At 40.1% G+C, this 57671-nt stretch carries 47 protein-coding genes, 6 tRNA genes, 3 rRNA genes, 2 pseudogenes, 1 riboswitch and 2 other annotated features (1 of these 61 cut by a window edge); of the genes and pseudogenes, 51 read left to right on the top strand and 7 right to left on the bottom strand.

What is annotated here, in order from left to right; all coding sequences use genetic code 11:
* Positions 1-46: 46 nt before the first annotated feature.
* From NQ540_RS09690 to NQ540_RS09620, 15 genes are all read left to right on the top strand, one after another.
* Positions 47-1596: ribosomal RNA gene (locus tag NQ540_RS09690) — 16S ribosomal RNA — on the top strand.
* A gap of 121 nt (positions 1597-1717) precedes the next feature.
* Positions 1718-1791 (top strand) — tRNA-Ile (locus NQ540_RS09685).
* Positions 1792-1805: 14 nt separating this feature from the next.
* Positions 1806-1878 (top strand) — tRNA-Ala (locus tag NQ540_RS09680).
* 148 nt (positions 1879-2026) lie between these two features.
* Positions 2027-4943 (top strand): 23S ribosomal RNA (locus NQ540_RS09675).
* 78 nt (positions 4944-5021) lie between these two features.
* Positions 5022-5137, top strand: a 5S ribosomal RNA gene (gene rrf / locus NQ540_RS09670).
* The 16S, 23S and 5S rRNA genes sit together here with 4 tRNA genes alongside, the layout of an rRNA operon.
* An 11-nt stretch (positions 5138-5148) precedes the next feature.
* Positions 5149-5222: transfer RNA gene (locus tag NQ540_RS09665), tRNA-Asn, on the top strand.
* A 22-nt stretch (positions 5223-5244) separates the two neighbouring features.
* Positions 5245-5317 (top strand) — tRNA-Thr (locus NQ540_RS09660).
* A 152-nt stretch (positions 5318-5469) separates the two neighbouring features.
* Positions 5470-6708 carry an LPXTG cell wall anchor domain-containing protein gene (locus tag NQ540_RS09655; protein ID WP_005606592.1) on the top strand — a complete coding sequence of 413 codons (1239 nt, stop codon included), beginning with the start codon at positions 5470-5472 and terminating at the stop codon, positions 6706-6708.
* Positions 6709-6836: 128 nt separating this feature from the next.
* On the top strand, positions 6837-7571 hold the full coding sequence (locus tag NQ540_RS09650) for a metallophosphoesterase family protein (RefSeq protein WP_005606591.1): 735 nt from the start codon (positions 6837-6839) through the stop codon (positions 7569-7571).
* 9 nt (positions 7572-7580) lie between these two features.
* On the top strand, positions 7581-8231 hold the full coding sequence (locus tag NQ540_RS09645; RefSeq protein WP_005606590.1) for a CPBP family intramembrane glutamic endopeptidase: 651 nt from the start codon (positions 7581-7583) through the stop codon (positions 8229-8231).
* Between the two features lie 17 nt (positions 8232-8248).
* Positions 8249-9379, top strand: a complete 1131-nt coding sequence (locus NQ540_RS09640) for a sensor histidine kinase (protein WP_005606589.1) — start codon at positions 8249-8251, stop codon at positions 9377-9379.
* 14 nt (positions 9380-9393) lie between these two features.
* Complete coding sequence (locus tag NQ540_RS09635; protein WP_005606588.1) at positions 9394-10044, top strand: response regulator; 651 nt, start codon at positions 9394-9396, stop codon at positions 10042-10044.
* Between the two features lie 424 nt (positions 10045-10468).
* Positions 10469-11401, top strand: a complete 933-nt coding sequence (locus NQ540_RS09630) for an ABC transporter ATP-binding protein (protein WP_005606586.1) — start codon at positions 10469-10471, stop codon at positions 11399-11401.
* Positions 11402-11411: 10 nt separating this feature from the next.
* Entirely contained in the window at positions 11412-12566 is a 1155-nt protein-coding gene (locus tag NQ540_RS09625; protein WP_005606585.1) for an ABC transporter permease, read from the top strand.
* Positions 12563-13669, top strand: a complete 1107-nt coding sequence (locus NQ540_RS09620; RefSeq protein WP_005606584.1) for an ABC transporter permease — start codon at positions 12563-12565, stop codon at positions 13667-13669. Before NQ540_RS09625 ends, NQ540_RS09620 begins: the two co-directional genes overlap by 4 nt.
* Positions 13670-14071: 402 nt before the next feature.
* Here NQ540_RS09620 and NQ540_RS09615 read toward each other — a convergent pair whose 3' ends face one another.
* The 3 genes from NQ540_RS09615 to NQ540_RS09605 form a co-directional block, all read right to left on the bottom strand.
* Complete coding sequence (locus tag NQ540_RS09615) at positions 14072-14866, bottom strand: IS3 family transposase (protein WP_233420211.1); 795 nt, start codon at positions 14864-14866, stop codon at positions 14072-14074.
* 17 nt (positions 14867-14883) lie between these two features.
* Positions 14884-15609: a helix-turn-helix domain-containing protein gene (locus tag NQ540_RS09610; protein ID WP_005608237.1), complete on the bottom strand. Its 726-nt coding sequence runs from the start codon at positions 15607-15609 to the stop codon at positions 14884-14886.
* A gap of 89 nt (positions 15610-15698) precedes the next feature.
* Positions 15699-16418 (bottom strand): YebC/PmpR family DNA-binding transcriptional regulator, encoded by a 720-nt coding sequence (locus NQ540_RS09605; protein WP_039849074.1) that lies wholly within the window; start codon positions 16416-16418, stop codon positions 15699-15701.
* 156 nt (positions 16419-16574) lie between these two features.
* Between NQ540_RS09605 and NQ540_RS09600 the strand changes: the two genes are divergently transcribed.
* The 4 genes from NQ540_RS09600 to NQ540_RS09585 all read left to right on the top strand — a co-directional run bounded on the left by NQ540_RS09600 (position 16575) and on the right by NQ540_RS09585 (position 20772).
* A complete protein-coding gene (locus NQ540_RS09600; protein WP_005606582.1) occupies positions 16575-16853 on the top strand; it encodes a thioredoxin family protein in 279 nt (92 codons plus the stop codon).
* Between the two features lie 137 nt (positions 16854-16990).
* The gene (locus NQ540_RS09595) at positions 16991-18571 is read left to right on the top strand and encodes an ATP-binding cassette domain-containing protein (protein WP_005606581.1); all 1581 of its coding nucleotides are present in this window, start codon (positions 16991-16993) and stop codon (positions 18569-18571) included.
* On the top strand, positions 18568-20133 hold the full coding sequence (locus NQ540_RS09590) for an ATP-binding cassette domain-containing protein (RefSeq protein ID WP_005606580.1): 1566 nt from the start codon (positions 18568-18570) through the stop codon (positions 20131-20133). The genes NQ540_RS09595 and NQ540_RS09590 overlap by 4 nt, the downstream gene beginning before the upstream one ends.
* A gap of 18 nt (positions 20134-20151) precedes the next feature.
* Positions 20152-20772, top strand: a complete 621-nt coding sequence (locus NQ540_RS09585) for a sugar O-acetyltransferase (RefSeq protein ID WP_005606578.1) — start codon at positions 20152-20154, stop codon at positions 20770-20772.
* A 206-nt stretch (positions 20773-20978) separates the two neighbouring features.
* Here the strand turns inward: NQ540_RS09585 and NQ540_RS09580 are convergent, their stop codons facing one another.
* Complete coding sequence (locus NQ540_RS09580) at positions 20979-22172, bottom strand: metallophosphoesterase (RefSeq protein ID WP_169304267.1); 1194 nt, start codon at positions 22170-22172, stop codon at positions 20979-20981.
* A gap of 62 nt (positions 22173-22234) precedes the next feature.
* On the bottom strand, positions 22235-23362 hold the full coding sequence (locus NQ540_RS09575) for a CobW family GTP-binding protein (protein ID WP_005606576.1): 1128 nt from the start codon (positions 23360-23362) through the stop codon (positions 22235-22237).
* Positions 23363-23528: 166 nt separating this feature from the next.
* Here NQ540_RS09575 and NQ540_RS09570 point away from each other — a divergent pair, with 166 nt between their 5' ends.
* The 10 genes from NQ540_RS09570 to tyrS all read left to right on the top strand — a co-directional run bounded on the left by NQ540_RS09570 (position 23529) and on the right by tyrS (position 36049).
* Positions 23529-24410, top strand: a complete 882-nt coding sequence (locus NQ540_RS09570) for a methyltransferase domain-containing protein (protein ID WP_005606575.1) — start codon at positions 23529-23531, stop codon at positions 24408-24410.
* 53 nt (positions 24411-24463) lie between these two features.
* Positions 24464-25957 carry an SseB family protein gene (locus NQ540_RS09565; RefSeq protein WP_005606574.1) on the top strand — a complete coding sequence of 498 codons (1494 nt, stop codon included), beginning with the start codon at positions 24464-24466 and terminating at the stop codon, positions 25955-25957.
* A 123-nt stretch (positions 25958-26080) separates the two neighbouring features.
* Positions 26081-27406 (top strand): SseB family protein, encoded by a 1326-nt coding sequence (locus tag NQ540_RS09560; RefSeq protein WP_005606573.1) that lies wholly within the window; start codon positions 26081-26083, stop codon positions 27404-27406.
* Positions 27407-27426: 20 nt separating this feature from the next.
* Entirely contained in the window at positions 27427-28764 is a 1338-nt protein-coding gene (locus NQ540_RS09555; protein WP_039849015.1) for an SseB family protein, read from the top strand.
* 126 nt (positions 28765-28890) lie between these two features.
* A complete protein-coding gene (locus tag NQ540_RS09550; RefSeq protein WP_005606571.1) occupies positions 28891-30240 on the top strand; it encodes an SseB family protein in 1350 nt (449 codons plus the stop codon).
* Positions 30241-30591: 351 nt separating this feature from the next.
* The gene (queG, locus tag NQ540_RS09545) at positions 30592-31800 is read left to right on the top strand and encodes a tRNA epoxyqueuosine(34) reductase QueG (RefSeq protein ID WP_005606570.1); all 1209 of its coding nucleotides are present in this window, start codon (positions 30592-30594) and stop codon (positions 31798-31800) included.
* Positions 31797-32306 (top strand): tRNA (uridine(34)/cytosine(34)/5-carboxymethylaminomethyluridine(34)-2'-O)-methyltransferase TrmL, encoded by a 510-nt coding sequence (gene trmL, locus NQ540_RS09540; protein ID WP_005606569.1) that lies wholly within the window; start codon positions 31797-31799, stop codon positions 32304-32306. The genes queG and trmL overlap by 4 nt, the downstream gene beginning before the upstream one ends.
* 8 nt (positions 32307-32314) lie before the next feature.
* A complete protein-coding gene (locus tag NQ540_RS09535; protein ID WP_005606567.1) occupies positions 32315-32470 on the top strand; it encodes a hypothetical protein in 156 nt (51 codons plus the stop codon).
* Between the two features lie 47 nt (positions 32471-32517).
* Positions 32518-32717: a binding site (T-box leader), on the top strand.
* Between the two features lie 75 nt (positions 32718-32792).
* Complete coding sequence (argS, locus tag NQ540_RS09530; RefSeq protein ID WP_005606566.1) at positions 32793-34484, top strand: arginine--tRNA ligase; 1692 nt, start codon at positions 32793-32795, stop codon at positions 34482-34484.
* 42 nt (positions 34485-34526) lie between these two features.
* Positions 34527-34728 (top strand) — a binding site (T-box leader).
* Between the two features lie 55 nt (positions 34729-34783).
* On the top strand, positions 34784-36049 hold the full coding sequence (gene tyrS, locus NQ540_RS09525; RefSeq protein WP_005606565.1) for a tyrosine--tRNA ligase: 1266 nt from the start codon (positions 34784-34786) through the stop codon (positions 36047-36049).
* An 829-nt stretch (positions 36050-36878) separates the two neighbouring features.
* On the opposite strand, the gene lacC is transcribed toward tyrS, so the two are convergent.
* Positions 36879-37811, bottom strand: coding sequence for a tagatose-6-phosphate kinase (gene lacC, locus NQ540_RS09520; protein WP_039849013.1), 933 nt, complete (start codon positions 37809-37811; stop codon positions 36879-36881).
* Positions 37812-38195: 384 nt separating this feature from the next.
* Here lacC and NQ540_RS09515 point away from each other — a divergent pair, with 384 nt between their 5' ends.
* Together NQ540_RS09515 and NQ540_RS09510 are read left to right on the top strand one after the other, a co-directional pair.
* On the top strand, positions 38196-39491 hold the full coding sequence (locus NQ540_RS09515; RefSeq protein ID WP_005606562.1) for a CHAP domain-containing protein: 1296 nt from the start codon (positions 38196-38198) through the stop codon (positions 39489-39491).
* Positions 39492-39629: 138 nt separating this feature from the next.
* Positions 39630-40106 (top strand): hypothetical protein, encoded by a 477-nt coding sequence (locus tag NQ540_RS09510; RefSeq protein WP_005606561.1) that lies wholly within the window; start codon positions 39630-39632, stop codon positions 40104-40106.
* 97 nt (positions 40107-40203) lie between these two features.
* Here NQ540_RS09510 and NQ540_RS09745 read toward each other — a convergent pair whose 3' ends face one another.
* Positions 40204-40359, bottom strand: coding sequence for a hypothetical protein (locus NQ540_RS09745; protein ID WP_005606560.1), 156 nt, complete (start codon positions 40357-40359; stop codon positions 40204-40206).
* Between the two features lie 28 nt (positions 40360-40387).
* On the opposite strand from NQ540_RS09745, the gene NQ540_RS09505 reads away from it, so the two are divergent.
* From NQ540_RS09505 to NQ540_RS09415, 20 genes and pseudogenes are all read left to right on the top strand, one after another.
* Entirely contained in the window at positions 40388-41002 is a 615-nt protein-coding gene (locus NQ540_RS09505) for a CadD family cadmium resistance transporter (RefSeq protein ID WP_005606559.1), read from the top strand.
* 11 nt (positions 41003-41013) lie between these two features.
* Complete coding sequence (gene cadX / locus NQ540_RS09500; RefSeq protein ID WP_039849010.1) at positions 41014-41352, top strand: Cd(II)/Zn(II)-sensing metalloregulatory transcriptional regulator CadX; 339 nt, start codon at positions 41014-41016, stop codon at positions 41350-41352.
* A 22-nt stretch (positions 41353-41374) separates the two neighbouring features.
* A pseudogene (locus NQ540_RS09740) lies at positions 41375-41513 on the top strand (helix-turn-helix domain-containing protein); the annotation flags it as partial.
* Positions 41506-41744: pseudogene (locus NQ540_RS09495) on the top strand (tyrosine-type recombinase/integrase); the annotation flags it as partial. The pseudogenes NQ540_RS09740 and NQ540_RS09495, both read left to right, overlap by 8 nt.
* A 237-nt stretch (positions 41745-41981) precedes the next feature.
* A riboswitch (FMN riboswitch) is annotated at positions 41982-42096 on the top strand.
* Positions 42097-42212: 116 nt separating this feature from the next.
* Positions 42213-42830, top strand: coding sequence for an ECF transporter S component (locus NQ540_RS09490; RefSeq protein WP_005606557.1), 618 nt, complete (start codon positions 42213-42215; stop codon positions 42828-42830).
* A 154-nt stretch (positions 42831-42984) separates the two neighbouring features.
* Complete coding sequence (locus tag NQ540_RS09485; protein ID WP_005606556.1) at positions 42985-44457, top strand: SLC13 family permease; 1473 nt, start codon at positions 42985-42987, stop codon at positions 44455-44457.
* A gap of 10 nt (positions 44458-44467) precedes the next feature.
* The gene (locus tag NQ540_RS09480) at positions 44468-44734 is read left to right on the top strand and encodes a chorismate mutase (protein WP_005606555.1); all 267 of its coding nucleotides are present in this window, start codon (positions 44468-44470) and stop codon (positions 44732-44734) included.
* Between the two features lie 171 nt (positions 44735-44905).
* Positions 44906-46228, top strand: coding sequence for an alpha-L-fucosidase (locus NQ540_RS09475; protein WP_039849009.1), 1323 nt, complete (start codon positions 44906-44908; stop codon positions 46226-46228).
* Between the two features lie 31 nt (positions 46229-46259).
* Positions 46260-48950 carry a DEAD/DEAH box helicase family protein gene (locus NQ540_RS09470; RefSeq protein WP_005606551.1) on the top strand — a complete coding sequence of 897 codons (2691 nt, stop codon included), beginning with the start codon at positions 46260-46262 and terminating at the stop codon, positions 48948-48950.
* A gap of 117 nt (positions 48951-49067) precedes the next feature.
* Positions 49068-49151: transfer RNA gene (locus NQ540_RS09465), tRNA-Tyr, on the top strand.
* A 1-nt stretch (position 49152) separates the two neighbouring features.
* A tRNA-Gln gene (locus tag NQ540_RS09460) sits at positions 49153-49224 on the top strand.
* A gap of 752 nt (positions 49225-49976) precedes the next feature.
* Entirely contained in the window at positions 49977-51869 is a 1893-nt protein-coding gene (locus NQ540_RS09455) for a BglG family transcription antiterminator (protein ID WP_039849008.1), read from the top strand.
* A gap of 18 nt (positions 51870-51887) precedes the next feature.
* Positions 51888-52205: a PTS lactose/cellobiose transporter subunit IIA gene (locus NQ540_RS09450; RefSeq protein ID WP_005606545.1), complete on the top strand. Its 318-nt coding sequence runs from the start codon at positions 51888-51890 to the stop codon at positions 52203-52205.
* A gap of 24 nt (positions 52206-52229) precedes the next feature.
* Complete coding sequence (locus NQ540_RS09445) at positions 52230-52550, top strand: PTS sugar transporter subunit IIB (protein ID WP_005606543.1); 321 nt, start codon at positions 52230-52232, stop codon at positions 52548-52550.
* A 12-nt stretch (positions 52551-52562) separates the two neighbouring features.
* A complete protein-coding gene (locus tag NQ540_RS09440; RefSeq protein WP_005606541.1) occupies positions 52563-53918 on the top strand; it encodes a PTS sugar transporter subunit IIC in 1356 nt (451 codons plus the stop codon).
* A gap of 91 nt (positions 53919-54009) precedes the next feature.
* A complete protein-coding gene (locus tag NQ540_RS09435) occupies positions 54010-54513 on the top strand; it encodes a GrdB-related putative oxidoreductase (protein ID WP_039849007.1) in 504 nt (167 codons plus the stop codon).
* A 15-nt stretch (positions 54514-54528) separates the two neighbouring features.
* Positions 54529-55491: a N(4)-(beta-N-acetylglucosaminyl)-L-asparaginase gene (locus NQ540_RS09430; RefSeq protein ID WP_005606537.1), complete on the top strand. Its 963-nt coding sequence runs from the start codon at positions 54529-54531 to the stop codon at positions 55489-55491.
* Positions 55488-56624: a Sapep family Mn(2+)-dependent dipeptidase gene (locus tag NQ540_RS09425; RefSeq protein WP_005606535.1), complete on the top strand. Its 1137-nt coding sequence runs from the start codon at positions 55488-55490 to the stop codon at positions 56622-56624. The genes NQ540_RS09430 and NQ540_RS09425 overlap by 4 nt, the downstream gene beginning before the upstream one ends.
* Positions 56621-57358, top strand: a complete 738-nt coding sequence (locus NQ540_RS09420; protein ID WP_005606533.1) for a copper homeostasis protein CutC — start codon at positions 56621-56623, stop codon at positions 57356-57358. Before NQ540_RS09425 ends, NQ540_RS09420 begins: the two co-directional genes overlap by 4 nt.
* An 11-nt stretch (positions 57359-57369) precedes the next feature.
* Positions 57370-57671, top strand: the 5' end (the start) of a protein-coding gene (locus tag NQ540_RS09415) for a DUF7916 family protein (protein ID WP_005606531.1). Its footprint extends 595 nt past the window's final position; the window shows 302 of its 897 coding nt (coding positions 1-302); its start codon is at positions 57370-57372; its stop codon lies beyond the right edge, outside the window.

Here is a 57671-nt window from a genome sequence, read left to right as displayed (position 1 = left end):
AGTCAGTAATTAAAATGAGCTTTTCAAAGCTCATGAAAATTCAATTTTTCATGAGAGTTTGATCCTGGCTCAGGACGAACGCTGGCGGCGTGCCTAATACATGCAAGTCGAACGAGAGCGACCGGTGCTTGCACTGGTCAATCTAGTGGCGAACGGGTGAGTAACACGTGGGTAACCTGCCCATCAGAGGGGGATAACATCCGGAAACGGATGCTAAAACCGCATAGGTCTTCGAACCGCATGGTTTGAAGAGGAAAAGAGGCGCAAGCTTCTGCTGATGGATGGACCCGCGGTGCATTAGCTAGTTGGTGAGGTAACGGCTCACCAAGGCCGTGATGCATAGCCGACCTGAGAGGGTGATCGGCCACATTGGGACTGAGACACGGCCCAAACTCCTACGGGAGGCAGCAGTAGGGAATCTTCCGCAATGGACGCAAGTCTGACGGAGCAACGCCGCGTGAGTGAAGAAGGTTTTCGGATCGTAAAACTCTGTTGTTAGAGAAGAACAAGTGCTAGAGTAACTGTTAGCGCCTTGACGGTATCTAACCAGAAAGCCACGGCTAACTACGTGCCAGCAGCCGCGGTAATACGTAGGTGGCAAGCGTTGTCCGGATTTATTGGGCGTAAAGCGAGCGCAGGCGGTTCCTTAAGTCTGATGTGAAAGCCCCCGGCTCAACCGGGGAGGGTCATTGGAAACTGGGGAACTTGAGTGCAGAAGAGGAGAGTGGAATTCCATGTGTAGCGGTGAAATGCGTAGATATATGGAGGAACACCAGTGGCGAAGGCGACTCTCTGGTCTGTAACTGACGCTGAGGCTCGAAAGCGTGGGTAGCAAACAGGATTAGATACCCTGGTAGTCCACGCCGTAAACGATGAGTGCTAAGTGTTGGAGGGTTTCCGCCCTTCAGTGCTGCAGTTAACGCATTAAGCACTCCGCCTGGGGAGTACGACCGCAAGGTTGAAACTCAAAGGAATTGACGGGGACCCGCACAAGCGGTGGAGCATGTGGTTTAATTCGAAGCAACGCGAAGAACCTTACCAAGTCTTGACATCCTTTGACCACTCTAGAGATAGAGCTTTCCCTTCGGGGACAAAGTGACAGGTGGTGCATGGTTGTCGTCAGCTCGTGTCGTGAGATGTTGGGTTAAGTCCCGCAACGAGCGCAACCCTTATTACTAGTTGCCAGCATTCGGTTGGGCACTCTAGTGAGACTGCCGGTGACAAACCGGAGGAAGGTGGGGATGACGTCAAATCATCATGCCCCTTATGACTTGGGCTACACACGTGCTACAATGGATGGTACAACGAGCAGCGAACTCGCGAGGGTAAGCGAATCTCTTAAAGCCATTCTCAGTTCGGATTGTAGGCTGCAACTCGCCTACATGAAGCCGGAATCGCTAGTAATCGCGGATCAGCACGCCGCGGTGAATACGTTCCCGGGTCTTGTACACACCGCCCGTCACACCACGAGAGTTTGTAACACCCAAAGTCGGTGAGGTAACCATTTGGAGCCAGCCGCCTAAGGTGGGATAGATGATTGGGGTGAAGTCGTAACAAGGTAGCCGTATCGGAAGGTGCGGCTGGATCACCTCCTTTCTAAGGATAAACCTCAGTGCCGTAAGGTATTGAAGGTAATACGGAACCCTACAGGGTTTAGACTTCTTTGTTTAGTTTTGAGAGGTTCATCTCTCAAAACAAAAGTTCTAAATGCGAACAAGGGCCTATAGCTCAGCTGGTTAGAGCGCACGCCTGATAAGCGTGAGGTCGATGGTTCGAGTCCATTTAGGCCCATTAGTTTGAATTTAGGGGGCTTAGCTCAGCTGGGAGAGCGCCTGCTTTGCACGCAGGAGGTCAGCGGTTCGATCCCGCTAGTCTCCATATCTGTTACAAATAGCAGAGAATTTTGTTCTTTGAAAACTGAATACTATATCACAACAAATAACCAATTAATTTACCGAGCGTTAGAGTAACATCTAACGAAAAGAGTTTTTTAACAAAACGCAACGCTATGCGACATTTAACCAACGGTTAAGTGAATAAGGGCGCACGGTGGATGCCTTGGTACTAGGAGCCGAAGAAGGACGGAACTAACACCGATATGCTTTGGGGAGCTGTAAGTAAGCTAAGATCCAAAGATTTCCGAATGGGGGAACCCAGCACCTTTCATAGGGTGTTACCAATGAGTGAATACATAGCTCATTAGGAGGTACACGCAGGGAACTGAAACATCTCATTACCTGCAGGAAGAGAAAGAAAAATCGATTCCCTGAGTAGCGGCGAGCGAAACGGGAGGAGCCCAAACCAACGAGCTTGCTTGTTGGGGTTGTAGGACTAGAACGTGAGAAGACATCAAGATAGCAGAAGTGGTCTGGAAAGGCCCATCACAGAAGGTGACAATCCTGTACGCGACATCTTGACGAACTCTACTAGCATCCTGAGTACGGCGGGACACGAGGAATCCCGTCGGAATCCGCCAGGACCATCTGGCAAGGCTAAATACTACCTAGTGACCGATAGTGAACCAGTACCGTGAGGGAAAGGTGAAAAGAACCCCGGGAGGGGAGTGAAAGAGTACCTGAAACCGTGTGCTTACAAGTAGTCAGAGCCCGTTAATGGGTGATGGCGTGCCTTTTGTAGAATGAACCGGCGAGTTACGTTTACATGCGAGGTTAAGATGAAGAGTCGGAGCCGTAGCGAAAGCGAGTCTGAATAGGGCGCATGAAGTATGTGGACGTAGACCCGAAACCAAGTGATCTACCCATGTCCAGGTTGAAGGTGCGGTAAAACGCACTGGAGGACCGAACCAGGGCACGTTGAAAAGTGCTTGGATGAGGTGTGGGTAGCGGAGAAATTCCAATCGAACTTGGAGATAGCTGGTTCTCTCCGAAATAGCTTTAGGGCTAGCCTCGGAAGTGAGAATCGTGGAGGTAGAGCACTGTTTGGACTAGGGGCCCATCTCGGGTTACCGAATTCAGATAAACTCCGAATGCCATGTATTTATATCCGGGAGTCAGACTGCGAGTGATAAGATCCGTAGTCGAAAGGGAAACAGCCCAGACCACCAGCTAAGGTCCCAAAATATCTGTTAAGTGGAAAAGGATGTGGGGTTGCACAGACAACTAGGATGTTGGCTTAGAAGCAGCCATCATTCAAAGAGTGCGTAATAGCTCACTAGTCGAGTGACCCTGCGCCGAAAATGTAACGGGGCTAAACAGATTACCGAAGCTGTGGATTGGACCTTATGGTCCAGTGGTAGGAGAGCGTTCTAAGGGCGGTGAAGCATGACCGTAAGGACATGTGGAGCGCTTAGAAGTGAGAATGCCGGTATGAGTAGCGAAAGACGGGTGAGAATCCCGTCCACCGAATAACTAAGGTTTCCTGGGGAAGGCTCGTCCTCCCAGGGTTAGTCGGGACCTAAGGCGAGGCCGATAGGCGTAGTCGATGGACAACAGGTTGATATTCCTGTACTTCTATAAATCGTTTGAGCAATGGAGGGACGCAGGAGGCTAAGAAAAGCGTACGACTGGAAGTGTACGCCCAAGCAGTGAGTCGGCTGATGAGTCAAATGCTTATCACAGATGCGACAAGCTGTAACGGGGAGGGAAGTTTAGTACCGAAGTTTCTGATGTCACACTGCCGAGAAAAGCTTCTAGCAAGATTTATAGGACCCGTACCGCAAACCGACACAGGTAGTTGAGGAGAGAATCCTAAGGTGAGCGAGCGAACTCTCGTTAAGGAACTCGGCAAAATGACCCCGTAACTTCGGGAGAAGGGGTGCTGGTAGCAATACCAGCCGCAGTGAATAGGCCCAGGCGACTGTTTATCAAAAACACAGGTCTCTGCAAAATCGAAAGATGACGTATAGGGGCTGACGCCTGCCCGGTGCTGGAAGGTTAAGAGGAGAGGTTAGCGCAAGCGAAGCTTTGAATTGAAGCCCCAGTAAACGGCGGCCGTAACTATAACGGTCCTAAGGTAGCGAAATTCCTTGTCGGGTAAGTTCCGACCCGCACGAAAGGCGTAACGATCTGGGCACTGTCTCAACGAGAGACTCGGTGAAATTATAGTACCTGTGAAGATGCAGGTTACCCGCGACAGGACGGAAAGACCCCATGGAGCTTTACTGTAGTTTGATATTGAGTGTTTGTGTCACATGTACAGGATAGGTAGGAGCTGAAGAATCCGGGACGCCAGTTTCGGAGGAGGCAACGGTGGGATACTACCCTTGTGACATGACCACTCTAACCCGCACCCCTTACCGGGGTGGGAGACAGTGTCAGACGGGCAGTTTGACTGGGGCGGTCGCCTCCTAAAGTGTAACGGAGGCGCCCAAAGGTTCCCTCAGAATGGTTGGAAATCATTCGAAGAGTGTAAAGGCAGAAGGGAGCTTGACTGCGAGACCTACAAGTCGAGCAGGGACGAAAGTCGGGCTTAGTGATCCGGTGGTTCCGCATGGAAGGGCCATCGCTCAACGGATAAAAGCTACCCTGGGGATAACAGGCTTATCTCCCCCAAGAGTTCACATCGACGGGGAGGTTTGGCACCTCGATGTCGGCTCATCGCATCCTGGGGCTGAAGTCGGTCCCAAGGGTTGGGCTGTTCGCCCATTAAAGCGGTACGCGAGCTGGGTTCAGAACGTCGTGAGACAGTTCGGTCCCTATCCGTCGCGGGCGTTGGAAATTTGAGAGGAGCTGTCCTTAGTACGAGAGGACCGGGATGGACACACCGCTGGTGTACCAGTTGTTCTGCCAAGAGCATCGCTGGGTAGCTATGTGTGGACGGGATAAACGCTGAAAGCATCTAAGCGTGAAGCCCCCCTCGAGATGAGATTTCCCATCACATTAAGTGAGTAAGACCCCTGAGAGACGATCAGGTAGATAGGCTAGAAGTGGAAGTGCCGCGAGGCATGGAGCGGACTAGTACTAATCGGTCGAGGACTTAACCACGAGTTGTATAGCTGGTAGATTGATGGAGTTGGATATAGATTCAGTTTTGAAAGAACGAAAGTTTTTTCAGAAATAAAGTGTGGTGACGATGGCAAGAAGGATACACCTGTTCCCATCTCGAACACAGAAGTTAAGCTTCTTAGCGCCGATAGTAGTTGGGGGTTTCTCCCTGCGAGGGTAGGACGTTGCCACGCTTTATTATTTTTCCGCCATAGCTCAGTTGGTAGTAGCGCATGACTGTTAATCATGATGTCGTAGGTTCGAGTCCTACTGGCGGAGTTCTTTTTTTTTACCCAAAAATGCTGCTTTAGCTCAGTCGGTAGAGCGTCACCTTGGTAAGGTGGAGGTCGCCGGTTCAATCCCGGCAAGTAGCTTAGAAAAATAGATCAAGCGATTATAGAGGCAAGAAATGAAAATTCATTTCTTGCCTCTTTTCACATAAAATTCACAATTCAATTATATAAAAAATGTAATAATCAATTAATATTATGAATATAATCTTAATAAAAAATATAAGGAGATATTTATGAAAAAGATTTTATATTCTATCGTAGCATTATTTAGTTTAGTAGTGCTCGTCTTTTCTGCAAAAGTAAATGCAGTTGAGGTTCAAAAGGAAGGGACTACTTTAAAAGTAACCAATCCGAAAGTGACTGTAACGGGAGATGCTTCAGATATTTATGGACGATGGGGATTAACATTCCAAGTTGATTTTCCGGATGAGGTAACCATCAACGAAAATGATACGCTACAATTTAATTTAAAAGCGCCAATTCGTCTGCAATCGGATTATTCATTTCCAGTTTATAACAAGGCGAATCAAGTCGTAGCCAATGCAAAGGTGAATGCGGCTGAAGGAACTGTAACGGTGACGTTTAGTTCATATTTTGAAGAAAACTATTTGAAAAAGAACATGGAACTTTCTGTTGAGGTATTCTGGGCTTCAGATGATAGCTTAGCTGATACAACGCAAGAATTGGATTTCAATGGAACTGTCATTACTCAAAAAATTAAACCTTTACCAATGCCAGGACCAAATGAAATGGCTGCTAAATGGGGAGCTCAACAAGCAGATAATGCTGAACAAGTTCACTGGTGGGCTCGTTTGAACTATGCTAGAAAGACTTTATCGAATATTGAAATTAAGGACGTATGGGATGCAAATCAAACTTATGTACCTGGTTCATTACGTGTAGAGTTAGTAGAATCGACTTATCCTTGGAAATCAGCTGGATTTCTTTCAGAAAGTGATTATGAAATCACTCCTACTGGAATTACTGTTAAAATCAATTCTACGGATAAAATTATCTTTATAGACTATAAGGTTCAATTGGCCAATCCAAGTCAAAATTCTCAGAATCGCATTACGATTACAGCTGAGGAGTTAGACGATGCGATTTCTACTGATGTGACGTATAAAATGTTAACAGGGATTGGGCTTGCTGATGGTGAAAAGCCAGTAACTACAACAACGACTACTACTACGACGACCACCACTACAAGTACAACAGAAACGACTACCACTGCTACAACAACGACAGAGTCAACTACAACGGAAGTGACTACTGTAACAACGACTACGGAAGAACCAACGACTGAAGGTACAACAACAACAACCGTTACACCACAAACAACGACAACAGAGGAACCAAAACGTCCAGAGTTACCAAATACTGGAACATTGGAAAATCCTTTTATCCTTGTTTTAGGTGCACTAGCAGCGATTGCAGGTAGTTTCTTAGTCTTTCGTAAACAAGAAGCATAATCATGTCTTTTAAAGACTGAAGATCGGGCGATGGTTCGATCTTCTTTTTGTTTTAAAAGAAGCTTCTTTCATATTCAGGCGGTTATTTGCTATAATGAACAGTATGATAGTTATTTGAGGTGGAATAGATGAAGAAAAAATATTTTATTATTGGTGACATTCACGGTGAAGCAGACATGATGGAAGAGATGCTTCAAAACTGGGATGAGGAAACTCAGCAACTGGTCTTCATGGGTGACTTAATTGACCGTGGTCCCGACAATAAACGAAGTGTCCTTACCGGGATGAAATATGCTAAAGAAAAAAATGCATGGTATATGATGGGAAACCATGAAGTCATGTTCCTTGCGTTTATCGATGATCCAGAGGGACGTTTTCCACATTACTTAAGAAATAACGGAGATACAACGATTAATGACTTACTCGGACGCCCGCAAGGTACTCCGGTAAATCCTGTGGAAGATGCTGAAGCCATCAAAGCGAAATATCCGGAACTCATCGCGTTTCTAAGAGAGCGTCCACTCTATATCGATGAAGGAGATTTACTCTTAGCACATGCAGGGGTAGATTTACGTTTGGACGACTGGCACGACACAGAGCCAAAAGACTTTTACTGGATTCGTGAACCGTTCCATAAAGGGGTTAACAACACTGGTAAAACGATTATCTTCGGTCATACGCCTTTACGTGGCTTGAACGAAGATGGCGACTTTATGAAATTATGGCAACAGGACGGCAAAATCGGAATCGATGGCGGAGCTGTCTTTGGAGGTGCGCTTCACGGTATTGTCTGGTCGGATGGACAAATTGAAAAAATTTACAGTATTAAAAATACAAAACCGGTACGTTTTACCGATGACTAGAGGTGAATCATGAAAAAGAATGCAGTTTTACTATGGATTGTTTATTTTCTGAATTTAATTATTTTCCCAAGTTTCTTTATTGTAGAAGTATCTTCAGGAAAATATGCGGTAGATACCCAAATGTATGTCGTATTACAAGTCGTGTCGATGGTCATTGGAATTTGGCTCTACAGAACCAAAATAGCGCAAGCGGCAAAAGAGTTTGTTAAACGACCTTTTATACGTGATTTAGCGATAGGATATGTTCTTCGAATTGTACTCGCCATCATTGTGTCGAATTTATTAGGGGAATTTACTTCAGATAATCAGGCGCAAATTGAATCCATGATGTCGAAATCCAATCTTGTGATGATGTTTGTATTGCTTTGCGTGGTGGCACCTATTTTGGAAGAATTAGTCTTTCGTGAAGCCATCATTGGCTCTTTCAAAAAATCGATGAATGTCCATGTGTTGACCGTCATCTCGGCTGTATTATTCATTCTTTTACATTCGCTTTCTAGTGATGGAAGTGGCATTAATTGGATGTCTGCCTTGCTATACGTTCCTTTAACGATTCCAATCGTAGGAATGTATCGTTACTATGAGAATAATATTGTTGCATCGATTACGATGCACTTTATCAATAATTTTGTTGCATTTTTATTTTTAATGAGTATGTAATTTAGGAGGATGAAATCATGAAAATCGATCAATGGGTACGATTCATTATTCGGTATGGTTTCATCCTTTTCTCTTTGTTTGAATGGAGTCAATTGCCAGGGATGAGTGCTCATCAAATCGTGTTCTTTACGGCCTTTATCGCGGTCGTTCAGATTGGTTATTATTGGTTAAAATATCAATGGTATATTTTAGTAGAAGGAATTGCAGTGGCACTTCTTTGTTTTTATTTCCAAACAGTTTTTTCGGGACTCATCCTACTCCTCTGCTTTGAAATTAGCCTACGCTTCTCTTTTAAGAACGCGGTAGTGATGCAGGTGCTTCTGGGGCTAATCATTATCATCCCAGCCATGCAGCAGTTCGATACGCTTAAAGCGATTATGACCGTCTTCTTTATTCTTTTCTTCTTGTATGGAAATCATATTTTAGAAGAGCGAAGAGCACTGCAAGAGGAATTAGATGAAGTGTATCAAAAACTAAGTGAGCAACGGTACGATTTACAACAAGCACAATATAAAATGGGGACAATGAAGGAAATCTTCACACTACAAGAGCGTAATCGGATTTCGCGGGAAATTCATGACTCTGTCGGACATAGTTTATCGACCATCATTATTCAACTAGGTGCGATTAGTCAATTAGCGAAGATGGAAAATTCTCCGATTCAAGAAATGAGTGAAGGATTACGCGAATTTGCGACGCAAGGACTACAAGAGGTTCGTAAAATTGTCCATGATTTGAAACCGGAGCAAATGGATAGGAAGCAATTGGATATTGCACTGGAAGAATTCTTCCATGAAGTTCAAGTGAATTCAGGGCTTGAAATACAGTTCAGAAAAAATGATCCTACATTTGCACTTAACAGTGAAGCGGAACTGAGTGTTTTTCGTGGAGTCCAAGAAGCGATTACGAATGCTATGAGACACGGAAACGCAACAAAAATCACCGTACTTTTGATGTATAATCAAGCGCAATTAGTGGTCACGATTAAGGACAATGGACAAGGCGCAACTAGCGAAGAGCTTGTTCCAAAGGGTGGATTAAAATCCCTACAAGAGAGACTTCGACGTGAGGGCGGAGTTGTAGAGATGAACCCTTCCAACCAAGGAGTGACCATTCAATTTATTATTCCAAACCCGAATCAGGGGTAGAAACGAGGAAACTAATGACGAAACCAATTCGATTAATTATTGCAGATGATGAGATGCTGATTCGGACAGGATTAAAAATCATGCTCGAAGCCAGTGGGAATGTAGAAGTGCTAGCCCTTGCAGAAAACGGGAGAGCAGCTTTTGAAGCTTGTACCATTCACCGGCCAGATGTCGTGTTGATGGATATTCGAATGCCTGAAAGTAACGGAATCGAAGGTACAAAGCTGATTAAAGAAGCCTTTCCAGAAGTGAAAGTGTTAATTGTGACGACTTTCCAAGATACTGAATATATTGTCGAAGCTGTTCAAAATGGGGCTTCTGGATATTTGTTAAAAGATAGTAGTCCAGATGCCATTCTTGACGGTATTAAAGTAGCCCTTTCTGGAAAAGTCGTGATGGATACGGTGATTTCTGAAGCACTCTTAACAAACACCTCTGTAGAGAAAGAGGAAAGTTTCGATGCCGAAAAATGGGGCTTAACAACCAGAGAGGTGGAACTGATTGCACAGGTGGCAAAAGGCCTCAGCAATAAGGAAATTGCCCAAACGCTCTTTCTTTCAGAAGGGACAGTAAAAAATAATATTAGTACGATTCTTTCTAAGTTAGAACTACGCGATAGAACGCAATTAGTCATTTTTGCTTACGAGAATAAATTAAAACAATAAACTATTGCTCGGATGGTTAGTTTTTTGTAGCGACAATAGTGTGTGTGGAGTTTAAAGACTCTCTACCGATTGGGATGAAGAAAAATCGGGTCCTCATACTATTGTGGCTACTTGGAAGCTAGAGAGTCCTGGCGATAGTTTTTTTATACTAGAGGTTCTTCTATTAGAGAATATTCTTCTACTCACCAGAAACCCATTCATAAAAGTGACTTTGGTCATGTTAGTTGGTGACGTTGGAAACTACTAGTTATAAGAGAAGCTTGCTATGATAGTGGTACAGTAACAAAGGAGTTTACGATTGATGAGAGAAGAAAGAAGAACAGAGAAAGATTTACGAGAAGAAAAGATTGTCGTTGCCAGTTGTTTTCTATTTTGTATGTTATTAAGTATGTCATTTCTATTTATTTTTTAAAGAGGTGTAAACATGATTGAGATTAAAGATGTTACAAAGTCTTATGGACGCCATAAAGTGTTGCAAAATGTTTCCTTTGAAATTATGAAGGGAGAGCTGTTCGGTCTATTAGGACCTAATGGCGCAGGTAAAAGTACCTTAATTGATATTTTAACAGGCATCCAACCAATGGATAGCGGGGATATTTTGATTAATGGAAAGTCGATTAAAACGGATAAAGTAGAAATCCGAAAACATTTAGGACTCGTACCTCAAGATATTGCTTTGCTAGAAGAATTGAATGCGGTAGATAATCTGGAATACTTTGGCGGTCTTTATGGATTATATGGTGCTGAGTTAAAAGCACAAATTGAAAAGTTACTAGAAGTTGCAGGATTGACGGATAAGAGAAAAGAAAAAGTGAAAAACTATTCTGGTGGGATGAAACGCAGATTGAATATTGCGGTAGCGATGTTACATAATCCTTCGATTCTTATTTTGGATGAACCAACTGTTGGAGTCGATGCGCAGTCACGTCAATATATTTTTGATTACATCCAAGAGTTGGCCGCGCAAGGCACAACGATTTTATATACTTCGCATTATATGGAAGAAATTGAAGCCCTTTGTGATCGTGTCTTTATTTTAGATCTTGGAGAAGAAGTGGCTTACGGAACAAAAGAAGAAGTGAAAAAGTTAGTCGGACATACGCAAACAGTGGTACTGACCTTAGACCGCATTCCAAATGGTTTTGAAGAAGCTTTAAAAGCCAGTGAGAATGGCGTTCAACATGTCCTGTTGAAAGAGGAAACCCTCGAGCTTACGGTGGACCAAACGATTTTCTCCATGATGAAATTGATTGGTTTTGTGGAACAAGAACAACTCGTAATCAAGTCGCTAAGTATCAAAGAAACGACATTAGAGGAAGCATTCTTGCAATTAACAGGGAAGACACTTCGAGATTAAGGAGGGCATTATGAGATACATTCGCTATATTAAGACCGAAGTAATAGCTTCTTTCAAACAATTTCAAGGCCTTCTGATGATTATTTTAACGCCTTTTTTCTTAACGTTGTTTTTAGCGTTTTCGATGAGAGGAATCTATGCGCAACCAAAATTGAGTGTGGATGTACCGCTTTATATTGAAAACAATGATCAGGGAGAGTATGGCGCTCAAATTGTTCAACTCTTTCAACAGTTATCTGAAGAAAAGCAAATTTTATTAACGAGTAATCCAGAAGAGGCGAAATTCAGCGCTAGTATTCCAGAAGGGTTTACCAAAGCGATTCAATCAGGCAGTCAGGACAGTCCGATTGTCATTCGTCGATTAGGGCGCTCTTCGAATATTGTTTTTGCAGTCTATAAAGAGTTGTTTGCAACAATCACCACGCAATTGCTAGAAGTGAATCAAGTCGCTAGAAAAATCGAGGCGACTCCAGCAGCGACCATCTCCAAGGAACAAGTCGCTACATTACTTGCCAGCTTGCAACAAGAGATTGCTAGTCAAGCCTTTCAAATGGAACAAGTTGAAGCAGAGGCGCAATTAACCAGTGCTCAACATTTTTCAATTACCGGTATCAGTTTACTGTTAATCATGCTAATGGAAGCTTTATGGCGTTCAAAGGTTCAAAAAGAACTAGGAGGCTATCGAAAACGGATGGAAATCTTGCCATATTCCGTTAGCGAGAAAGAGCGCTTAGACTTAGCAACTCATGTCATCTTTAATACGTTCTTGATTCTACTATATATTCTTGCTTGGAAATTAGTGGATGCAACAACGTTTGGGAATAATTGGATGGGACTTCTTTTATTTGCGCTATTTTATAGTCTGTTTACGGGAGTTGTCGCAACGATTGTAGGAACGCTGATTACAGAGAAGAATCATCAAATGATTTCAACACTGGTCAACATGCTCTTGATTTTTAGTTCAGGGATTCTTCCATTAGATAAGATTAGTCCAGTGTTTGGATTCTTATCTGGTAATTTAGTCCAACGATTCATCTATACGCCATTTGTAGACTTAATGAACGGGGCTTCTGTAGGGGACATGATCCCAAGTGCTACTCTAATTCTTTGTATTTTGTCATTTGTCTTTGTCTTAAGAATCAAGAGAAAGGAGGCACAACAATGAAATTCGTTCGAATGATTCTTTTTCACCTGAAGCGTATGTTGAAAAATCCTACATTTCTTTTTATGACGATTGGAATGCCTTCTCTTATGTCAGGACTGATGCTTTTTGTCCAAAATACGAATACAAATAGTGATTCTACTCTTCCTGTGGCTTCCACTGTGGCTTTTGTTTTCGAGGAAGGAAATGAAGAGTATCGTTCATTGATTGCGCCTTATATCAATGAGGAACATGTCTTTTCAGATTTAGAATCTGCTAAAGCAGCCCTAAAAAAGGGTGAGATGACCGTTATTTACCAGGTACCTGCTCATTATTTACAAAACGCAAAATCTGGAAAAGTTCCAACAATTTTAGTGTGGAATACACAAAGAGGAACTCGTGATTTTCTATTAGATGAACAGTTAATGCAAACTCTTAAAAAAGTAATGCTCGATGCGAAATTACAAGAAGCAGGCGTTCTCAAGCCAGGAGAATCACTTCCTAGCATTTCACAAGAGATGGTCATTGAGGAAAGCGCGGCTCCGAATCCGATTGCTTCGGGTATGGCTGTGATGATGATTTTGTTATACGTTATTTTTAACGCCTCAACGATTTCGTCTGACTGGATTCAATTTAAGAAATCACTAGTGTTAAAACGTTCAGTCGTTTCACCTAGTTCGAATTTGGAGATTGTCTTATCCTTTATTCTTTCTTATTTTGTCTTTATGTTTGGTGCGAATACGCTATTGATGCTCTTCTTCACATTGATAGGGATGGTTCCACACTTAAACTGGGGTCTGTTCTTAGGAATGTTACTAGCAACAACGATGTTCAGCTTGAGTTTGAATTTATTCTTATTCCGATTGTTTAAAAATCCGCAACTTGCGACGGCAATTGGAGTGCTGATTGTAATTATCATGAGTGCAATGGGAATGCCAGTGGCTACGGGGGCTGTAACGAATTTACTGTGGTTAAATGTGCTTGCTTATTGCAGTCCGATGTATTGGATCGTAAAGGCGATTGATTTTCAATCCATGTTCCCATCCGTATGGGTGCTTCTTGGAATGGCGATGGTGCTTCTCACTGCAGGAAGCTACCGCCTTGAGCAGTATGTGCAAAATAAATAATTTAAATAGGGCAAAACCTACTTTGAACATCTTTGGATGTTTCAATAGTCATCATTATAAGGATACCGCCAAGAGCCTATCGTCTCTTGGCTACCGAGCTTCAAACTGCCGCTAGAAAATGAATTTCCCAGCGGCAGTAATTCACATTGAATGCACACGCTATTGTTCCTACTATAGAATCCATGGAGCTTTACGTGTCCTGTTTTGTCCTTTTTGCTGAAAAGTTAATGGGGAGCTTCCTGAGTGAGGAGTCCCACGAGATAAGAAGCTGATGGGAGTAGGTTCTCAAATTGAAAGAAAAAGAAAAAAGCAAAATGTAACTTATATGTGAAGTGCACCCTGTCAAGTAGACAGGAAAATAATTAAATTGTATGACGAGTTCATAAGAACTCGTCTTTTTGTTTATGCAGGGATTTTTAAACCCATTGATAAAGTAATTCTTTTCTCATTATAGAAGTGGATATACTCTTCAACTTTCTTGAAAAGAGATTCATAGTTTTTGAAATGATATAAACGATATACTTCTTCCTTTAATGTTCCCCAGAACGATTCAATTGGGCCGTTATCGATACATCTGCCAGGACGGGACATGCTGTGTGTTATCTGACCTTTTTCTATAAAGTGCTTAAAGAAATGAGAAGTGTATTGAAATCCTCGATCACTATGAATCATTGTTTTTGTTGGGATTATCTTTCTCTTTATTTGATCAAAAGTGTCTTTAACGATTTGATTATTATTTTGTTTAGATATTTGATATGCAACTATTTTCTTTGTGCCATAGTCTAAAACTGCACTTAAATAAGCTTTTTCTCCCTTTCCATACTTTAATTCAGTAATATCCGTTAATAGTAGAGCCATTGGCTCGTATTCTTTCTTAAATTCTCTATTTAAAATATTAGCTGCGGTGTATTCTTCAGAGTTGGATTTATAACGATAACGTTTTTTTCGTATAATTGCCTTTAATCCCATTAGTTTCATAAGACGCTGAATACATTTATGATTCACTTTTGCATTTCTATAATAGTTTAAATAGATTGTGATACGACGATATCCATATATACCTTGAACAGATTCATATACTTCGTGTATTAATTCCATTAAACGACATAGTCGTTTTTCAGATTCCGAAGGGACACGATTTAACCATTTATAATAGCCAGCTCTACTGACTTTTAACACTTTACATAATTGAGTAATATGAAATCCTCTTTTACTTAATTTTTTAATCGTTTGATATTCCGCTTCAAATCTCGTCTGGCAAACATCAGCTCGCTTTCCACTTCTTGTAATTTTTTTAGTGCGGCATTTTCTGTTTCTAAATATTCGTTTCGTGCCTTTAATATAGCCATTTCTGCACGAATACGCTCAGTTTCTGTCTGTATATTATCTGGTTTTCGTTTTCCTCGACTGTCTATTAATCCATCAGGGCCATATTTTTGATATTTTTTTACCCATTGATACACCAAGTTGTAAGAGATGTTATATTTCTGTGCGGTTTGTTTATAGTTTAATTGATTTCGAATACAGTCTTTGACGATAAGGATTCTTTCTTCGTGCGATGTTTTTCTATATTTCATAGTGTATACCTCTGGCTTAGGATAGTAGGCCTTCGTGGCCTCACCATTAGTATACTTAATAATCCAATTTCGTACAGTTGTAATAGAAGGAATTTTATATTTTCTTGTGATTGCCGTTAAATAGGTTTTCGATTCTAAAAACTCTTTAACCACCTTTTCTTTAAATTCATTTGTATAAGTGTTAAACCCATCTCGATCTTCTAATGCAGAAGCTCCATATGCTTTATAGTTCAAAAAATGCATATTAAATGTTCCAGGTGAAATCCTTAAACCATATTCACTACGCAACTCACGAAAAGGCACACCATCTAAATACAATTCTATGAATCGTTCTAATTCTTTTGCAGTATGTTTCTTAGCCAATCTAAAAAATACCCCCTCTAAAGTAGTTTACTTTTTTAGTGTCTACTTTAGAGGGAGCATATCAATGTTACATTTTGCTTTTTCTACTATTAGTCTTCTAAGTTTACGTTGTGGTACACTTTTTGAACGTCTTCGTTGTCTTCTAGAGCGTTAATCATGCGTTCGAATAAACGTAAGTCATCGCCTTCAAGTGTCACTTCTGATTGAGGAATCATTTCGATTTCGCTCACTGTGAATTCTGTAATTCCTAAATCTTCTAACGCTTTACGAACTGTATGGAAGTCGTTTGGTTCAGCGTAAACAATCGCTTGATCGTCTTCTTGAACAACGTCACGAACATCAACGTCTGCTTCCATTAATTGTTCTAATAATTCGTCAGCATCTTTATTGGCAACACCGAAGATAGCTGTGTGGTCAAATAAGTAAGTTACAGAACCTGGTGCACCCATGTTCCCGCCGTTTTTGCTGTAAGCGGCACGTACGTCAGCTGCTGTACGGTTTACGTTATTTGTTAGGGCATCTACGATAATCATAGAGCCGTTTGGTCCGAAACCTTCGTAACGGAGTTCTTGGTAGTCGCCATCGCCGCCACCTTTTGCTTTTTCAATCGCACGTTCGATGATATGACGTGGTACATTATAAGTTTTCGCACGGTCAATAACGAATTTTAATTTTTGGTTTGAATGAGGATCTGGTTCCCCTTGTTTTGCAGCTACATAGATTTCAATCCCGAATTTAGCGTAGATTTTACTGTTATTTGCATCTAATTTTGTTTTCTTTTCGACAATATTTGCCCATTTACGTCCCATTGTTTCACTCACTTTCTGATTTTCATCTGGACTTAACTCTTCCATTATACACAATCAAGACGCGGTTTGTTAAGTGTTTTCTACTAAAAATTGAACCGTGAGCAAAGTTTGCAAGAATTCATAGACTATCGGGTATGATAGAAGTGAGGTGAAAAAATGGACGAAGTAAAAATCATATATATATCCACGCCAACATGTGGGGTGTGTCATGCGATTAAACCACGAGTAAAGGAACTTGCCGAAGAGTATAAGATTCCGGTAGAAGAAATCGACGCCACTCTTCATCCAGAAGTGGCGAGTCTCTATGAAGTCTTAACAGTGCCAGCGGTCATTCTGACGCTTGGGGATAAAGAATTCGCCCGCCAAGCACGCTTTATCGACCTGTTAGAACTCGAGAAACGAATCGTTCAGGCAAAGGCGTTTGCGGAAAATTAAAAAATCAATTATTTTAATTGAAAAAACGTGGAGAATGTACGAAATCTCCACGTTTTTTGTATTGTTCCAGTTTTGTGACGGGAGTATAATGATGTTATCTTATATTTTTTAGACGTTGAAAATGGGAGAACGAATCAATGAAACGGTATCTGCTCAGGCATAAAGTAGCATCTTTTGTTGTAGTGTTATTATCTTTCTTGGAAAATGTATCCTCTATTATTAGTATTTCGTTGAATGCACCAGCATTTAATGCTTTAGTTAAGGGCGATTTTTCTACGTTTTTAATGTGGAAGTTAGTAGGGATAGCTTTCAGTGGAGTTTATTTGGCATCGTTATATGGATATAATGTGCAGCTGAATAAGCTCATCCAAAAAATTAGCATTGAAATCCGAGGAGAAATTGCCGACAAAATCGGTCGTGCGAATTATTCGACAGTGACAGAAAAAGATGTTTCTGCGTATGTTTCATGGTTTACAAGTGATTTAGAGCAATTAGAGGACAATGGATTTGCAGTATTATTCAACAGCATCGGAAGTGGAATGATGCTGATCTTTGCATTGACTTCTCTCTCACTATTCCATTGGGGATTAGCAGTGGTGACTGTCTTGGTAGCATTGATGCTTTTTTTCACGCCCAAGTGGTTTCAAAAACAAACCAAGGAAGCTACTTCAAATATATCGGCTGCCAATGAAGAATTTATTACAACCGTTCAAAACTTATTTAAAGGATTCGAAGTGTTTTATACCTCGAATGCAGTTGGGCAATTTGTGAAGCGAATTAAAGTCGCTTCAGATGCATTATCAGAAGTTAAAGTCAGTTATCGAAAGAAATTTTCTTTTGTACAATTGTGCATTTCGTTACTGAATTTTATTGGGAAAATTTCAGTGGATGTCGTAGCCGGATTCATGGTGTTTGCTGGGATGATTTCAGTGGGGGCATTTACTGCTGCAGGTTCTCTTACATTTAACTGCTTTGCATCGTTAGAACAAGTCGTTCAACAATTAGTTCAATTAAAATCGATTCATGTTTATTTTGATAAATTCAATAGTTTAGAAGAAGATTCGAATTTACAACCAGACAATAGTTCTCTGCAACAATCTTTATCATTACGAGATGTATCAGTTAGCGTAAATGGGCATGTCATTGTACAACCCGTGACGTTCACTATCGAAAAAGGGAAGAAATATGCGTTGTTAGGGGATAGCGGCACTGGAAAATCAACATTATTGAGTTTCTTAGCTGGTCGAAATCACGAATTTACAGGTGAAGTAATCCTCGATGGGAAGCCTCTTTCTAAGGAACAAATAGTACAGCTACGCAATATTACTGCATACAATCCTCAGAAGAACCATATTTTTAACGCCACAGTAAAAGACAATATTACGTTATGGGAAGATCGTCCATTTGAGGAAGAATCTAGTCAAATGGGATTGAATCAATTTACGAATGCTCAGGAAGTTGTGAGTGAACATGGGACTAAGTTATCCGGAGGGCAACGACAACGATTAGCGCTGGCTAGAACACTACTTGAATCAGATAAGGTGTTATTACTCGATGAAAGTACCGCGAATTTAGATTTGGAGAGTGCGCGAAGTATAGAGGCTCAACTCCTTCAAAATCCTAACCTAACCCTTGTGATTGTGACACATCATTTTTTTGAAGAACATCGTGATTTATTTGATGATGTGATTTACTTAGGGAAGGAGAAATCATTATGAAGCAGAAGTTACTACAACATCCATCCAAAGTAATGATTCTTCTCGTATTAGTAATCATCAAGAGCCTTTTAACCGTGGCGAACATTGCGATTATTGCATTTGCCATTGACGGGTTAGTTGCCTTGAATGCTTGGCAATTTGTAGGTGCGTTGGCAATCCGGTTTGCAATGCAAGGAATATTCTCGTATTCAGATTTCTTATTTTCCGTTCAACAAGAAAAATTCATTCAATTAGTCAATACGGAATTAAGGAAAGAAATTGCAGAAAAACTTCGTAAGGCGAATTATATGGAAATCACCAAACGTGAATTTCCAGAGTATGTATCTTGGATGACAAACGATATGGAGAGAATCTCGTCATTGGGAATTCCGATGTTTTTCACGATAACAGAAAGTATACTAACGGTGCTGTTATCAATAGGAGTTATCCTTACTTATCACTGGTCTATCCTATTATTCCTTGTGGTATTAATTAGCGGACTTCTTTTGATTCCAAAATTATTCGAACCACATACGAAGAAAGTACTGGAAAGTTATTCTGCAATACAAGAAAAATTTTCTTCGAATGTACAAAATTTACTAGAGGGATATTCCGTATTCTATGCATTAAATAAAATGGATACTTTTAAAAATCGCGTCCAATTTGAATCGGGCGCTGTTAAAGATTCTGTGGTTCGTTTGATTCGCGCATTCATGCTCTCTGGAATTGCTTCAGGAGCTGTGAATAGTTTAGGGCAATCATTGAGTGCTATTTTAGTCGGATATCTTATAGTTAATGGAATTGTATCGATTGGGGTTATGGGAAGTATCGGTTCATTTACAGGAGTCCTTTTCGGAAAAGTCAGCCTAATCGCGCAAAATCTAGTACAGTATAAGTCTGTTCAAGTGTATTTTGATAAATACGAATCCATTTTCCCTGATGAAATGCTACAAGAAGAACTGGAACTGAAGGACTCTCTAGAATTGAGTTCTGTAGAAGTAGCGGTCAACGGAAATAAAATTGTGAAACCAATTTCCTTTACGATTGAGAAAGGAAAGAAATATGCTTTAGTCGGGGATAGTGGAAGCGGAAAATCCACATTATTACATTTCCTTGCAGGAGAAAACAATGACTATTCTGGGGAAGTCTTATTAGATGGAAAAGAACTATCGAAGGAACAAGTAGTTCAATTGAGTAGTGCTATTCACTACAATCCGCAAAAGAATCATTTATTTAACGCAACCGTTAGAGAGAACATTACATTGTGGGATGACACCAAAGAGATTTCACTTCCTGAAGAACTCGGCATTCAGCAATTTTGCCAATTAGATGATACGGTTACCGAGCATGGTAGTCAATTATCTGGTGGCCAAAGACAGAGAATTTCTATAGCGCGAGCATTAACGCAACCGCATAAACTCCTTCTGTTTGATGAAAGCACAGCGAGCTTAGATATGGAGAGCGCTGCTCGTATTGAGAAGATGATTTTGTCAAATCCAGAATTAACCGTTATAATGGTGACACATCATTTTATCGAAGAGAATAGAAATCTTTTTGATCATGTGATTCAATTGGAGAACTAGCTGTAAAGGAGTATCTAAATGAAAACCATGAAAGAACGTATGCTCACAGGAGACTTGTATATTCCGTCTCTCACAGAAGGGCTAAGAGACTTATCGATTAAAGGGAAAAAACTAGCGCAACAATACAATCGTTTGGACTTTGATGATTTCGAAGGAAGACGTGCGTTGTTAAAACAGTTATTTGGAAAAACAGGCGAGAAGATTTACATGGAGCAACCTGTCTATGTGGACTACGGAGTTCATACAACGATTGGCGAAGGCTTCTATGCGAATTTTGACTGTACATTACTAGACGTAGCGCCGATTACGATTGGGGACAACTGCATGTTCGGTCCGCACGTATCGCTTGTGACGCCAGGACATCCGACTGATGCCGAAACGCGCAATGCGGGTCCAGAATTTGGCAAGCCGATTACGATTGGCAATAACGTATGGCTTGGGGCGAATGTGACGGTGAATCCAGGAGTGACGATTGGCAATAATACGGTCATCGGGTCTGGCTCTGTGGTGACAAAAGACATTCCAAGTAATGTGATTGCGGTCGGAAATCCATGCCGCGTCCTTCGTGAAATCACCGAAGAAGAGAAGGCAGATTGGCGCCAAAAACACCAAGAATTATTAGAGGAACTTGGGAAATAGAACAGTAAACGAAGAAGGTCGTCCGAGTAGGACGACCTTTTTTAGTACGGTATAGTGATTTCTTGATTGTTAGCATGCGTCGTTTCTTTGATAACCATATCGATGTAGTTCAATAAGAAGTTCGATGAGCTATTGGTTTGAAGCTGCTGATACGCTTTAGAGGTGAGAACGGTATCCGAAATATAGCTTTCGGGAATTTTATCTCCTCAGAAATAAGCTAGATTGAGTGGTGCCAGAACGGTACTGAGTTCGTCGCCCACTTCTTTGGTATACCACGATTCATCATATAAAGATTGATGCGTCATGATGCAAGTCGAGTCATCGAAGACCTGTTTCATATAGTTCTGATGATGCAACAAATCTGGATTCGTTTGTCCCGATTGAGCCGCCCATTCGTCTGCTTTTAACGCCGTTTGCTGGTAATGATAGTCGTTAGGGCTCATCGTTAATTTGCCGATGGTAGACGGATAAACGGAGAACGCCCCATTGACGATTTCCGTATACGAACGATCCGCGGACATCTTTTCTGTGGCAATCTGTTGCGTATGAATATGCCCCGAAAAACCAAGCGTCACATTGTCATATTGATTAAAAATCGCCTTCAAGTCCGAAGCGTTATCGACCACGAAGCCATCAGGATTAAATTCATGATGCGTTAGCAGATTGTGATGCATCACGGGAATGACTTGAACGCCAGCAGAATGTGCCGCTGCTAACTCCTTATCAATCCATTCCAGCGTTTCTTTTGGAATCACACCGCCCGTCTTTGGAGCGCCTTTTCCCTCACCGTTTTTCTCGTAAATATTACTATCAATCATTAAGAACCACAGTTTGGTAAAGAGCTTGGCCATATAGCTTAGCGAGTGCGTATCTCTCGAGGACGCTTCGGAGTAACCATATTCGGCAAAGACATTTGGAAAATCTGCCGCCGTCATTTGCTTGATTTTATAGTTCTCGTTGCCTTGAAACTTTCTAGCCCAGCCATCCGCAATATCGTGGTTCCCAGGTTCCACGAGGACGGTCGTTCCTAGCGCTTCGATGCGTTTGAAGAACTCGGCCAATTCGATGAAACTTTGATACTCACCATTAAACGTCATGTCTCCGCTCACGATAAGCACTTTTGGACGTTCGCTTTCGACTTGCGCCACTAAGGCTTCCATTCGTTCCTTGCTGTAAACGAGGTCTTTTCCGGCAGCAGTATTTTGTATTTTCTGGAAGGCCACATCTTGGTCATGCAGTTCTGGACTCAAATAGTGTGGGTCGGTGATGACCCAAATTTCATTGGTCGAAGAGAGCTCTTTTGGAGTCGCAGCGATATGTTTAGGAAAGAAAATCCACAGCAACACGAGCAACACTCCGATTCCTGCAAGTAGGGCAGAGAGTTTTAATGATTTTTTCAAGATTTCACCTCCATCCGTGTAAAAAGACAGCTGGGCGCAATGGTCCAGCTGCAATTTTATATTTATTTTTCAGTACAAGCAATAAAGCTTTCGCGTAATTGGTTTTCTGGAAGGTTCTTTCCGATGAAGACCAATGTTGAGCCGCGTTTTGTATCCTTCCAATCGCGACCTCTTGAGATATCAAAGCTCATTTGAACCCCTTGGAAGATGATTTGGTAATCTAATCCTTCCACGTTTAAGATTCCTTTGTAACGGTATAATTCTGGCCCGTAAATATAAACAAGCTCGTTCAACCATTCGTTAATGTTTGCGAGAACTAATGGTTTTTCAGTCTCGATAACGAATGAGTTAATACCGCTATGGTGGCTATGACTATGGTGATGATGATGTTCGTGATCGTGGTCATGGTGGTCATGTTCGTGTTCATGCTCATGATCGTGATCGTGGTGCTCATGGTCGTGGTCATGATGGTGATGGTCGTGATCGTGGTCACCGTGCGCATGTGTGTGGCCACATTCTTCGCAATATTCTTCTTCGGCGTGTTCTTGCATTTCTAAGATTTTCTTTTCAGATGCGTAGAACAATTCAAGTCCGAACATGTCGCTCATATGAACAGGACGTGCGTCAAGGTCTTGGATTTCCGCAAATGCATTGATGCTACGAACTTCGTTAATCACTTTAGAGTAAATCGTTTCGTCTACTAAGCTATGTTTTGACATGAAAATCTTGTCCGCGAACCCAACTTGTTTTGCTGGTTCAGGTTGATGCGCTGTTTGGTATAGGAAGTTTTTAGCATCCACAACGGTTAATACCGCATCTAAGATAAAGTGCTCGTTTAAGAATGGCACATTAATAAAGGTTTGTGCGATTGGAGCTGGATCAGCAAGACCTGTTGTTTCAAATAACACGCGGTCCACGCGAATGCCGTTTTGTTCTTTGACCATTAAGATGGATTTCAACATATCGGCAATGTCTGTACGAAGCGTGCAGCAGAGGCAACCGTTATCCATTTGATAGATTTCTTCTTCAACGTCAAGAACGAATTGATGGTCTACACCGATTTCGCCGAATTCGTTAATGACAACAGCGATATGTTCGCCATGTTTTTCTTTTAAAACTTTATTGATTAAAGTTGTTTTCCCAGCGCCAAGGAAGCCGCTGACGATAGTAACTGGAATTTTTTGGGTCATATAGTTTCTCCCTCTCCTCAGATTTTTTCGTTTTCTTCTCGTAAATTAATTGTAGCACTCTCCTGAAAAAACTCAAAACAGACTGATTTATCTTGTTTCACGATTCCAGCAGGGGATAACTGAATGTGCTATACTGAAATGGAGAACATTAGAAAGAGTGTGTCGAATGACAAAACAGGAAGCACCAACTGCGGCCGTTAAGAAAATCGATTGGGCCGAGCAATTTATCAACCAACATTTACAAGCATTTCGTTGCCCGTATTGCCATGAAGCCATGGTTTCTGCCGAGAATCATAGCGTGGTCTGTGAGAAGGGGCATCGGTTTAATATTTCGAAAAAAGGCACCTTGCATCTCATGAAGCAAAATGCGAATACAGATTATGATGCGAAGTTGTTCCAGCACCGCTATGAACTCGCGCAAAGTGGGTTCTTTGAGCCACTTTTAGAGGCACTTTTGCCGTATCTTTCAGGAAATGAAGAGAAGTTTATTGTCGATATCGGATGCGGGGAAGGCAGTCATTTATCTTGGTTATCGAAGTTTGTACAGGCACCTTTATGTGGAATGGATATCGCCAAAGAAGGCATCCATCAAGCGTCGGTTCATTTTGGAAACCAAGCGCTATTCTTCTTAGGAGACCTGGCGAACTTGCCATTTGCGGATGAATCCTGCGGGGCACTTCTAAATATTTTAACGCCGTCGAACTACCAAGAGTTTATGCGCGTGTTGGCTCCAGAAGGGACGCTTGTTAAAGTGATTCCTGGCAACGATTATTTGGCGGAGCTTCGCCAACAGCTCTACCGTTCCAATCCTGAAAAACAAACGTATTCGAATGCGGATATTCTAGAGCGAGTGCAGTCCGAATGTCCTCAAGTCACGTTTGAAGAGGTACGCTACACGGTGAATTTAACAGATGCGACCTATCGCCATTTACTCGAAATGACGCCTTTATACTGGGGTGCCACTCCAGAAGACAAAGCCTATAGTAATGAACATCCACTTGCTACAGTAACCGTCCATTACATCATCGCCGTCGTGAAAAAGCCGTAAAGAATGAATGAAATGTGCTATAATGAAACTATTAACCATTAGGAGGTTTTACAATGGGATTAAAAGATTTTTTCTCTCGTAAAAAAGAAGAACCAAAGAAAGACGAAGTGGTTCAAGAAGAAGTAAAACATGAAGAGCTTAAAAAGGAAGAAACAGCAGAAGTGAAAGAGGAAGCGGTAAAAGCAGAAGAAACTGCCACACCAGCTGAAGGGAGCAAAACTTCTGAGGACGCTAAGAAAGGTTTTGTACTTGGGGTAGAAAATGTATTTAGCGCAGGGAAGGACTCTCCAGACTTAGTTGTTACAGGGTATGTCACAGGAACGATTAAAGTTGGGGATGAAGTCATTATTACAAAATTGGGAAGTGATACTGACAAACCTGTGAAGTCAGCTGTATATGCTTTAGAAGATGGCAATAACGGACGCGTGATGGAAGCTTCTAACAAAAAAATTGCAGCATGGATTGAAAATGGTGCTCAATATGGTCTGTACAAAGGTTCAGTCGTTCATTCAGAAGGCACTAGTGAAAATGATCTGTACGGAACCTATATTAACGCTATCGGGGAATCTTTTGTAGGTGTTCAAAATGGCGAGATTTCAGATATTGACCGTGTGTACTTATCCGTAACGGATGTAGCTGAAATTTGGCGTCTTTTCTTATGGTATTGCAATATTAATGCTGCAGAAGATACGGAAGAAAGACGTTCTGAAAACATGGAGAAAATCCGCAATTTAGTAACGATTACCCGTGATAAATTATTCTTAGTGGATGAAATTTATGCAGTTTATTCGGTCACAACCGGAGAGCCTTATCTATTCACAAAGACGATGAAAAAAGAAGATGGCAGCTACTATACAACTGCGCCATTAGTACGTTTAATTCCAGCGGCTTATAAAGAAAATCTCAAAGAAAAATTTGAAGATAATGACGAGTTTGAATTACGTCGCATTAAAAATGGGCCGAATAAAGACGGTATCCGTAATTTCTTAAGTGAAGTTATTTTATTAGATGGAGCTCGAGGAATCCAATTTGTGGCAGAAGAAACGTCAATTGCAGCAGAAGGATTAATCGAGTTTCCGAACTACGAAGGGATGAGAGAAATCGATATTCCCGTAACGAATCCAGACGTGGTCCGCTGGTTACATCTCCTTGGACAATTAGGTAAACCAGATACGCCAGACCGCGAAATTCTATTCAATATGTATTTCCACCATTTAGCCGAAGCCTTGAAAACAGCGCGCTTTATTGTTCCGATGAGAGGACATGGAGAATTGCCAAAGGTGGATGAAAATGGCAATACCACCTTTAAAGAAGGATTCACATTTGACTTAGCCATGCAAGATGGAAAAGAAAAAGAGAAGGCACTTTTATTCTTTACAGATTGGAAGAGACTGCGTAAAGAATTTGGAGAAGAATGGCAAGGACTGATCCAACAATTGGACGGCAACTTGAGTCTTCATGATGTTATTATCAATGGAACAGGCAAAGAAGAAGCAGGAGCCTATATTACGGAAAGTATCTTTAATAAAATTAAGAATGCCGAATAAAAAGAATCAAAAAGCATAAGGACTCACAGGGTGGGTCCTTATTTTTTGTCTCTATATTCGCGAAATGAGCTATGATATAATTTAAGTATCAAGTATCAGCTATTGGAAAGCGGAGGAAAATGAATGGGATTATTCGATTTTTTATTTGGAAAGAAGAAAGAAAATAGAACTGTTGTTTTTGGGGTAGAAGAGATACTCCCTAATCCAAACGACTCAGAAGACTTAGTCGTTATAGGACTCGTAAGAGGAACGATTCACGTTGGAGATGAAGTCATTATTACAAATTTAGGAAGTGATAATGATAAACCTGCAAAAGCTGTCATATCCGCACTTGAAGACGCGAATAAAGGTCAAGTGAAGAAGGCGTCCGGCGACAATGTTGTGGTAACGATTAAAGATGGTAAAAAACACAACGTGTATAAAGGTACAGTCTTGCATTTCGAAGGGGTAAGCGAAGATGATTTAAGAGCTTCTTATCTTTACGCTATTATTAATGCATTTTTCTTCTGGCAAAATGGGAAATTAATGGATGAGGATCGTAGACGCTTTTCGATTGCGGACTTAATAGAAATATGGAGACAATCTATCCGTTTTTGTGATGATAGTGCTGCACAGCATTCACATGGAACACATGCATTCTATCTTGAAAAAATCCTTCTTTTAATGGAACAGGTTCGCGCTACATTATTAACACTCGATGAAATATATGCAGTTTATTCTGTAAAGACTGGAGAACCAGCTTTGTTCATAAGTTCAACAAGAAATAAAGATGGTAGCCTTGAGCCAGCTGAAACAATGGTACGTTTAATTCCTGCGGCATATAAAGAGAAAATTACATATCCTGATGAGTTTGTGCTCCGTCGTATTGAAAACGGACCTGATAAAGATGGAATCCAGAATTTCTTAAACGAAGTTATTTTCTTAAATGGAGCTGAAGGAATTGAGTTTATTTCAGAGGAAACGTCAATTAGTGCAAAAGCGCTAATGAAAGCCCCGGATTTAGAAGGAATAAGAGAGGTTGATAAACCTGTAATGAATCCGGATGTGGTTCGTTGCTTGCTAATGATAGGCCAAATAGGAGATACTACTACATTAGGGAAGAGAGACCGAGATTTCTTATCCAATTTGTATTTAAACCGTTTGACGGAAGCTCTGAAAACAGCACGTTTTATTGTACCTATCAAAGTAGAAGGAGAATTACCAAAACCCAACGAAAAAGGGGAGACTTCTTTTGCAGAAGATGTGAAGTATGAAGTAGCAATGAAAGAGCTAAAAGACAATAAGAAGGCTGTTCCAATTTTTACAGATTGGAAGAGATTCAATGAAGAGTACGGGGAAGAGTGGAGAGGCCTCCTCCAACCGTTGGGAGGTCCATTAATTCCACATCCTGTCCTGATTAACGGAACGCTATATTTCGAAACGGGTAATGAAACAGAAGATAGTAAATGATTAGGAATAGGAGAAGCGAAATGGGATTATTCGATTTTTTATTTGGAAAGAAGGAAAAAGCAGAATTAAGCTGTATTCTTGGAGTAGGTGATGTAATCGGTGTTGATGACAATGCTACAGACTTAATCATTGAGGGCTTTGTTGAAGGAACCCTCAAAGTAGGGGATGAAATGATTGTTACAAAGATGAGTTGTTTGTCCGAAACGCCTGTAAAAACCGTTATTACATCCATTTATGTTAATGAAGAGGAGGTTCAAGAAGCCTCAGAAAAAGTGGTGAAGGTAAAAGTTAAAGATGGGAATAAACTTGGGATTTATAAGGGTACCGTGTTGCATTCGGAAAACGTGACAGATATTCAAGTTCATCGTTCTTATCTTTTTGCACTGGAGGTCGCTTTTGTAAGGAAACAAGATGGAAAACTCACTGAGGAGGATCGTGAAAAATTAGCCGCTTCAGATATTTCGGAGATTTGGAGTTTATATTGGAAGGCTCATTTTGATGAATTTGAAAAGGTAAAAGAAATAGAACTGAAGGTGGATCAGAGAAGACGAGATTTCTTTAAACTGATTCGAGAAAAACTATTTTTATTAGATGACATTTATGTAATATACTCAGTAAAAACGAACGAACCTTATTTGTTTGCAAATGCATCATTAGATGGAAATAAGGGGATGACTGTTTCAAAATCATGGGTTTATCTGATTCCAAGCTCATACATGCATTACCGTAAAGATTTTTATAAGAAAAATGAGAGAGTTGATTTTAAACGGATTGAAAATGGACCTGAAAAAGAGGGGATTCGTAATTTTCTAAGAGATTTATTTATATATGATGGAGTAGAAAAGATTCAATATTTCACAGAAGACACGTTCATTTTTGCAAATGAGTTAATGGACCTTCCAAGTTATGAAGGGGTAGATGAAGCAGAAATCCCTGTAACGAATCCGGATTTAGTTAGATGGTTACATCTAACACGTCAATCGAGCGGAATAGACGATAAAGAACAAAAGCATATTGGTAAAGCATATTTTTGTATTTTTGCAAAATCTACAAAGACCGCAAAATTTATTGCGCCAATGCGACTTCATGGGTATGACCAACTTCTTGAAGATAACCCGCAAACTGAAATAGAACCTAATATTCCTTTTAATTTAGCGATACAACAAGGGAAAACAAAAGAGAAGGCAGTTCAAGTGTATACTGATTGGAAGAGACTCCGTAAACACTTTGGTGAAGAGTATAAAGGATTAGTTATAACGCTTGATGAATTGGTAAAGGCTTATGATGTTGTTATTAATCCTGGCGAATATCCGATGGCTGAACTGATGACAGAAGAATTCTTTAATGCAGTAGATTAAATAGTTATAAGAAAAGCAACTCCTTGAGATGCTTTTCTCTGGTTTAGTGGTTTATATATTCTCGAAATAAGCTATGATATAATTTAAGTATCAAGTATCAGCTATTGGAAAACGGGAGGAATATGAATGGGATTATTCGATTTTTTATTTGGAAAGAAGAAACCTGATCCGAGTTTTACTCTGGGTGTTGTTAATTTTTTTAAGGGAGATGACAATCCTTCAGACTTAATGGTAGTGGGTTTCGTGAAAGGGTCCATCAAAGTTGGGGACGAAATTGTTGTAACAAAGATGAGTTGTGTGACGGAAACTCCTGTGAAAACAAATGTATTATCACTCGAGGTCCCTGAAGGTGAGGTACAAGAAGCTTCAGACACAATGGTGATGGCAAAAGTTCAAGATGGGGCTAAACTTGATATTTATAAGGGAACGGTGTTGCATTCGGAAAATGCCCCAGATGTCGAATTATATAATGCTTATACTGTTGCTCTGGGAATCGCTTTTGTGGATGAACAAGAGGGCAAACTTACTAAAGAGGATTGTGAAAAATTAGCGGCTTCAGATATTTCGGAGATTTGGCAATTATATTATAGAGTGCATGCTGAAGAGGCTAAAAGATTTGAAGCAAAACAGGTACTATTAAAATATAAAAGACGAGAACTCTATAAATTGATTCGAGAAAAATTGTTTTTAGTAGATGATATTTATGTAGTGTATTCAGTAGAAACTGATGAGCCTTATCTATTTTCACATGCATCAGAAGATGAGAAGGGCTCACTCTCTGTTACAATGCCAATGGCTCAACTGATTCCAAGTTCGTATATCCATAATCTTAAAGAGATGTTTGGGAAAAATGAGAACTTTGTTTTTAAACGAATTGAGAACGGACCTGATAAAGAAGGGATTCGTAATTTCATAAGAGACTTATTCATCTATGATGGAATACGTGGAATTCAGTATTGCGGAGAAGAAACAACTATTCTTGCGGAACAACTAGTGGATCTTCCACGGTATAAAGGGATGGATGAAACAGAAATTCCTGTAACGAATCCGAATGTGATCAAGTGGTTATATTTGGCACGTCAATTGGGCAAGCTGAATACTAAAGATAAAAAAACACTCAGCCAAGTCTATTTATATCAGTTTTATGAAGCTCTAAAAACCGCAAAATTCATTGCGCCAATGCGACTTCATGGGTATGACCAACTTTTGGAAGACAACCCGCAAACTGAAATAGAACCTAACATTCCTTTTGATTTAGCAATGCAAACCGGAAAAACGAAAGAGCTGACACTCCAAGTGTATACGGACTGGAAGAGACTTCGTAAGCACCGTGGCGAAGATTGTAAAGGATTAATTGTGACGCTTGATGAACAATTAGAGTATTATGATGTCGTTATTAATCCGGGAGGCCATCCGATGGCAGCTGCTACGATTACAGAAGAATTGTATAATGAAGTAAAGAAGAAAACAGTATAAGAAAAGCAACTCCTTCCTTGAGTTGCTTTTTCTCTATCTAGAAGCCTCTTTAAGTGTATAAAAGAAGTTTTTTTCAGTAATGAACTAAAACAATTCGAGGAATGATAAAATTTTTTTCAAAAACGTTAGAATTTCTTAACTTTATAGTTGATTTTTAAAAAGAAAAGCGCTATTATACTTGTATCTCTTGCTCTGTAATTTATTTTGCACGGCAATTGATGTTCGACTAACGTTAACTTTCGCAGTGATTTCACCGAAGGCTAGCGTTCTTTTTTTGTGTAAAATTAGGAAACTTTGTGAAAAAAGAGAAGTATAGTACAATAGTTAGGAAGAATGGAGAGGAGGATTTAGATGGATACAGCAGTTTTAAAACAGAAGATTATTGCTAAAAGCAAAGAGCTGGGCATTGATAAGATTGGTTTTGCTTCTGCCGAGCCTTTTACGCACTTAGAAGAGAGCATGCGTCGTTCCAAAGAACTCGGTCATACGACAGGGTTCGAGCATCCAGTCTTAGAAGAGCGTATTTATCCAGAAAAAATCTTCGATACTCCAAAAACAATTATTTCCATTGCGCTGGCATATCCAACACTTCCAAAAAATAAGCCGGAACGTGTGAAGGGAGAGCGTCGTGGGGCTTTTGCACGGGCTTCTTGGGGAGAAGATTATCACTTTATTCTCTCTAGACGCATGGAAGCATTAATCAATTATATTAAAGAAGAAGTTCAAGACGATGATTCCCGCTTTAAGCCGATGGTTGATACGGGCGAATTAATCGATGTTCGTGTAGCAGAGCGTGCAGGAATTGGTTTTGTTGGTAAGAATGGCCTTTTAATCACTAAGGAATTTGGCTCCTATGTCTACTTAGGTGAGCTGATTACGAATATCGAGTTTCCAACCGATGAAATGGTGGATTACGGGTGCGGCGATTGTACGCGTTGTGTGGATTTCTGTCCAACAGGTGCGCTCCTGGGCGACGGACGCATGAATGCTATGCGCTGCCTGTCGTATCAGACGCAGACGAAAGGCTTCATGCCGCAAGAATTTCGTAAAAAAATCGGGCATGTGATTTACGGCTGTGATATTTGCCAGCAAGTGTGTCCGTATAATAAGGGAAAAGATTTCCACCTGCACCCAGAGATGGAACCATCTGTTGAAGAGACACATCCACTCTTAAAGCCGCTTGTGACGATTTCGAACAAAGAGTTTAAGGAACGTTTTGGACAAATGGCGGGGTCGTGGCGTGGGAAGAAGCCATTGCAGAGAAATGCGATTATCGCCTTAGCGAATTACCGCGATAAATCAGCAGTTCCGCTCTTACTTCGCGTTATGAAAGAAGATATGCGTCCCGTGATGAAGGGGACAGCTGCTTGGGCAGTGGCAGAAATTGTGAACGAGTCGAATCAAGAAATGATCGATTATTTTAACGAGCAAAAAGAAGCCGCAGTGAAGAAGAGAGACTCTCTGGAAAATCCAACCAAGGAAGATATCGAGTTAATCGAAGAATTAGAAAAAGCAATTGTAGTTTTACAAGAAAAATATAGAGAAGAGGCAAACAAATGACGGTAAATCATATCGTATTATTTGAACCACAAATTCCGGCCAATACGGGGAATATTGCAAGAACCTGTGCAGCGACAAATTCACCACTGCACTTAATCGAACCGCTTGGATTCTCAACGGATGATAAGCATTTGAAGCGTGCGGGGCTAGATTATTGGCATGATGTCGATATTACGTATCACAAATCGATGGAAGCGTTCCTCGACTATTTAGGAGAGCGTCCTTTATATTTGATTACAAAATTCGCCAACCACACCTATGATGAGGTGGATTTAGCCCGCGATGAGGAGCAATTTTTCATGTTCGGGAAAGAGACAACCGGCCTTCCTGAAGAATTCATGCGTGAAAACGAAGAGAAATGCTTGCGTCTTCCGATGAACGATACGCATGTGAGGTCATTGAATTTATCGAATACGGCAGCGATTGTTGTGTACGAAGCGCTTCGTCAACAACGTTTTGCAGGGCTTGAACTCGTGCACACGTATGACCATGATAAATTAAAGTAGGTGAGTCAATGAATCAGTCCTTATATTTATGTATTGTTTACGCCATTTGTGCCATTGCATTTGTGATTTTGGCGGTGGTTTCAAAACCACTGTATGCAATCTGTGCTGTACTATTCGCCATTTCTTCAGTGGTGCAAGGTGTCCGCTATTTTAAAAAGAAGTAAAATTGCAAATTCGTACTGATTATGGTACAGTGGATGACAGTTAAATAGCAAAATTGATGAAAAAGAGAGTAGTTTTTAACCGAATGTATTAGCGAGTTGGAAGGGTGAAAGCCAACCATTCATTAAAAATGAACCGCACTTTTGAAATGATTATTTGAAATGTAGGATAATCCGGATTCGCCGTTACCGAGTAAAGTGGCTCAATAGGAGCAATCAGAGTGGTACCACGGGAATTCTCGTCTCTATATGACTGTCGTCGTATAGGGATTTTTTTGTGTAAATGGATATCCGAGTATAAAAACCAAAGAAAAGGAGAACAAAGATGAATTATAAGAAAATAGTTGCAGAACAAATCGCAAAAACAGTCGGCGAGCATTTTAGCGTTGACGAAATCGTATCAATGATTGAAGTGCCTAAATACGCGAACCAAGGGGACCTAGCTTTCCCTGCATTTACACTTGCAAAAGTTTTACGTAAAGCACCGCAAGCTATCGCGACAGAAATCGTGGAAGCCGTTAGCGATAAACATATCGCACGCGCAGAAGCAATGGGACCTTACGCGAACTTCTTCTTAGAACGTAGTGCATTTGCTGATGAAGTCTTAAAAGAAGTGTTAGAACTTGGCGAACATTATGGTGATTGGGATTACGGTCAAGGTCGTAAAGTGGTCATCGATATGTCTTCACCAAACATTGCGAAACCAATGTCAATGGGACATTTACGTTCAACAGTAATCGGAAACGCGATTGCAAACCTAGAGAAAAAAGTGGGCTATGAACCAATTCGTATCAACCACTTAGGAGACTGGGGAACTCAATTCGGAAAACTCATCGAAGCGTACAAATTATGGGGAAGCGAAGAACTTGTAAAAGCAGATCCAATCGCAGAACTCATTAAATTATACGTCCGTTTCCACGAAGAAGCAGAACTAGACCCAACGCTCGATGACAAAGGCCGTGCATGGTTCAAGAAACTAGAAGATGGAGATGCAGAAGCGGTTCGTCTATGGGAATGGTTCAGAAGTGAATCATTAAAAGAATTCAACCGCGTGTATGACTTACTCGGCGTGACTTTTGATTCATACAATGGTGAAGCGTTCTATAACGACAAGATGGACGTTGTGGTCGACATGCTTGAAGACGCGAACTTACTAAAAGTGGATAATGGCGCTACCATCGTAGACCTTGAAAAATATGATTTACCACCAGCATTGATTAAAAAATCAGACGGCGCAACACTATACATGACACGTGACTTAGCAGCCGCAAACTACCGTAAGAATACTTACGATTTCGCAAAATGTATTTACGTGGTAGGGATGGAACAATCCAACCACTTCAAACAATTAAAAGCAGTCTTAAAAGAACTCAATTTACCTTGGGCTGAAACGATTGTCCATATTCCATTTGGACTAATCACATTGAACGGTAAGAAATTATCGACACGTAAAGGAAAAATCATCCTTCTTGAAGGCGTGTTAAAAGAAGCAACAGAACTTGCTTTGAAACAAATCGAAGCGAAAAACCCATCACTCGAAAACAAAGAAGCAGTGGCACACGCTGTTGGGGTGGGTGCGGTTATTTTCCACGACTTGAAGAACGACCGTACAAACAACTTCGACTTTGCGCTTGAAGAAGTGGTACAATTCGAAGGTGAAACAGGTCCATACGTGCAATATACACATGCTCGTGCGATGAGTATTTTACGTAAAGCCAACCATACAGTGGATATGACAGAGGCCTTCTCATTAACAGACGATGATGCGTGGGAAGTATTGAAACTCATCGAAAACTATCCAAACGTTGTACGTTTTGCTGAAGAAAAATGCGAACCATCAGCGATTGCGAAATACGTGATCAACTTAGCACAAGCGTTCAATAAATATTACGCACATACAAAAGTACTCGTTGAAGATGAAGCTTTCAACAGCCGTATCGCTTTAGTACAAACAACAGCAAGCCTTCTAAAACAAGGCCTAGCGCTGCTTGGCGTGGCTGCTCCAGATGAAATGTAGTCATTGACATGACGCACTATAAGCCGTATACTAAATGCACATATATAAGCAATGAACAAGCGCAGTAGTGGTTGTCCACGGGAGAAAGAAGAGAATTGTCGGTCGGTGCAAGACAATCCCCCACATCCGCGAAGTACACTTGGGAGCAATCCGTCAGGACGTCTCATCCGCGATAAGGATGCTCGAGTGGATGATGCCTCGCATCGTCAACAAGGGTGGTAACACGGTGAAAATCGTCCCTAATAGTCTTTTTGGCTATTAGGGATTTTTTATTTACAAGAAAGAAGGGAAGAAACAAGATGAACATTATCGATGATTTAGAATGGCGCGGCGCCATCAACCAAATGACAGATGAAGAAGGCTTACGTGCCTTAACAAACGAAAAGGCTGTATCACTCTACTGTGGGGTAGACCCAACTGGGGACAGCATGCACATTGGACACTTAATTCCATTTATGATTCTTCGTCGTTTCCAATTAGCAGGACATAAACCAGTCATCTTGATTGGTGGAGCAACAGGTTCTATCGGAGATCCAAGTGGTCGTACAAGCGAACGTGTGCTTCAATCAATGGAACAAGTTCAACACAATGTTGAAAAATTAACAGCGCAAATGAAGAAATTATTCTTCACAACAGATGAAGACCAAGCGACATTACGTCTTGTAAACAACTACGATTGGACAAAAGATTTATCATTATTAGACTTCTTACGTGACTACGGGAAGCATTTCAACTTGAACACCATGCTTGCTAAAGACGTGGTCGCAAGCCGTTTAGAAGTGGGGATTTCATTTACAGAATTCTCATACCAAATCCTACAATCAATGGACTTCTTACATTTATTCAAGACAGAAGACGTGCAAGTTCAAATCGGTGGTGCGGACCAATGGGGGAACATCACTTCAGGTCTTGAATTAATCCGTAAAGTAGAAGGCGCAGAGTCTCGTGCTTATGGGCTAACCATTCCATTGATGTTAAAATCAGACGGCACAAAATTCGGGAAATCAGCTGGTGGCGCTGTATGGCTAGACCCTGAAAAGACAACTCCATACGAATTCTACCAATTCTGGTTAAACCAAGATGACCGCGACGTGATTAAATACATCAAGTACTTCACATTCTTAGACCGCGAAGAAATCGAAGCGCTCGAAGAAAAAGTAGCTACAGAACCACATAAACGTGAAGCGCAAATCCGCCTTGCTGAAGAAGTCACTCGCTTCGTTCACGGCGAAAAAGCCCTAGAAGACGCGAAGAAAATTACAAACGCGCTCTTCACAGGAAACGTACAACAATTAACAGCCGACGAAATCGAACAAGGCTTCAAAAATATGCCAACATTTGAAAGTTCAAAAGAACCTCAAAATCTAGCAACATGGCTTGTTGACCTTGGCATCGAACCTTCAAGAAGACAATCACGCGAAGACATTCAAAACGGCGCAATTTCTATCAACGGGGAAAAAGTAACCGACCTCGAATTCGAATGGACGAAAGAACAATCTTTTGAAGAACGCTTTGTCATCGTCCGCCGCGGTAAGAAAAAATACTTCTTAGTGGTGTTGAAATAAAAGATAAGTGCAAGTACGGATGATTCCTGCGAATCCTTACGGGAGTAAGACAAAAGCTAAAAATGGACTCACAGTGTGAGTCCATTTTCTTTTAGTGGTTTCAAATCCTTCGCACTGTGAAGGATTTCCGCAAGGCTGATTAGGCATAAGCAAATCACAAGTGATGAAGCTTATGCCAATCAGCTACTGCGTATAACTCTTTAAGCTTCTCTTATTTTATGCGCCCACGTTACTATGATGATAAAATCCGCACTATTCTTCGGAATCATCCTTTGGGTGCATCGTGTCAAAAACTACTAAGAAAATTTTTGCTTTGTGAGCTGACAATAAAGAGCAGTTCACAAAGTTTGAAATAAAAAAATGTTTTAAATAGATTTTCAAACCTGTTATCAACGCCTACACAATCATATTTCAAAAGCAAATGTAAAAAACACAATATGACATATACGTTATATTGCAAAATAACTTTTTTGGTCAAAAGCCCGAATTTGTTGGCTCAAAAACTCAATATTTTAGTTAGCTCATTTCGAATGCAAAACCGTGCACTTTTCCATTTAAAACTTCAGCTGCTCAACCCATAGAAGCTCGAGTGGTTTTAAAGTAGAATACGCAGAGTTATATTCAAGCGAAGAAAAATAAGATTCCAAAGAATGGGCGGATTTTATAATAACCGTAATGGGGGATAGGATAAAATGCGAAATAGCGGCCGTCAGAAATTTTTCTGTACGGCCGCTTTGAGGCTTTTAAGGTGAGAGACTTCGGCTCGAACCGGTCCCCCATTACAGTTATTATAAATAAATCCGCAAGGATTCTTTGGAATCAAATGGAATTATACTTTCTCCACCGTTACCGCATTGAAAATGGTATCGAAGTTTTCCATGTTTATAAAGCCTGTTTGAGCTTCCATGGCATTGAGCGTACCTGCAGTCACTGCCGTTTTCAAAATGGACTCAACACTTTCGCCTTTTGCAATCGCATGAGCTAACCCAGCAATCGTTGAGTCTCCAGAGCCAACAGGATTCACGGCGTTGACTTTGGGAATGCTGACTTGGTAAAAGACCCCTTCGTGTTTTGCAAGTGCGCCTTTTGATCCAAGCGAAACAACCACCCAATCTACCCCGTCAAATAACGGAGAGTTCAATTGCTTCTTCAATTCTTCCACCGTTGTCGCTTCAGGAACCCCTAATAACCCAGCGAGTTCTTCTTGGTTTGGCTTAATTAAGACCGGCTTAGTAGCAGCTTCGAGTGCAATCTTTAATGTCTTTCCAGAAGTATCTAAAAGCACAGGAATGCTGGCTTTTGCAGCTTTTTCAATAATCGTTGCGTATAAAGTCTCATCCATTCCAGCAGGCAGGCTACCAGAAATCGTGATGAGATCGACCTCTTTTAATAAGGTTTCAAAATGAGCGAGGAACCCCGCTTGTTCTTCTGGTGTAATGGTAGGACCGGCCTCTAAGATTTCGGTTTGAAGGCCTTCATGTAGGATGGCAATACAATTACGAGTTTCCGATTGGATAGGATAGAAGTTGTTTTCTAAGGCAACCTCATCCAATTTTTCTTTAATAAAAGCACCGATGTGGCCGCCTAGTAAACCTGTTGCTAGCACTGGAGAACCGAGTTGCTTTAAAACACGACTCACGTTGAGGCCTTTTCCACCAGGTGTTTTACTAACCTTTTGAGTACGATTCACCGTATCCATCTTTAATGTTTCGACCGTATACCCAATATCTACCGCCGGATTCATTGTTAATGTTAATATCATAAAAATAGCTCCCTTCTATTTTCAATTGGATACGTTAAATATACCATATTTCACCCATTTTGAGGGCTAAGGTTTGGTTTGTTACAAAACTTTTTGAAGATAAATGTACCGATTTAAAAGGAATTACATATTTTCCTTGAATCCTTCTATAAAAAAGACAAATAATTCTGTAATATTTTATAAATTTCTCCTTTTTTTGTATCAAAAAGGTCAGCTAATCGTTTTATGTTACAGCTTTGTTACAAGGTATTGTCAATTCAAAGAAAATCAACATCAGTCTAAAGTCCTATGGTATTATAGTACCAAGTTAAGTTTTATTTAAGCCAAATCGGCTACTTCGAAATATATAATTGATTTTTTATTGGAACTATTGGAGGGACTCACTTGAAGAAGCGTTTATTAACAGTATTAGTAACAGGAACAGTATTAACATTAGGAGCTTTAGCACCAAATGTTAGTGCGCAAGACTTTGACTCACAAATTAACTCAGCTAATTCAACAATTGCAAATATCAATGATAAAAAAGCTGCAGTTAATGCAACAATTGATTCATTAGTATCTGAATTATCAGGAGTACAAACTAAGATTGATGCTACTCAAGCTCAAAAAGCTGAAGCTCAAGCAGCAATCGACTCATTAAAATCAGAAATTTCTAAATTAGAAAAAGTAATTGCTGAACGTAACGAACGTTTAGAAGAACAAGCTCGTGCTGTACAAACAAACGGAGCTCGTTCATATGTTGACTTCTTATTAAATGCAGAAAACTTATCAGATATCGTTAACCGTATCGGTGTTGTTATGGATTTAATCGGTGCTAACCGTGATTTAATGCAACAACAAGCAGAAGATAAGAAACAAGTAGAAGCTAAAGAAGAGCAACAACAAGCTAAATTAGCTGAACAACAAAAAGCTGAGGAAGAATTACAAGGCTTACAAACAAAATTAAATGAAACTTTTGACAAAAATAAAGTTTTATTAGCAAACTTATCTCAAGAAGAATTAGCTGAAATCTCAAAACGTGATGGATTAGTAGCAGAAAAAGAAGCTTTCCAAAAACGTTTAGCTGAAGAAAAAGCAAAAGCAGAAGCTGAAGCAGCACGTATTGCAGAAGCATCTCGTCAAGCTTTAGCAGCCGAAGCAGCAAAAGCAGCTGAAACAGTTGCAGCAGCAACTTCAACTCCAGCTCCTGCAGCTTCAAATACTCAAGCTCAAACAGCAGCAGCTCCAGCAGCACAAGCAACAGCGGCTCCTGCAGCAACAAAACAATCTTCTAGCTACACTTACACAACTGGCGGAGGATTCCCAGCAGTTGACCCAAGTTACCGTGCAGCTTTAAACGGTGGATACTTCGGACAATGTACTTACTACGTATTCAACCGTATGGCACAAGTTGGAACACCAATCGGACACAGCATGATGGGTAACGCGGCTGAATGGCCAGCATATGCTCGTAGCTATGGATACTCAGTATCTAACTCACCATCAGCTGGTTCAGCAATCGTATTCCAACAAGGTTTAGCGGGTGCTGACCCAACTTACGGACACGTAGCATTCGTAGAAGCAGTTAATGCAGATGGTTCATTATACATCTCTGAAATGAACGTACAAGGATTAAACGTAATCTCTTACCGTACAATTTCAGCAAGCGTTGCAGCTCGCGCAACTTACATCCGTTTCTAATAAGAAATAAAATAACCGTCTCCTGAAAAAGGAGGCGGTTTTTGTTTGCACAATTTGGCCCAATACACTTCAAGTATAATTTGACATCCTACACTAGATTTTCTATGATAACAATAAGTCGCAATAAAGGAGTATAAAATGAAGAAAATAATTAAATTATCGATTGTATTATTAGGAGCATTTTTTGTTTTATTAGGATGCCGTTCTGAAAGTAAAGCGGAATTTGCCTTAGAAGTTTCTATTTCTAAGCAAAAAGTAACGTACATGTACGACCAGGAAAAAGATTCGGTTTCCTCACTAACTTTTAACATCAGCTATGATATTTCTAAGAACAAGGAGTACGAAGAAAAGGCACGTAGACAACGTGAGAAAATCGTAAAAGAAATGGATGGAATTGATGGAATTAAAGTCACTCAATCGGATAGTGATAAGGAAATATCATTTACGGTTGAGGTTGACCTTAAGAAGTTCAAATATGATGATGAAGAGAGTCGTTCGAAAGCACCAGCACTCTATAGCAGTGTTCATTCAGCTTTGGTGAAGAAAAATGATTGTTACAGTTTCGAAGAATCCAAAAAAAAGATTTTAGAAGAAGGATTTAAAGAGGTTAAGTAAGGTTTTCAGTACACGTCAATAGATGTCAAAATATTGATTTTAAGCGATTTTTGATTTTTTGAAACTCATTATATCGCACTACAAATCAATAAAAACTCTAACCTTTTTTAGATAAATATATCATCTGGATATTGAAGTTAAGCCCTGCTATCATTTCGATGGCAGGGTTTTTAAATATTTGGGACCCTAACTTCTTATCTATATTTTGGTGGATTTTAAATTGACATCTATAAAGTTTAATGTTAGAATTCATTCAAAAATATATTTGAATGAGGTGCTTTATGATTCAAAATGTTGTTACTTCAATAATCCTGTATTCTGGGACAGCCGTAGACTTACTTATTATCCTAATGTTATTTTTTGCCAAAAGAAAAAGCAGAAAAGACATCATTAACATCTATTTAGGACAATTTCTAGGCTCTGTTAGTCTAATATTGCTAAGTTTGCTTTTTGCATTTGTCTTAAATTATATTCCTAGTAAAGAGATTTTAGGTTTGCTCGGTTTGATTCCAATTTTCCTAGGCCTCAAAGTTTTGCTTTTAGGAGATTCTGATGGAGAAGCTATTGCAAAAGATGGTTTGCGCAAAGATAATAAAAACCTGATTTTTCTAGTTGCTATGATTACTTTTGCAAGTTGTGGTGCTGACAATATTGGTGTTTTTGTCCCATATTTTACTACCTTAAATTTAGCGAATTTGATAGTAACTTTACTTACCTTTCTAGTCATGATTTATCTCTTGGTTTTTTCTGCCCAAAAATTGGCACAAGTCCCTTCTGTTGGAGAATTTTTGGAAAAATATAGCAGATGGTTTATTGCCAGTGTTTATTTAGGACTGGGGATACATATCCTGATTGAAAACAACATTTTTGACATGCTATGGACTGTGTTAAGCTAGGAGAAAATATTATGAAAAAAGATAGTATCTGCCAAGTGAATGTTATAAATCAACAAAATGTTACAACCGCAACGAACTACCTTGAAAAGGAAAAAGTCCAAAAATCACTTCGCATTTTATCAAAGTTTACCGATAATAAACAGATAAATATCATATTTTATCTCCTTGCTGTTGAAGAACTCTGTGTCTGCGATATAGCTCTTTTACTAAATCTCAGTATAGCATCTGCCTCCCACCATCTTCGTAAACTAGCCAATCAAAACATCTTGGGCACTAGAAGAGAGGGGAAAATTATATATTATTTTATAAAAGATCAGGAAGTCAGAGATTTTTTTAATCAACTAGGATAACAACTATTTTTACTACTTATCCATGAATATAGGGAGCTTATCTATAAAATTTTTTGATGAAAATTACTATAAGAAATACCTACTCGTATTAAATGTTTAAGACAAAGTATAATTTAAAGCAAAGCGACATAGATAATGCAGGTCAAGTTAGCCAAGTTGAATTTGAAGAAAAGACTAGCAAGTTTAGGATTACCAGATTAGGGTTTTTATTTGTTTCGACACACTCATGCTTCAATGTTGCTTAATGCAGGCATAAATGGAAAGAACTCCAAGTCAGAACGGGGTATAAGTCAATTTCAACTACTATGGATATTTACGCAGAGTTAGCACCTCAAAGAAAGCTAGAAGCAGTCAGCATTTATTTAGATAAGATTGCTGAATTAACTCATTAACTACTTTACCTTTCGCTATACCTTTTGAAGGACGAACCTCATAAACGTTGATATAACAGTGTTTAGACTCGCTAAAACAGAAAATTCTTAACCCTTACAGCAGTAAAATAGTCGAATAGAAACTTGGATTGCAGTGGATGTAATCCAAGTTTTTTATTAGAGAAACAGCATAAATTCACCTTTTTGAGGCAGAGAGATTGCCTAAGTGGCTACATGGTGCTACAATACAAACATAAATAACATTTTCGGGGCAAGGTGAAATTCCTGACCGGTGGTATAGTCCACGAGCCGCTTGGCATGATCTGGTGTGATTCCAGAACCGATAGTATAGTCTAGATGTGAGAAAATGGCACTATTTCAACGAGTCTATTTGACGAGCAGTATTGAAAGGTCCATTTCAATACTGCTTTTTTTATTGGGATTGGGTGAAAAGTGCAATTTCCTTCGCCCTAAGAAGGAGGATGTACGATGAGTACAGATGTAAAAAAGTCGACAGGAGCAGCGACTAAAAAAATTGTTCTAGTAGGTGTTTTTGGTGCCATCAGTACCGTTTTAATGTTTCTATCTTTTAACGTACCGTTTATTCCAACGTTTGTGAAGTTGGATTTTTCAGACTTACCGGTATTGTTGGGAGGCTATATTTTAGGTCCAGTTTATGGAAGTTTTATCGCCATTATCAAGATCTTATTGAATTTTGTCTATAATGGGTCGATGACATATGGAATTGGGGAAACGGTGAACTTAATAGGAAGTTTAAGTTTTATGTTACCAGCAGTCATTTTGTATCAACGAAATCGCAATTTTAAAACGGCGATTATGAGTTTAATCGTTGGGACGATTGCCGCTACAGTTGTCTTATTAACAGCAAATTATTTTGTGATGTTTCCTTTATATGCGACTGCTATGAATTTTCCAATGGAAAAAATTGTCGCTGCAGCTCATGCACTAAACCCTTATGTAACAGACTTAGCTTCATTAATGACGTTTGCATTATTGCCATTTAATATCATTAAATTTGGGCTCAATAGTATTCTTGCATTATTCCTATATAAACGTCTTGCAAAAGCATTAAAATTTGAACATTAAACAAGAGCCAGGGACTGCCCTGGCTTTTTTATTTTGGGAATAATTTTCCTATATAATATAGAAGAAAAGTGATATCGGATTCCAAAGTTTATTCCTAGTTTCAATAGCAATCTGATTTAAAATGAGGTAGGATAGATAAGAATGAGGTGAAACAATGAAAGGAAAAAAATGGACGAAACCGCAGCAATTCATTATTGCAATTAGTAGTCTTTTAATAGCCATTAGCGGTTATTTAACCATTACACAAGGAACATTATTTGGACTAGCAGCACCGACCGTTTCCGTTCTGTCCATCTTCTTTAGCAGTCTTCTGCTTTGGCTCTTTGTCGCAACGGATTGGCCAAGCGTTCTCTGCTATGTACTATTAGGAATCGGGATGCTTCCAGGAGTAAATTATGGACAGATTTTTAATCTGTCGTTTGGAAATACGACTTTTGTCTTTCTATTATTTACATTTTTAATGACCTATGCTTTGGAGCAAACTCCAGCTCTTCGAAGATTTGTCGCAAAGGCCTTGGGAAGTTCATTTGCAGGAAAAACACCTTGGCATTTTATCGGAGCATTCTATACAAGTGTCTTATTTATTAGTCTCTTTATTTCCCCGACGATTCTCTTTATGATTGTTTTTCCAATTTATGAAGAGATGATGGCTCTGTTAGGATTTAAAAAAGGAGATAGAAAAGCTTCCATTTTATTAATTGTTCTATTTTCGACAATTGCCATCGGAACTGCGATGACACCAATCAATCACGTCTTTTCAGTAACGGCGATGGCACTCTATAAGACGGCAACGGGAATTGCGATTTCCAACGCGCAATATATGATGATTGGAATTCCAGCCGGACTCGTGCTCTTTATCGCGATGGGAGTTGTTCTTAGAACTATTTGGCGAGTGGATTTGTCCCAAGTAGAAATGAAACAAATGACCTCGCTAGAAAATTTACCACCGAAAAATAGACGTGAGAAAGCAACGGTCCTTATTTTTATGAGTGTTGTTCTTCTATGGGTTCTTCCAGAACTAATCGGAGGACTACTACCTGACGTGGCTACTTTCTTAAAAGGCGCTGGAATGGCATTTCCTCCGATGGTTGGAGTAATTCTTTTAGCGATTCTATCATTTGAAGGGAAACCACTCCTCTCCATTCAAGAAGGCCTACAAAAGGGGGTCTATTGGCCAAGCATGTTCTTAGTAGGGGCAACATTGAGTATGGGAACCTTAATTACGAAACCTGAATTTGGGGTGATTAGCTTACTCGAAAGCTCATTAGTACCTCTATTTGCGACCCTTTCGCCATTATTGGTTGTGATTATCTTTGTATTGTGGGCAGGTTTTCAAACAAATGTCTCTTCTAATTTAGTCACCGTTTCGGTTGTAACAACCGTGTTAACGACTGTTTACGCTACAGGATCTATTGAAGTTCAAGCTGGAACGATTGCCTGTCTGATTGGATTCATGGCGAGCCTAGCGTTTATGACACCACCATCAATGCCTTATGTGGCCATTTCGGTAGGTTCTGGATGGACGAACGCAAAAGATACATTTCTTTATGGGGGAGTTTTATTCTTGCTTAGTGCGATTAGTGCCGTTGTTATCGGCTATCCATTAGGAGTCTTTTTTGGAATTTAGGAGGTTTTAGATGTTAGACAATCAACGTGCAGAAATTGATACCATCGACCGCGAAATCGTCTCTCTTTTTGAAAGACGAATGCAAGTCGTTATGGATGTTGCTCGAATTAAAAAGGAAAATGGGATGGCCATTTTCGATGCCAGTCGTGAAAAAGAAGTGATTGCAAAAGTGCAATCGTATTTGACGGACGAAGGATTAAAGGAAGAACTTCGTGAAGTATATGAGACTTTAATGAAAGTCTCCAAAGACTATCAAAAAATACAAATGGATGAATAAAATTCATTTTTTTAGATTGTAGAGAAGGGCTCATAGAATGAGTCCTTTTTTATTTTCAAATAACGAGAAGAAATTTGATGTGTTCACCAAAATTAGGGATGTTTTTAAAAGAGGAAGAGTGCTAGAATGAAGGCATAGTATTGGGGCAATAGAATAAAGGAGCGGATGAAGATGGAAAATTCACTAGAGGTTATTTTAGAGAGAACAAAGTGGTTTAGACAGGCTCGATTTGGAATGTTTATTCATTTTGGACTGTATGCCATTCCTGGAAGAGGAGAATGGATCCGTAATAATGAAAAAATGACGATTGAGGACTATCAACCCTATTTTGAAGCCTTTAATCCTACTGAATTCAATGCAAGGAAGTGGGCAAAAGCTGCAAAAGAGGCAGGGATGAAATATGTTGTGTTAACTGCGAAACATCATGACGGTTTTTGCTTATTCGATTCAGCGTACACGGATTATAAGATTACCAATACCGCTTTTGGACGAGATTTGGTAAAGGAATTTGTAGAGGCTGTTCGTGCAGAAGGACTGCGAGTGGGACTCTATTTCAGCCTCTTAGACTGGTATCATTCAGATTATCCTAAATATGAAGATCGCCACCATCCCATGAGAGGAAATAAGCAGTATCAGAATGAGCAAATCAATTTTGATCGGTATTTAGAATTGATGCATCACCAAGTCGAGGAACTAGTTACCAAATATGGGAAACTTGATATTCTTTGGTTTGATTTTTCGTATGGGGAAATGTTTGGAGAAAAATGGAAGGCAAGTGAATTAATAGAACTGGTTCGCAAACATCAACCGGATGTAGTGATAGATAATCGATTAGAGACTTCCGGGGAAGGATTTGGAAGCATTGCTACAGAGGAGATTCATTCTTATTCTGGAGATTTTGTTAGTCCTGAACAAATTGTACCTCATGAAGGGATTCGGAATGATAAGGGAGAGTTGTTACCTTGGGAATTGTGTCTTACGATGAATAATCACTGGGCGTATAATCCGTCTGACAAACTCTTTAAAAGCTCTAAAGTTCTTATTCGTAAATTGGTGGAATGTGTCAGCAAGGGCGGAAATATGATTTTAAATGTAGGACCAGACGCTAAAGGGAAATTCCCAAGAGAAAGCATAGAAATTTTGCAGGAAATTGGACAGTGGATGAAGAGTAATGGAGAATCTATCTACGAAGGAGAATTAGTGAATCTGCCAAAACCGGAATGGGGTTATTATACAAAGAAAGGGAAAATGTTGTATGCCCATGTGTTTGAACAACCTATTGGTCCGATTGCGTTAACAGGAATCGATAAAGAGCAGATTGAACGGTTGAGTTTTGTCCATGATGGTAGCGAAGTAAGGATTTCTAACAGTTGGACTACTTTAGCTTTTCAAGACATTTGCTTTGCACAATATGGAGAAATTGGGGCTTACACCTATCCGTTACCTGATGAAGTGGACAGTGTCATCAAAATCGAATTAAAAGAAGAAATCTGATGGTATAATGAATGAGTAAAGGAGGGGTTAGGTGTTAGAACACTTATCTTTTAAAGGCGAGTGGAGAGAGTATCAAAAGCGCATTTTAGAAAAAAGTGAGACGATTATGGCGGATGGTCATATTCACTTAGTGGCGGCCCCAGGTTCTGGGAAAACGACGCTAGGAATTGAATTTATCCGTCGAAACAGTAATCCTGCGCTCATTTTAGTGCCGACCGTGACGATTCGTCAGCAATGGGTTGACCGTATTCGTGAGGCATTTCTGGATGATGAGCTTCTAGCCGATGAAATGATTTCGCAAAATCTCAAACAGCCAAAGATGATCACCGTTGCGACGTATCAAGCGTTGCACAGTGCCATCAACCGTTTGGAAGGCGACACGGAAGTTGAGGATACGGATGATGTCGTCGAAAACGAGCATTTTGATTTTAAAGACGTGGATATTATTAAGCTCTTTAAGGAAGAAAATCTTGGAACATTGTGCCTCGATGAGTGTCATCATTTGCGAAATGAATGGTGGAAGAGTCTAGAAACCTTCCGTAAATCCTTTGCGGATATGAAGGTGATTTCGCTAACGGCAACACCTCCATATGAAGGAGAGCCTGCACTGTGGGAGCGTTATGTGGCCATGTGTGGAGAAATCGATGAAGAAATTACCGTCCCAGAACTCGTCAAAGAGGGCAGTTTGTGTCCGCACCAGGACTATGTGTATTTCTCTTTCCCAACGAAGGAAGAAGAGAATCAACTCGATCAGTTTTCTACGCAGAAGAGAGCCTTTTTGAAAAATCTATCCTCTGATTCGATGTTTTGCGAGGCGGTGAGAACTAGCCGTGCGCTCGATGGAACCATTTCGGAAGATGAACTCTTAAACGAACCGAAGTATCTCTCGGCTACACTGATTTTTCTACGTCATAAAGGAATCGAGTTCCCGAAACAGTTTCAACAATTACTAGGGGCAAGCCGCCTTCCGATGTTTGACTTGGCGTGGTTTGAAATCCTCTTACAAGGAATGTTGTTTGATGTACCACATTGGTATGATTTATCCGAAGAAGACCTGAAAGAGTTAAAGAGTGAATTGAAATCTCTGGGGTTAATCGACCGCAAACAAGTACAGTTATGTCGCAATAAAAAAATAGACCAGCTATTGAACCAATCTCTTGGAAAATTGAATGCCGTCAGAGATATTTTTAAGGCAGAATACGAAACATTAGGCAGCGACTTGAGACAATTGATTCTAACCGACTTCATTCGAAAGGACTTTGAGGCGCACTTAGGAAACCCAGAAGTTCAATATAGCCAACTGGGCGTATTGCCCTACTTCGAAGTCCTTCGTAGAGAGTTTGAGGAACAACAATTAGACGTTCCTATGGCCGTTTTAACAGGAAGTCTCGTTATTATCCCGTCAGGTGTAAAATCGCGTCTAGAGGCTGTTTTTGGAGCCGATAAAATTACCTTCCAATCAGTAGGACAACTAGACGAGAAGGACTATGTGAAGGTCCGTTTAGTAGGTTCGCAACATGATTTAGTCAGCGCCGTGACGCAGCTCTTCCAAGAAGGGCATATTCATGTCGTAATTGGGACAAAATCGCTCCTAGGGGAAGGATGGGATGCGCCGTGCGTGAACTCATTGATTCTCGCTAGCTTTGTCGGAAGTTTCATGCTCAGCAATCAGATGCGAGGGCGTGCGATTCGTATTTGGCCGGAAAATCCGGATAAAACAAGCAGCGTTTGGCATCTTGTGTCCATTAATCTGGCGGAGAAAAAACTCTTCAAGAAGGAAGAAGACGAAGAGGTTGCTGTCGGAATCGATAGTCCGGATATGGAATTGTTGCAGCGCCGCATGAAGCAATTTTTAGGACTACACTATAATGAGAACACGATTGAATCGGGCGTGGATCGATTAGACCTTGGAAATATCGAGTTTACGAAGAAGAATTTAACAAAACTCAACCAAGAAACCATCAGCCGCTCGCGTAACCGCGAAGAGTTGAGAGAGCGCTGGAATGAATCTCTTCCGCTTCTAGAAGATATGGAAGTCGCTAGTGAAGTGCAAGTGGACAAGGCGTTCTTGCCGACCGTTCTTCTAACAGATGCACGAAAAATTCTCACCTACGCGCAAGCAATTGTACTGACGGAATTGATTGTCTATTTATTTCTCGATTTTGTAAAAGGACCGTCCCAACTCTTTTATCCAGTGGGGATTTTATCGCTCATCGTGTTAAATATCGTCTGGTTGAGATATTTCCTTTACAAGAGTCCGTATAAACGCCTCGAACTCTTTGCGGAATCCATCCGAAAAGCCTTGCTAGCATCAGGACACTTGCAGACACAAAACTGCAAGGCTAGAGTCGTTCGTGAGGATAAAGATTCTTTTCAAACAGCCACTTATCTAAAAGGGGGAACCTTGCGTGAGAAGGAACTCTTCGCACAGGCGTTATCGGAATTCTTTGCTCCAATTGAGAACCAGCGCTATATTCTAAGAGCTACGACTAGGGTCAATGATCAAACAAAATATTTTGCCGTTCCAAGTATGTTTGATAAACGTAAAGAAGACGTCGTCGCTTTTGTAGCCAACATTGAAAAATACATTGGCAAGTACGAAATCATATACACTCGTAATGTAGAAGGCCGTCATATTCTCTTGGATGCACGTCTGAACGCATTAGGAAATAAACAAGAGCGAACTTTCTCTAAGAAGAAAGTCACGTCTAAATTAAAATAAACTTATAAAGAATCTAGCCAGGAAATCGACTAGATTCTTTATGTTTTTGCGGTAAAATCCTTGCATTCTCCTTCAAACTGTTGTAAGATATCTGAGTACGAAATTTTAATATTTGCTGGAGGGGTAGCGAAGTGGCTAAACGCGGCGGACTGTAAATCCGCTCCTTCGGGTTCGGCAGTTCGAATCTGCCCCCCTCCACCATTGGGGTATAGCCAAGCGGTAAGGCAACGGACTTTGACTCCGTCATTCGTTGGTTCGAATCCAGCTACCCCAGTCCTGCAGGCACCGATTCTGGTGCCTTTTTTGTTGCCCAAAAACCGCCTCTCAAAAGCACCCACCTTGTCCTTCCCGTCCCTCCGCCTGAAACAATTTGTAATTTACTTATTCACTCAATATGTGATATGTGCTAAAGGAAAATCTATAGAAAGCAGTAATTAAATGGAGTCTCAAAAGAACTCCTAATGGATTTCATCATAATAACAATAAGGTAATCGCAAGCAATGCGAATTACTGAGGGTTAGCGATTGATCACTTACCCTCAGTTTAAGGCTTGCTACCCTTGAGATGAAGGCTCGAGGGGGTGCCGTTATTGCTGCAGCGCACCTTGTTGTTTTGGTTTCCCCACCTGAAACCATTTGTAATTCTCTTGTTGACTGGATTTTGATTGAGTAGTTGAAAAAGATGTCTCGAAAGAGTTGAAAAGTTCCATAGTAGCAGTAATAGGGGATAGCGTTCAAAGTGAATTACGACCTCTTGAAATTGATTTTCTAGAGGTCGTTTGAATCTTGAAAGAGCTTGAGACTTCGGCTCAAGCCGGTGCCCTATTACAGCTACTATTAGAAACTTTTCAATCGAAGAGACATCTTTTTCTTTTTAGCACACCAATCATCCAAAACCTGTCAAAAAGTAAGAAAATTTACGAATAATTTCACGAATGGGCTAAAATTTCCTAACAATAGGAAAAGATTTTAGGTATAATAGATGTGAAGAATTTGGTATAGTCAAGTTGAGATGGAGGGGATTTTTATGAAACAGCGTCACCAACAGTTATTGCAACTACTATCTCGTCAAGAATGGATGAAAGGGAGAGAGCTTGCGACCTGTTTGGGTGTGAGTACTCGAACGGTTCGACTAGATATTGAACATATTAATCAAGAAGCTCCTCATATCATCCAAGCAAATCGTCAAAAAGGGTATCATCTTGTAGCCTTTCAACAAAACAGATATATTACAGCATTGAATCCGACAAAGACTCCTCAGGACAATGAAGAACGCAGTGTTCATTTGTTAAAACAACTATTGTTTAAAGAGGATGGAGTGTTTATTGATCATTTTTGTGAACAGTGTTTTGTAAGCGCTAAAACTTTTGAATTAGTTCGAATTCGTGTTCAACAGAAATTGCAAGAATATGAAGGTCTGTCATTACAGTTGAACAATGGATTTTTACAATTAGAAGGATCTGAAACGAGCAAAAGAAAACTGTATAGAAATCTATTAAAAAAAGAAGTGGGAGAGGACTTTTTAAATAGTAGCGAGTTAATGCAAGTGTATCCAGAATTGGATATGGAACATATTCAGTCAATCATTTGGGATAAACTAAAGCATAATCGCTATTCTATTCGTAAGTCACTGATGCCATTTTTACTGCTTCATATGGGGATTGTATTACAACGGATTAAAGTGGGACATACCGTTCAAGAATTCTCGCAGGATGAATTGGATTTGGAAGTAGAGTATCAGATTGTGCGCTCTATTTTCTCCAAAATTCTAGAAGAAACAATCATTCCAGAAGCTGAGGTGGTATCTTTTGCCAAACTTTTAAAAGCCTATCATAACTCTGATGCCGTTGAATCAAAAATTTCTTTTCGTGGAGAAATAGTCGATTTAGAAGAAGTAGTTAGACAAATCGGAGAACAGCTTTACAGTATCATGGGGGTTTCTTTTATAGAACAAGAAGATTTTACCATGCGTTTCCAATTGCATTTGCAAGGATTTTTGGAACGAGTACAGCTGAATTTGAGCTTACCTAATGTCTATGTTCAAACCTTTAAACGACAATACCCTCTAGTATTTGATACGGCCGTATCGATTAGTCAATATTTGATGTCAGTCTTTCAATGTGAGATGACAGAGGAGGAAATAGGATTTATCGCTCTACATATTGGAGCAGCATATATGCAGCGAGTTAAACCGCAAAAATTACGTGCGATTCTCATTGCGAATACACAGTATCCACTCATTGCAGGAAGTGTTAGTCGCCTGAAAGATCAGTTTTCTCATCGTTTAGATTTTGTCGTGGAGCAGAGTACATTTACGACTGATTTATCGGAATTCTACGATGCAGACTTGCTCATTACATTTGACCAAATAGAGCATCCCCTTGAAATTCCAACTGTTCGTTTAGGACTTTTCTTTAATACTCAAGATGAAATTCAGTTGATAAAGGTGATGAATACCTTAGAGACAGAACAAATGAGTCATAAGATTCGCTCGCAAATCCCGGATTTCATGAGTGAAAAGTTCTTTTATGCGAACATCCAGCCCAATAATCGAGATGAATTACTCCATGAGATGGGACACCATTTAATTCAAGAGAATATCGTTACGAAGGAGTTTCTAAACTCAGTTCTAGAAAGAGAAAATTTATCTTCGACGGATTTTGATTATGCATTAGCGATTCCTCATCCATTACGTCCAGAAAGTAAACGATCAATGATTTCGATAGCCGTTTTAAAAGAACCCATTCAGTGGAATCATTTCCCTGTTAAATTGGTTATTTTACTGGCACTCAAAGAAGAGGATATGGAGTTTATGCAGCTGTTTCTAGGATGGTTAGGAAAGCAGTTAGATTCTCCAGAAAAGATGATGTCATTATTAGAAGCAAAAAATGTGGAATCATTTATAGAAGCGATTCGATAGAAAGAAGGAGGAATAAGCATGGAAGGTATCGAATTAGTCTGTTTCAAGATGATTAGTGCCTTGGGGGCTGCAAAATCCAGTTTTATGGAAGCTATCCAAGAGGCTAAATTAGGAAACTTTGATAAAGCTAGAAATTGTATTGAAGAAGGTTCCAATTTTCAAGTGGAAGGCCATGAAGCGCATTTTGGTCTTTTACAACAGGAAACTTCTGGAGATCCAGTGACATTATCATTGCTATTGGTCCATGCAGAGGATCAATTAATGAGTGCAGAATTTCTAAAGATTACCGCAGAAGAAATTATTGCGCTATATGAACGTTTAGAAGCTATCAAATAATAGAAAAGAAAGGAGGAAATAGAGATGAAAAGGATTTATTTATTTTGTAATGCGGGAATGTCCACAAGTTTAGTGGCAAGTAAAATGCAAGAAGTTGCAGATAAGCATAATTTGCCGTTAGAAATAAAAGCGTTTCCAGATCCAAAACTAGATGCTATTTATGAACAATATCATCCAGATGTTATTTTATTAGGGCCGCAAGTGAAATTTAAATTTAATGTGGTACGGGATAAATATGAACCAAAAGGCGTTCCAGTAGATGTTATCAATTTGGAAGATTACGGGAATGTCGATGGAGAACGTATTTTAAAAAGAGCTATACAATTATTGAAATCAAAAAAATAGGAGGTCAGTGACATGTTTTCTAAGTTAGAAAAAGTAATGGGTAGAGTTGCTGAAAAACTTAGTACGAACAAAGTGCTCGTAGCTATTCGTGACGGTTTCTTAGTAGCAACACCATTAATTATTGTGGCATCTATTTTCTTAGTGATTGCAAATTTCCCTGTTCCTGGATACAGCGAATTTATAGCCCAATTCTTTGGACAAGGCTGGGAAAAATCAATGGATGCGGTGATTGATTCAACATTTAGTATTCTTGCTGTACTAGGTGCTGTTGGTATTGGGTATGCTTATGCGAAGCAATTAGAAAGTGATCCGATTGCAGGGGGAGCATTATCCCTAGTCTGCTTCTTAATTATGACACCTAAAGTTCATCCCGATTTTGTGAATGCAACTACCAACAAAGTGTTTAATGGATTCTCTCTAGGACATTTAGGATCTGCAGGGATGTTCTTAGCAATGATTACAGCGATTGTTTCAGTTCGCATTTTCGTCTTTGTTCAAAAACGCGGTTGGGTCATTAAATTACCAGATGGGGTACCACCAGCAGTTTATCAATCATTTGCAGCATTGATCCCAAGTATGTTTGCAATGTTCTTCTTCTTTGCAGTGTACTTATTATTCTCATTAACAGAGTATCAATATGCACATACATTCATTTACAAGATTTTACAAGCACCATTATTAGGGTTTGGTAGAAATATCTTCTTTGAACCAATCTATCAGTTCCTATCTACATTGTTCTGGTTCTTTGGTATTAATGGACCTGCCGTAACGAATACGGTATTTAATCCAATTCACTTAGCTTTAACAACAGAAAACTTAGAAGCGTTCAAAGCAGGACTTCCATTACCAAATATCTTTACAGGTCCATTTGGGGACTTCTTTGGAAACTTTGGTGGTGGAGGTAGTACTTTATCACTAGTATTCCTTATGGTCTTCCTTGCTAAATCAGAACGAATGAAGAAACTAGGTCGATTAGCCATCATTCCTGGTATCTTTGGAATTAATGAAATGGTTACATTTGGTTTGCCTGTTGTATTAAACCCAATTATTGCAATTCCATTCATATTAACACCTTTAGTAAATATTGGATTATCAACACTTGCGACCTTATGGGGAATCATTCCTTATACGACGGGGGCATCTCTTCCTTGGACAACTCCATTCTTCTTCTCAGGTTGGTTATCAACCGGTAGCATTGTAGCGGGATTCTTCCAAATTGGATTAATTATTATCGGATGCTTAATCTACTATCCATTCTTTAAAGCATTAGATAAACAATACTTACACGAAGAAGAAAATGCAGGTATGTTAAAAGGCGATGAGCTAGATGATGTTGACTTAAACGACTTATCTTTTGATGATTTGTAATCTTTAAGAAGAAAAGTCATTAATTTCATAATGAAGAGGGTGGTATGCGGGGAACGGCATGGCCACTCTTTTTCATAGAGAGGGTGAGAGTATGCGAGTGTTATTACTTTTTGATCAAATTCAAGCAGGATATGGTGGAAAGGAACGCGCAGATACGGAACTAGGATTAGAAAAGGGAGGAATCGGCTCCTTTTTAATGTTCAAGGATGAATTTACAAAAGCAGGATTAAGTGCGCTAGCGACGATTTATTGTGGGCCTGACTATTTTCAAGCGCATAAAGAAGAGGTCATCCATAAGATTCATAATCTTATTTTGAAAACGAAAGCAGAGGTACTATTTGCAGGCCCGTGCTTTAATTATGATACGTATGCTCAAATGGCTGCGGAAATTGCATTAGCCGTACAAGAACAAACGGATTGTAAACCCTATGTGATTTGTTCAAAAGAAAATGAAGAAACGATTGCGAATTTTAAAGATAAAATCATTATGTTAGAAATGCCTAAAAAAGGAGCAGTAGGGTTGCGCGAAGCTTTAAGTGGGGCCATTGCGATTATTAGCGGCGAAAAAGAAGCGCGGATGCAACAATTTCAATAAAAGAGGTGAAGAGTCATGTGGGGAATGATTGCAACATGGAGAATGGCACTAGAAGGAATTCAAAAAGTAACCCCTATTCTATCTCAGGAAGGAATTGCCGGGGACGCCATTGAAGGAGCGATTAAAGAAGTAGAAGATTTTCCTTATTTTAAATCTGTAGGATATGGTGGTCTTCCAAACGAAAAAATGGAAGTGGAACTGGATGCCGCTTATTTAGATGGAAGTCGTTTTGATTTTGGAGCAGTATGTGCGATTAAAAACTTTGCCAATCCAATTTCGATTGCAAGAGAACTCAGCCATTATAAAGTGAATAATGTACTCGTAGGACAGGGAGCACAAGAATTTGCTAGAAGCCGTCATTTTGAAGAAAAAGAGATGTTGACGGACCGGGCCAAAATTCATTATCATAATCGCTTAAAGGATCTAGAGCAAGAGCAACTTTCTCCATATGCAGGCCATGATACTGTAGGGATGGTAGCGTTAGATACGCATGGAGATATGGTTGCTGGAACGTCCACTAGCGGACTTTTTATGAAGAAACCTGGTCGAGTGGGCGATTCTGCGTTCATTGGCTCAGGACTTTATGTCGATAGTACCATCGGCGGTGCAACGGCGACTGGACTAGGGGAGGATTTGATGAAGGGAGTTATTTCTTACGAAATCGTCCGATTAATGAAAGAAGGACTCTCTCCTCAAAAAGCGTGTGAAAAAGCGGTGAAAGAGTTGGATGATCGGCTAAAGAGAACGAGAGGAGAAGCAGGGGATATTTCAGTGGTTGCGATGAATCGAAATGGAGATTTTGGTGCAGCGACGAATATAGATAATTTTTCATTCGTTGTAGCTACCAAATCATTAGCACCAACGGTATTCCGAGTACATCCACAACCAGACGGCACAATGTCTCATGAGTTAGCGTCTAAAGAATGGTTGGAATCGTATTTAGAAGAAAGAATGAAGCCTTTGGAGGTTAAAGAATGAATCGAGAAGAGTGGATTAATCGACTAAAAGAAGTACAACCAATGCTTTTTGATGGCTTAAGACGAATGGTGGCGATTCCTAGTATTCGAGGAAAAGAGGAACCCGATGCCCCATTTGGAAGAGGACCTAAACAAGCGCTAGAAGAAGTTTTAAAAATTGCAACAGAATTAGGGTTTCACACTAAAAATATCGATGATAAAATTGGGTATGCCGAATATGGAGAAAATCGTGCAGATGGTGCTTATTATGGGGTTTTTGGTCATGTGGATGTCATGCCTCTTGGGGAAGGATGGAATTCTCCGCCACTTAGTTTAACTCTTCGAGAGGGGAAATTATTTGGAAGAGGAACTTTAGATAACAAAGGGCCCATTTTATCGAATTTATATGCTCTATATGTGTTGAAGGAAAATGGAGTGACCTTTGACCGTCCCGTGCGAATCGTGTTTGGGACGAACGAAGAGACCGGATTTGGATGTGTGAAGCACTATCTCACTAAAGAAATTCCGCCGACGTTTGGGTGGACGCCAGATTGTAAATGGCCCGTTGTATACGGGGAACGTGGAAGATTAAAAGTAAGAGTATCTGTGCCAGAATCAATGGTGGCAGATTTGTATGATTTTGCAAATTGTAAATTATTGCATACAAATCACCGTGGCGAAGAGCTTGGAATTGCCTATCATGATGAAGACTTTGGGATGATGCAACTAAGGGGAGAAACCTTTGGGATAGAAGAAAATCAGCATTATGTTGAATGGACGATGTGTTATCCTGCCAGTTGTACAAAATCGGATTTATTAAACCAAATCACTGCACAACTGCCAGAAAAGGCGACATTAGAGGTCATTTCCCATTGGGCTCCAGTGCTATATGATAAAAGTTCTAAGTATGTCCAAGCGCTTCAGCAGGTATATACTGACGTTACTAAAAGCGATAGCATTCCTGTCACGACCACAGGGGGTACGTATGCAAAAATAATTCCAAATATTATTGCGTATGGGCCAAGCTTCCCAGGTCAAAGAGATATCGCGCATCTTCCAAATGAATGGATAGGGGTCAAAGACTTAGAAACAGATACGATTATTTACGGACTGGCACTCTTAGCGTTATCGAATATGAAAGAAGGTATGAAATGACCATTGTAGAAGTATGTGCGGGAAGTATTGAAGACTGCCTCATTGCCCAAAAAGAAGGAGCTCACCGCATTGAATTAAATAGTGCGTTGTTTCTAGGAGGATTAACTCCAAGTTTAGGAACATTGAAAACAGCCATTGAAAATGGAGTGACACTCCCTATCATCTGTATGATTCGCCCGCGCGGAGCAGGTTTTTGTTACTCTCAGGGAGAATTTGAAAGTATGATGTTGGATGCAAAGTTATTATTAGAAGCCGGTGCTAGCGGACTTGCTTTTGGATTTTTGAAAGAAGATAAAACGATCGACTGGAATCGTACAAAACAAATGATTGCTCTATGTCAGCAATTTCATGCAGAAAGTGTATTTCATAAAGCTTTTGATATTGTTCCTGATGTATATGAAGCCATTGAGGGATTAATTCAATTAGGCTGTACCCGAATTTTAACAGGAGGACAACAAGCTAAAATTGAAGAAGGCATCCCTTTACTAAAGAAATTGCAAGAAAAATATGGTGAAAAAATACAGCTCCTTTGTGGGGGTGGTGTGACTAAAGAGAATATTCAATATTTAATCCAAGAAACAGGAATTCATCAAATACACGGTAGTTTTAAAATGTGGAAGATTGATCCAACGACAAAAAATCATGGAATGAGTTATGCCTATCACGAAGGTGGAGACTACGAACAAACGAATGAACTTTTATTAAAAACAGTAATGGCACTTATTAATCGTTAGGAGGAGTTAAAATGGGTAAAAGAATGCTGAATTGTGTTGCGAGTGACTTTAAAAAAATGAGAGGAAACGCACTGAAAAAAGCGATTGAAGCAGCAGAAGGTAGAACGGTCTGCTGTGAAACGGTTTGTGTGAGACCGACGTTTTTGAATGAATTATCCAACGCAGAAATTGCAAAAGCATTTGGAGCGGATATGGTCTTATTAAATGGATTTGATTGTTTCGATCCACTGATTTTCGGAGCAGAAGAAAGTGAAAATCCAGTGCAACGGGTTAAAGAGCTCAGTGGCTTGCCGATTGGTGCTAATTTGGAACC

The organism is Granulicatella adiacens ATCC 49175, assembly GCF_025150565.1.
In the GTDB taxonomy this organism is placed as follows: Bacteria; Bacillota; Bacilli; order Lactobacillales; family Aerococcaceae; genus Granulicatella; species Granulicatella adiacens.
The sequence above is the reverse complement of the archived record's forward strand: the minus strand, read 5'-3'. Positions and strand labels throughout refer to the sequence as shown.

Coding starts and splice junctions, on each gene's coding strand:
- NQ540_RS09655 (WP_005606592.1), top strand. CDS start 5,470: ATGAAAAAGATTTTATATTCTATCGTAGCATTATTTAGTTTAGTAGTG.
- NQ540_RS09650 (WP_005606591.1), top strand. CDS start 6,837: ATGAAGAAAAAATATTTTATTATTGGTGACATTCACGGTGAAGCAGAC.
- NQ540_RS09645 (WP_005606590.1), top strand. CDS start 7,581: ATGAAAAAGAATGCAGTTTTACTATGGATTGTTTATTTTCTGAATTTA.
- NQ540_RS09640 (WP_005606589.1), top strand. CDS start 8,249: ATGAAAATCGATCAATGGGTACGATTCATTATTCGGTATGGTTTCATC.
- NQ540_RS09635 (WP_005606588.1), top strand. CDS start 9,394: ATGACGAAACCAATTCGATTAATTATTGCAGATGATGAGATGCTGATT.
- NQ540_RS09630 (WP_005606586.1), top strand. CDS start 10,469: ATGATTGAGATTAAAGATGTTACAAAGTCTTATGGACGCCATAAAGTG.
- NQ540_RS09625 (WP_005606585.1), top strand. CDS start 11,412: ATGAGATACATTCGCTATATTAAGACCGAAGTAATAGCTTCTTTCAAA.
- NQ540_RS09620 (WP_005606584.1), top strand. CDS start 12,563: ATGAAATTCGTTCGAATGATTCTTTTTCACCTGAAGCGTATGTTGAAA.
- NQ540_RS09605 (WP_039849074.1), bottom strand. CDS start 16,418: ATGGGACGTAAATGGGCAAATATTGTCGAAAAGAAAACAAAATTAGAT.
- NQ540_RS09600 (WP_005606582.1), top strand. CDS start 16,575: ATGGACGAAGTAAAAATCATATATATATCCACGCCAACATGTGGGGTG.
- NQ540_RS09595 (WP_005606581.1), top strand. CDS start 16,991: ATGAAACGGTATCTGCTCAGGCATAAAGTAGCATCTTTTGTTGTAGTG.
- NQ540_RS09590 (WP_005606580.1), top strand. CDS start 18,568: ATGAAGCAGAAGTTACTACAACATCCATCCAAAGTAATGATTCTTCTC.
- NQ540_RS09585 (WP_005606578.1), top strand. CDS start 20,152: ATGAAAACCATGAAAGAACGTATGCTCACAGGAGACTTGTATATTCCG.
- NQ540_RS09575 (WP_005606576.1), bottom strand. CDS start 23,362: ATGACCCAAAAAATTCCAGTTACTATCGTCAGCGGCTTCCTTGGCGCT.
- NQ540_RS09570 (WP_005606575.1), top strand. CDS start 23,529: ATGACAAAACAGGAAGCACCAACTGCGGCCGTTAAGAAAATCGATTGG.
- NQ540_RS09565 (WP_005606574.1), top strand. CDS start 24,464: ATGGGATTAAAAGATTTTTTCTCTCGTAAAAAAGAAGAACCAAAGAAA.
- NQ540_RS09560 (WP_005606573.1), top strand. CDS start 26,081: ATGGGATTATTCGATTTTTTATTTGGAAAGAAGAAAGAAAATAGAACT.
- NQ540_RS09555 (WP_039849015.1), top strand. CDS start 27,427: ATGGGATTATTCGATTTTTTATTTGGAAAGAAGGAAAAAGCAGAATTA.
- NQ540_RS09550 (WP_005606571.1), top strand. CDS start 28,891: ATGGGATTATTCGATTTTTTATTTGGAAAGAAGAAACCTGATCCGAGT.
- queG (WP_005606570.1), top strand. CDS start 30,592: ATGGATACAGCAGTTTTAAAACAGAAGATTATTGCTAAAAGCAAAGAG.
- trmL (WP_005606569.1), top strand. CDS start 31,797: ATGACGGTAAATCATATCGTATTATTTGAACCACAAATTCCGGCCAAT.
- NQ540_RS09535 (WP_005606567.1), top strand. CDS start 32,315: ATGAATCAGTCCTTATATTTATGTATTGTTTACGCCATTTGTGCCATT.
- argS (WP_005606566.1), top strand. CDS start 32,793: ATGAATTATAAGAAAATAGTTGCAGAACAAATCGCAAAAACAGTCGGC.
- tyrS (WP_005606565.1), top strand. CDS start 34,784: ATGAACATTATCGATGATTTAGAATGGCGCGGCGCCATCAACCAAATG.
- lacC (WP_039849013.1), bottom strand. CDS start 37,811: ATGATATTAACATTAACAATGAATCCGGCGGTAGATATTGGGTATACG.
- NQ540_RS09510 (WP_005606561.1), top strand. CDS start 39,630: ATGAAGAAAATAATTAAATTATCGATTGTATTATTAGGAGCATTTTTT.
- NQ540_RS09745 (WP_005606560.1), bottom strand. CDS start 40,359: ATGAATTCTAACATTAAACTTTATAGATGTCAATTTAAAATCCACCAA.
- NQ540_RS09505 (WP_005606559.1), top strand. CDS start 40,388: ATGATTCAAAATGTTGTTACTTCAATAATCCTGTATTCTGGGACAGCC.
- cadX (WP_039849010.1), top strand. CDS start 41,014: ATGAAAAAAGATAGTATCTGCCAAGTGAATGTTATAAATCAACAAAAT.
- NQ540_RS09490 (WP_005606557.1), top strand. CDS start 42,213: ATGAGTACAGATGTAAAAAAGTCGACAGGAGCAGCGACTAAAAAAATT.
- NQ540_RS09485 (WP_005606556.1), top strand. CDS start 42,985: ATGAAAGGAAAAAAATGGACGAAACCGCAGCAATTCATTATTGCAATT.
- NQ540_RS09480 (WP_005606555.1), top strand. CDS start 44,468: ATGTTAGACAATCAACGTGCAGAAATTGATACCATCGACCGCGAAATC.
- NQ540_RS09475 (WP_039849009.1), top strand. CDS start 44,906: ATGGAAAATTCACTAGAGGTTATTTTAGAGAGAACAAAGTGGTTTAGA.
- NQ540_RS09455 (WP_039849008.1), top strand. CDS start 49,977: ATGAAACAGCGTCACCAACAGTTATTGCAACTACTATCTCGTCAAGAA.
- NQ540_RS09450 (WP_005606545.1), top strand. CDS start 51,888: ATGGAAGGTATCGAATTAGTCTGTTTCAAGATGATTAGTGCCTTGGGG.
- NQ540_RS09445 (WP_005606543.1), top strand. CDS start 52,230: ATGAAAAGGATTTATTTATTTTGTAATGCGGGAATGTCCACAAGTTTA.
- NQ540_RS09440 (WP_005606541.1), top strand. CDS start 52,563: ATGTTTTCTAAGTTAGAAAAAGTAATGGGTAGAGTTGCTGAAAAACTT.
- NQ540_RS09435 (WP_039849007.1), top strand. CDS start 54,010: ATGCGAGTGTTATTACTTTTTGATCAAATTCAAGCAGGATATGGTGGA.
- NQ540_RS09430 (WP_005606537.1), top strand. CDS start 54,529: ATGTGGGGAATGATTGCAACATGGAGAATGGCACTAGAAGGAATTCAA.
- NQ540_RS09425 (WP_005606535.1), top strand. CDS start 55,488: ATGAATCGAGAAGAGTGGATTAATCGACTAAAAGAAGTACAACCAATG.
- NQ540_RS09420 (WP_005606533.1), top strand. CDS start 56,621: ATGACCATTGTAGAAGTATGTGCGGGAAGTATTGAAGACTGCCTCATT.